The 57,671-nt window shown below is 38.5% G+C and carries 50 protein-coding genes (2 of these 50 running past the window's edge); 36 read left to right on the top strand and 14 right to left on the bottom strand.

Annotated elements, in window-relative coordinates; genetic code table 11:
- On the bottom strand, positions 1 to 1,848 hold the 5' portion of the coding sequence (locus tag H4J54_RS18945; RefSeq protein WP_259366956.1) for an EAL domain-containing protein. 594 nt of this gene lie to the left of the window's left edge; 1,848 of the gene's 2,442 nt are visible here — the first part of the coding sequence; its start codon is at positions 1,846 to 1,848; its stop codon lies beyond the left edge, outside the window.
- 635 nt (positions 1,849 to 2,483) lie between these two features.
- Positions 2,484 to 3,920 carry a M28 family peptidase gene (locus tag H4J54_RS18940; protein WP_259366955.1) on the bottom strand — a complete coding sequence of 479 codons (1,437 nt, stop codon included), beginning with the start codon at positions 3,918 to 3,920 and terminating at the stop codon, positions 2,484 to 2,486.
- A 605-nt stretch (positions 3,921 to 4,525) separates the two neighbouring features.
- On the opposite strand from H4J54_RS18940, the gene H4J54_RS18935 reads away from it, so the two are divergent.
- A protein-coding gene (locus H4J54_RS18935) for an IS3 family transposase (protein WP_182190302.1) occupies positions 4,526 to 5,730 on the top strand; the annotation gives its coding sequence in 2 pieces (ribosomal slippage) (positions 4,526 to 4,892 and positions 4,892 to 5,730; 1,206 coding nt in all).
- Positions 5,731 to 5,783: 53 nt separating this feature from the next.
- Here H4J54_RS18935 and glyS read toward each other — a convergent pair.
- The 6 genes from glyS to dnaA all read right to left on the bottom strand — a co-directional run bounded on the left by glyS (position 5,784) and on the right by dnaA (position 15,204).
- Positions 5,784 to 7,850, bottom strand: a complete 2,067-nt coding sequence (glyS, locus tag H4J54_RS18930; protein ID WP_182192475.1) for a glycine--tRNA ligase subunit beta — start codon at positions 7,848 to 7,850, stop codon at positions 5,784 to 5,786.
- Positions 7,850 to 8,800 (bottom strand): glycine--tRNA ligase subunit alpha, encoded by a 951-nt coding sequence (gene glyQ / locus H4J54_RS18925; protein WP_182192474.1) that lies wholly within the window; start codon positions 8,798 to 8,800, stop codon positions 7,850 to 7,852. Before glyQ ends, glyS begins: the two co-directional genes overlap by 1 nt.
- A gap of 342 nt (positions 8,801 to 9,142) precedes the next feature.
- Positions 9,143 to 11,587: a DNA topoisomerase (ATP-hydrolyzing) subunit B gene (gene gyrB, locus H4J54_RS18920; protein ID WP_220460986.1), complete on the bottom strand. Its 2,445-nt coding sequence runs from the start codon at positions 11,585 to 11,587 to the stop codon at positions 9,143 to 9,145.
- A gap of 10 nt (positions 11,588 to 11,597) precedes the next feature.
- Entirely contained in the window at positions 11,598 to 12,695 is a 1,098-nt protein-coding gene (gene recF / locus H4J54_RS18915; protein ID WP_182192473.1) for a DNA replication/repair protein RecF, read from the bottom strand.
- A gap of 15 nt (positions 12,696 to 12,710) precedes the next feature.
- Entirely contained in the window at positions 12,711 to 13,814 is a 1,104-nt protein-coding gene (dnaN, locus tag H4J54_RS18910; protein ID WP_182192472.1) for a DNA polymerase III subunit beta, read from the bottom strand.
- 28 nt (positions 13,815 to 13,842) lie between these two features.
- The gene (gene dnaA / locus H4J54_RS18905) at positions 13,843 to 15,204 is read right to left on the bottom strand and encodes a chromosomal replication initiator protein DnaA (RefSeq protein ID WP_182136208.1); all 1,362 of its coding nucleotides are present in this window, start codon (positions 15,202 to 15,204) and stop codon (positions 13,843 to 13,845) included.
- Between the two features lie 480 nt (positions 15,205 to 15,684).
- On the opposite strand from dnaA, the gene rpmH reads away from it, so the two are divergent.
- From rpmH to H4J54_RS18875, 6 genes are all read left to right on the top strand, one after another.
- The gene (gene rpmH / locus H4J54_RS18900) at positions 15,685 to 15,819 is read left to right on the top strand and encodes a 50S ribosomal protein L34 (RefSeq protein ID WP_070375296.1); all 135 of its coding nucleotides are present in this window, start codon (positions 15,685 to 15,687) and stop codon (positions 15,817 to 15,819) included.
- 41 nt (positions 15,820 to 15,860) lie between these two features.
- Positions 15,861 to 16,217 carry a ribonuclease P protein component gene (rnpA, locus tag H4J54_RS18895; RefSeq protein ID WP_182192471.1) on the top strand — a complete coding sequence of 119 codons (357 nt, stop codon included), beginning with the start codon at positions 15,861 to 15,863 and terminating at the stop codon, positions 16,215 to 16,217.
- Positions 16,184 to 16,432: a membrane protein insertion efficiency factor YidD gene (yidD, locus tag H4J54_RS18890; RefSeq protein ID WP_182186645.1), complete on the top strand. Its 249-nt coding sequence runs from the start codon at positions 16,184 to 16,186 to the stop codon at positions 16,430 to 16,432. Before rnpA ends, yidD begins: the two co-directional genes overlap by 34 nt.
- A gap of 6 nt (positions 16,433 to 16,438) precedes the next feature.
- Entirely contained in the window at positions 16,439 to 18,079 is a 1,641-nt protein-coding gene (yidC, locus tag H4J54_RS18885; protein ID WP_182192470.1) for a membrane protein insertase YidC, read from the top strand.
- Positions 18,080 to 18,568: 489 nt separating this feature from the next.
- Entirely contained in the window at positions 18,569 to 19,954 is a 1,386-nt protein-coding gene (gene mnmE, locus H4J54_RS18880; RefSeq protein ID WP_182192469.1) for a tRNA uridine-5-carboxymethylaminomethyl(34) synthesis GTPase MnmE, read from the top strand.
- 123 nt (positions 19,955 to 20,077) lie between these two features.
- The gene (locus H4J54_RS18875; RefSeq protein WP_182192468.1) at positions 20,078 to 20,578 is read left to right on the top strand and encodes a hypothetical protein; all 501 of its coding nucleotides are present in this window, start codon (positions 20,078 to 20,080) and stop codon (positions 20,576 to 20,578) included.
- Positions 20,579 to 20,939: 361 nt separating this feature from the next.
- Here H4J54_RS18875 and H4J54_RS18870 read toward each other — a convergent pair whose 3' ends face one another.
- Entirely contained in the window at positions 20,940 to 21,482 is a 543-nt protein-coding gene (locus H4J54_RS18870) for a sel1 repeat family protein (protein ID WP_182192467.1), read from the bottom strand.
- 163 nt (positions 21,483 to 21,645) lie between these two features.
- Here H4J54_RS18870 and H4J54_RS18865 point away from each other — a divergent pair, with 163 nt between their 5' ends.
- The 16 genes from H4J54_RS18865 (at position 21,646) to traT (ending at position 34,654) form a co-directional block, all read left to right on the top strand.
- A complete protein-coding gene (locus H4J54_RS18865; protein WP_182192466.1) occupies positions 21,646 to 22,089 on the top strand; it encodes a flavodoxin domain-containing protein in 444 nt (147 codons plus the stop codon).
- Positions 22,090 to 22,498: 409 nt separating this feature from the next.
- Complete coding sequence (mnmG, locus tag H4J54_RS18860) at positions 22,499 to 24,388, top strand: tRNA uridine-5-carboxymethylaminomethyl(34) synthesis enzyme MnmG (RefSeq protein ID WP_182192465.1); 1,890 nt, start codon at positions 22,499 to 22,501, stop codon at positions 24,386 to 24,388.
- A 30-nt stretch (positions 24,389 to 24,418) separates the two neighbouring features.
- Positions 24,419 to 25,045, top strand: a complete 627-nt coding sequence (gene rsmG / locus H4J54_RS18855; RefSeq protein ID WP_182192464.1) for a 16S rRNA (guanine(527)-N(7))-methyltransferase RsmG — start codon at positions 24,419 to 24,421, stop codon at positions 25,043 to 25,045.
- 31 nt (positions 25,046 to 25,076) lie between these two features.
- Positions 25,077 to 25,877 carry a ParA family protein gene (locus H4J54_RS18850; RefSeq protein ID WP_182192463.1) on the top strand — a complete coding sequence of 267 codons (801 nt, stop codon included), beginning with the start codon at positions 25,077 to 25,079 and terminating at the stop codon, positions 25,875 to 25,877.
- Between the two features lie 14 nt (positions 25,878 to 25,891).
- Complete coding sequence (locus H4J54_RS18845) at positions 25,892 to 26,782, top strand: ParB/RepB/Spo0J family partition protein (RefSeq protein WP_182192462.1); 891 nt, start codon at positions 25,892 to 25,894, stop codon at positions 26,780 to 26,782.
- A 339-nt stretch (positions 26,783 to 27,121) separates the two neighbouring features.
- Positions 27,122 to 27,514: an ATP synthase subunit I gene (locus tag H4J54_RS18840; protein WP_310650104.1), complete on the top strand. Its 393-nt coding sequence runs from the start codon at positions 27,122 to 27,124 to the stop codon at positions 27,512 to 27,514.
- 17 nt (positions 27,515 to 27,531) lie between these two features.
- The gene (atpB, locus tag H4J54_RS18835) at positions 27,532 to 28,317 is read left to right on the top strand and encodes a F0F1 ATP synthase subunit A (protein ID WP_182192461.1); all 786 of its coding nucleotides are present in this window, start codon (positions 27,532 to 27,534) and stop codon (positions 28,315 to 28,317) included.
- Positions 28,318 to 28,358: 41 nt separating this feature from the next.
- A complete protein-coding gene (gene atpE, locus H4J54_RS18830) occupies positions 28,359 to 28,586 on the top strand; it encodes a F0F1 ATP synthase subunit C (protein WP_182192460.1) in 228 nt (75 codons plus the stop codon).
- A 33-nt stretch (positions 28,587 to 28,619) separates the two neighbouring features.
- Positions 28,620 to 29,090 (top strand): F0F1 ATP synthase subunit B, encoded by a 471-nt coding sequence (gene atpF, locus H4J54_RS18825; RefSeq protein WP_182192459.1) that lies wholly within the window; start codon positions 28,620 to 28,622, stop codon positions 29,088 to 29,090.
- Positions 29,091 to 29,104: 14 nt separating this feature from the next.
- A complete protein-coding gene (gene atpH / locus H4J54_RS18820; RefSeq protein WP_182192458.1) occupies positions 29,105 to 29,638 on the top strand; it encodes a F0F1 ATP synthase subunit delta in 534 nt (177 codons plus the stop codon).
- Positions 29,639 to 29,651: 13 nt separating this feature from the next.
- Positions 29,652 to 31,193, top strand: coding sequence for a F0F1 ATP synthase subunit alpha (gene atpA / locus H4J54_RS18815; protein WP_182192457.1), 1,542 nt, complete (start codon positions 29,652 to 29,654; stop codon positions 31,191 to 31,193).
- Positions 31,194 to 31,220: 27 nt separating this feature from the next.
- Positions 31,221 to 32,081: a F0F1 ATP synthase subunit gamma gene (gene atpG, locus H4J54_RS18810; protein WP_182192456.1), complete on the top strand. Its 861-nt coding sequence runs from the start codon at positions 31,221 to 31,223 to the stop codon at positions 32,079 to 32,081.
- Between the two features lie 58 nt (positions 32,082 to 32,139).
- Positions 32,140 to 33,525, top strand: a complete 1,386-nt coding sequence (gene atpD, locus H4J54_RS18805; protein WP_146878249.1) for a F0F1 ATP synthase subunit beta — start codon at positions 32,140 to 32,142, stop codon at positions 33,523 to 33,525.
- A 46-nt stretch (positions 33,526 to 33,571) separates the two neighbouring features.
- Positions 33,572 to 33,991, top strand: coding sequence for a F0F1 ATP synthase subunit epsilon (locus H4J54_RS18800; RefSeq protein WP_182136225.1), 420 nt, complete (start codon positions 33,572 to 33,574; stop codon positions 33,989 to 33,991).
- A 286-nt stretch (positions 33,992 to 34,277) separates the two neighbouring features.
- The gene (locus H4J54_RS19635; RefSeq protein ID WP_259367007.1) at positions 34,278 to 34,457 is read left to right on the top strand and encodes a hypothetical protein; all 180 of its coding nucleotides are present in this window, start codon (positions 34,278 to 34,280) and stop codon (positions 34,455 to 34,457) included.
- Between the two features lie 5 nt (positions 34,458 to 34,462).
- Positions 34,463 to 34,654: a complement resistance protein TraT gene (gene traT / locus H4J54_RS19630; protein ID WP_259367008.1), complete on the top strand. Its 192-nt coding sequence runs from the start codon at positions 34,463 to 34,465 to the stop codon at positions 34,652 to 34,654.
- A 165-nt stretch (positions 34,655 to 34,819) separates the two neighbouring features.
- On the opposite strand, the gene H4J54_RS18790 is transcribed toward traT, so the two are convergent.
- Positions 34,820 to 35,068: a YdcH family protein gene (locus tag H4J54_RS18790; protein ID WP_182192455.1), complete on the bottom strand. Its 249-nt coding sequence runs from the start codon at positions 35,066 to 35,068 to the stop codon at positions 34,820 to 34,822.
- 11 nt (positions 35,069 to 35,079) lie between these two features.
- Positions 35,080 to 35,391: a TraR/DksA family transcriptional regulator gene (locus tag H4J54_RS18785; protein WP_182192454.1), complete on the bottom strand. Its 312-nt coding sequence runs from the start codon at positions 35,389 to 35,391 to the stop codon at positions 35,080 to 35,082.
- Positions 35,392 to 35,603: 212 nt separating this feature from the next.
- Here H4J54_RS18785 and H4J54_RS18780 point away from each other — a divergent pair, with 212 nt between their 5' ends.
- Together H4J54_RS18780 and H4J54_RS18775 are read left to right on the top strand one after the other, a co-directional pair.
- Entirely contained in the window at positions 35,604 to 36,173 is a 570-nt protein-coding gene (locus tag H4J54_RS18780; RefSeq protein ID WP_182192453.1) for a cytochrome b, read from the top strand.
- Between the two features lie 14 nt (positions 36,174 to 36,187).
- On the top strand, positions 36,188 to 36,748 hold the full coding sequence (locus H4J54_RS18775) for a YceI family protein (protein ID WP_182192452.1): 561 nt from the start codon (positions 36,188 to 36,190) through the stop codon (positions 36,746 to 36,748).
- Positions 36,749 to 36,929: 181 nt separating this feature from the next.
- On the opposite strand, the gene H4J54_RS18770 is transcribed toward H4J54_RS18775, so the two are convergent.
- Positions 36,930 to 39,215 carry a DPP IV N-terminal domain-containing protein gene (locus H4J54_RS18770; RefSeq protein ID WP_182192451.1) on the bottom strand — a complete coding sequence of 762 codons (2,286 nt, stop codon included), beginning with the start codon at positions 39,213 to 39,215 and terminating at the stop codon, positions 36,930 to 36,932.
- A 251-nt stretch (positions 39,216 to 39,466) separates the two neighbouring features.
- Here H4J54_RS18770 and H4J54_RS18765 point away from each other — a divergent pair, with 251 nt between their 5' ends.
- Both H4J54_RS18765 and H4J54_RS18760 read left to right on the top strand, forming a co-directional pair.
- Positions 39,467 to 39,991 (top strand): acyl-CoA synthetase, encoded by a 525-nt coding sequence (locus tag H4J54_RS18765; RefSeq protein WP_182192450.1) that lies wholly within the window; start codon positions 39,467 to 39,469, stop codon positions 39,989 to 39,991.
- A gap of 131 nt (positions 39,992 to 40,122) precedes the next feature.
- Positions 40,123 to 41,157 (top strand): DcaP family trimeric outer membrane transporter, encoded by a 1,035-nt coding sequence (locus tag H4J54_RS18760; RefSeq protein ID WP_182192449.1) that lies wholly within the window; start codon positions 40,123 to 40,125, stop codon positions 41,155 to 41,157.
- A 494-nt stretch (positions 41,158 to 41,651) separates the two neighbouring features.
- Here H4J54_RS18760 and H4J54_RS18755 read toward each other — a convergent pair whose 3' ends face one another.
- On the bottom strand, positions 41,652 to 43,994 hold the full coding sequence (locus tag H4J54_RS18755; protein WP_182192448.1) for a Tex family protein: 2,343 nt from the start codon (positions 43,992 to 43,994) through the stop codon (positions 41,652 to 41,654).
- Positions 43,995 to 44,266: 272 nt separating this feature from the next.
- Between H4J54_RS18755 and glmU the strand changes: the two genes are divergently transcribed.
- The 8 genes from glmU (at position 44,267) to H4J54_RS18715 (ending at position 55,967) form a co-directional block, all read left to right on the top strand.
- Complete coding sequence (gene glmU / locus H4J54_RS18750; protein WP_182192447.1) at positions 44,267 to 45,628, top strand: bifunctional UDP-N-acetylglucosamine diphosphorylase/glucosamine-1-phosphate N-acetyltransferase GlmU; 1,362 nt, start codon at positions 44,267 to 44,269, stop codon at positions 45,626 to 45,628.
- A gap of 439 nt (positions 45,629 to 46,067) precedes the next feature.
- On the top strand, positions 46,068 to 46,829 hold the full coding sequence (locus H4J54_RS18745; RefSeq protein WP_182136235.1) for a DeoR/GlpR family DNA-binding transcription regulator: 762 nt from the start codon (positions 46,068 to 46,070) through the stop codon (positions 46,827 to 46,829).
- 14 nt (positions 46,830 to 46,843) lie between these two features.
- Positions 46,844 to 48,676, top strand: coding sequence for a glutamine--fructose-6-phosphate transaminase (isomerizing) (glmS, locus tag H4J54_RS18740; RefSeq protein WP_182192446.1), 1,833 nt, complete (start codon positions 46,844 to 46,846; stop codon positions 48,674 to 48,676).
- A gap of 749 nt (positions 48,677 to 49,425) precedes the next feature.
- On the top strand, positions 49,426 to 52,017 hold the full coding sequence (locus H4J54_RS18735; protein ID WP_182192445.1) for a TonB-dependent siderophore receptor: 2,592 nt from the start codon (positions 49,426 to 49,428) through the stop codon (positions 52,015 to 52,017).
- 645 nt (positions 52,018 to 52,662) lie between these two features.
- Positions 52,663 to 52,839, top strand: coding sequence for a DUF1328 domain-containing protein (locus H4J54_RS18730; protein WP_182136238.1), 177 nt, complete (start codon positions 52,663 to 52,665; stop codon positions 52,837 to 52,839).
- 10 nt (positions 52,840 to 52,849) lie between these two features.
- Positions 52,850 to 53,293 carry a hypothetical protein gene (locus tag H4J54_RS18725; protein WP_182192444.1) on the top strand — a complete coding sequence of 148 codons (444 nt, stop codon included), beginning with the start codon at positions 52,850 to 52,852 and terminating at the stop codon, positions 53,291 to 53,293.
- A 599-nt stretch (positions 53,294 to 53,892) separates the two neighbouring features.
- Positions 53,893 to 54,990, top strand: a complete 1,098-nt coding sequence (locus tag H4J54_RS18720) for a hypothetical protein (RefSeq protein WP_182192443.1) — start codon at positions 53,893 to 53,895, stop codon at positions 54,988 to 54,990.
- Between the two features lie 59 nt (positions 54,991 to 55,049).
- Positions 55,050 to 55,967, top strand: a complete 918-nt coding sequence (locus H4J54_RS18715; protein WP_182192442.1) for a hypothetical protein — start codon at positions 55,050 to 55,052, stop codon at positions 55,965 to 55,967.
- Here H4J54_RS18715 and H4J54_RS18710 read toward each other — a convergent pair.
- Positions 55,964 to 57,322 carry a S8 family serine peptidase gene (locus tag H4J54_RS18710; protein ID WP_182192441.1) on the bottom strand — a complete coding sequence of 453 codons (1,359 nt, stop codon included), beginning with the start codon at positions 57,320 to 57,322 and terminating at the stop codon, positions 55,964 to 55,966. The two genes, H4J54_RS18715 and H4J54_RS18710, sit on opposite strands and share 4 nt — an antisense overlap.
- A 122-nt stretch (positions 57,323 to 57,444) precedes the next feature.
- On the opposite strand from H4J54_RS18710, the gene H4J54_RS18705 reads away from it, so the two are divergent.
- On the top strand, positions 57,445 to 57,671 hold the beginning of the coding sequence (locus H4J54_RS18705; protein ID WP_182192440.1) for an RNA polymerase sigma factor. The gene runs 265 nt beyond the window's last position; the window shows 227 of its 492 coding nt (coding positions 1–227); it begins with the start codon at positions 57,445 to 57,447; the stop codon falls past the right edge of the window.

Below are 57,671 nucleotides of genomic sequence, written 5' to 3'. Positions count from 1 at the left end.
TAGGCTAATGGCGTGATTTTCTATTAACGGTAAAAAATCTAATGGTGGCACTAAACCACGGACAGGGTGTTGCCATCGGATCAATGCTTCTACGCCCACGACTTCACCTGTAGACATATTCACTTTCGGTTGATAGTACAAAACGAACTCATGTTTATTCAGTGCTGCCCTGATATGACTGATGTTTTCTAGTTTAAGGTTAACGGCGTCATCGAGGGCGCTATCAAACAAGTGATAACAATTCTTACCTGCTTTTTTCGCTATACACATGGCTTGGTCGGCATGACGGATAAGTATATCGGCATCGGCATCATCTTGAGGATAGAGCGTAACACCTATACTAACCGACACCTTCAACACCAGATCACCAATAATGATAGGCTCTGACACTGCACTTAATAAACGCTCTAATGCCATGGTGTAATCTTCCGCGTTAACTAAATCACTTAATACGGCAACAAATTCATCACCACCAAAACGAGCGAGTGTATCGACTTCACGTAAGGCATCACTCATACGCCCAGAGACGATAATAAGTAGTTCATCACCGACCGCATGACCATAGCTATCATTAACTTCTTTAAAACAATCTAAATCCATAAAGATAACTGCGAGTGAATTATCATGACGCTGGCATTGCAACATAGTGTTATTTAGTCGGTCGGCAAGTAATGCACGGTTAGCTAGCTTAGTTAAAACATCGTAATGAGCTATCTGCTCTAATTGATATTGATGTTCTCTTTGCAGCGTAATATCACTAAACAGTGCAACATAATGGCTGACTTTACCAAGGGCATTTTTTACAGCACTGATGGTGATGCTAGCAACATATTTTTCGCCATTTTTGCGACGACTCAATATTTCACCAGCCCACTGGCCAGAAGATTTAATGACTTGCCACATCGCGCTATAAAACTCAGGTGGATGACGATCTGTTTGAAAGAAATCTGGGGGTTGGCCAATAGTTTCTTGGAAGGAATAACCACTAATGTCAACAAATGTGCTATTAACATCAATAACCCTATTTGCCGCATCGATAATAACAATACCTTCTAGGGCATGGCTGAATACACTGGCAGCAAGGGTTAGTTGAGCTGTGCGTTTATCTTTTTCTTGGTTTTGAAAAGCCAGCTCTTCGTTAGCAAGAACGAGTGCTTCATCAGCCTTAGCCTGCTGAAAAAGTAATTTTCTAATGTGAAAAAAAGTTATTACCCAAATTAAAATAATAACAATAGATCCAATCAACTGAGTCCATATGACAAATTTTTTGTTCGTGTCTAAAGCCTGATACCGGTCAATAAGCAGCGCGGATTCTTCATTTAACATTTCCTTAATAATCTGATTAAGCTGTTCCATAAGCTTTTGGCCTTTGCCACTCATAACGATTCGAATTGCGGCTTCTCTATCTTGCGTTGTGATTAAAAAAATTGTTTTTTCTAATTCACTTAACTTTTCATTTATCAGAGGCTTGATTTTTTTTAAGCTCTTTTGTTGCTTGAAATTGTCTAAGATTAGCACCTGAAGCGATGTTAATACCTTGTCTAATCGAACAATGGACTGGGTATAAGGTGCAAGATAACTTTTGTCTTCGGTCAGAAGATAGCCACGTTGCCCTGTCTCTGCAGACTTTATCTCCAATAGCACTTGATAAAGCGATACTTTAACTTGTTCGCTGTTATCTACCCATTTTCTGGCTGCTTCTGATTTATTACTCAACCATAAATTTATGACAATAATGAACACTAAAGTTGGAAATGCCAACAAACTGGCGTAATTACCAATTTTGTTGACCTTAATATACGATGATTTTTTCAGGTCAGCGCTAGTCTTAGTGGTATCTATCTTCATTTTATATAAGCTTTCATTTTCTAGTCCATCATTTACCAGAGTAAAATTTAAGTAACAAATTATCAATGACTTATGGGTGAAATTAACTTTTATTATCAACTTAATTTATACTAAAAGGAGCCCTTAAGCGACAACTTAATTCATTAAGTATATCTAATATTGAGTACATAAATTTTTACCTTTGCTTTCCATTATATAGCGTATGACTAAGCTTCACTGTTTTCTAGCCAGCGCAATAATTTTTCACCACAAAAACAAGCTCAATGATCCATGTATATTTACTCTCACCATAACTAATAAATAACTGAGATCATTGCTGTAATCGATAATGAACTATAAATGTAAGAGGGAAATTTAAGCTTATATTGTCAATGCTAATTACGGCCAAAAAAAGTTAGCGAGTGAGGATTACTTATTAATATGGATGATAATGTTAAAGCGGGGGAAGATCCGTATCCGTGTGTGCAAACTTGTTATAAACCTTATGACAAACAATATAACTTTGGCTTCAATTATTACTTATTAGTGGGTAATAGTTGAAGCCAAATAATTTTTTTGAGCTATTTTTAATCAGATAATTATAGCGCTGGGTTGCTCAGCCATAAAATCAACTTGATATCAGAGTTTTTAAATGGTTATTGATAACCCCCGAAAGAACCCGCAGGACCCGGAAAGACCACTGGGCTTTCAAAACCATCTTTTGCAACACTGCTAACACCGAAAAAATAGTTATCGATTACAATATTTTTTAACTCAAACTCAGTGACATCACCGACATATTGACTATTTGTCCATGTTGGCTCTGTGGTCAATCGCCAATGAACACGGTAACCCGCTAAGTTATTTGCCATAGTCCCTGCTGGACGCTGCCACTTTAACCTTGTTGATGCTTTAACTGCCCCTGAAATTTCAGTATTGGCTGGCGGTGGGGGTGCCCATGCCATAGCGGCCATAGTAACGGCGTTTAACGAGGTTAATTTCGCAGTAAAATCAAAATCTACACCCGAAATAACATCACCGAACGCTCGACCATTTTCGCTTCTAAGGTCTTGATGCTGACGATCGTAGTGCTCATTAGTTTCCATAATACGTACGGCAGGATAACCAACTGCATTAAAGGGTCTATGATGTCCGCCTCGACCAAATCTGTCCAATCTATATATCATCATAACGTCTAAGTTAGGTATGTATTGGTCGGCAATTTGATCAATATAGCGAGCTACATTTCGTGAAGGTGAGTCTACTTCACCACCGGTAAATCTGCGTTTTTTAGCTTCTGCTGGTGTTTCAACATAGCGAACGCCTTCGGAAAAAACCCTTGCTGTTGTATTGTTGATAATGCCATTGATACCTGAAATATTACCAATCATATCGTTATTAATAACCGCTTCCACACGCCAAGCTTCTTTCTTAGCAATACCCGCCATTATTTTTCCACCAAACAATCCCTGTTCTTCTCCTGATAAGGCGGCATAAACAAGGGTACCGGCAAATTTATGTTGGGACAGCACTCTAGCGGCTTCGATAACTCCGGCAACACCTGAAGCATTATCATTTGCTCCTGGTGAGGCACTGGTGTAATCAAGCGGGTCTGACACTCGAGAGTCTATATCACCAGACATCACGATATAGCGATTAGGATCGAGTTGGCCGCGCTGAATAGCGATAACATTGATCACTTCAGTCGGTTCAGGAATTCGTTTTTCTCCTGAAAAGGTCTGTTTTTGATAAACAACTTCTAAACAGCCTCCACATTGTGCTGAAATTTTATCAAATTCAGACTTAATCCAACGACGTGCCGCGCCAATGCCTTGGCTATCTGACTTTGTCTCTGACAAGGTATGCCTAGTACCAAAGCCAACTAGTGTAGTGACATCTTTTTTCAGTCTCTCTGCACTTACTTCTTGCTGTATCTCACGCAATACCAACTGCTCATTCGGTGGCACCACTGTAGTAGCGTAAACAGGTATAGCGGTGGCAAATGCACATAACGCCCCAAAAGTCTTTCGAGAAAAAGCATTAAACGATGGAGTTAGCGCAATACTCTTCATTTTACTAAAATGTATAAACATAACGACGACCTAATATTATTGTGATTATTACCTTGGTAAAAGATTACCACATTTAATAAGCTTGACGGGTTCATCCATCCTATTAATAATTCAATTCAACTCACGGTTAAACTCGCTATCGAACTCATTATCGAATGAGCAATGGCTCATGGTTAAATGGGCCACAAAATTATATCAAGCTAAAATAACAGCCTCAAATACAATCAAGTTTGCCACATTTAACCCTGCTGGTAACATTGCTAGGTTGATAAGACTAGGTCTAGATTTGACTTTAGCGAACGGTGAAAGTCTTATGCCGGTGGTTTTGCAAGCTCAAGAGCATAAAAATCCGCTAAATGGCTATTTTGTTGTTAATACAGTTTGTTGATCTATTATTTTTATATTCAAAAAGACGCTTCTGAATCGTCTTAATCAACCGAAGCTAGATTTAGCAAGGATCGAAATATTTTTACTGTTCGTGCTAAATACCTCTTGGCAAAATTAATCTCGGTGCAAGTAACGTTTAATGATAAAAAAAAGGAATGCCTTAGCATTCCTTTTAGTTTTTAATACTGACCCGTCCTAAATAAGGTTGACACTTTTCCAGCAATGCATTGGAGAGTGCTATGAAATCAACCACTAAACGTACTCAAAAAGATTATTCCCTCGCCTTTAAATTAGGTGTTGTAGACCAGGTCGAAAGCGGGGAATTAACCTATAAACAAGCTCAAGATAAATATGGAATTCAAGGTTGTTCTACTGTTTTAATTTGGCTTCGTAAGCATGGTCGACTAGATTGGTCTACAGGCACACCAATTTTTTTAACCCAAGGTTTTGCTATGTCCAAATCAAAACTCCCCCAAACGCCCGAGCAACGTATTAAAGCACTAGAGCAACAGCTAGCAGACAGTCAACTCAAAGCACAATTTTTTGAGGCTGTCGTTAATGTCCTTGAAACGGACTACGGGGTACGCCTAACAAAAAAGCACAAAGAGAAGTTATCAAGCAAAAAGCGATAAAGACCTTAACGGTTACCAAGGCTTGCGCTTTTATTGGTATCACACGTCAAGCTTATTATAAACAATGCGTTACGCAGGCTCACCGTCAAAAGCACGAACAGCGTATACTTGAATTTATCGTTAATGAGCGAATGTATCAGCCGAGAATTGGGACGCGTAAACTCAAATATTTACTGTCATTACAACCATTATTTATTGGTAGAGATAGATTATTTGAATTACTTGCATCATGTCGTATGCTGATATCACGTCAGCGTGCCTACCATAAAACAACCAATAGCCACCATAGATTTCATTGTCACCCTAACTTACTTAAAGCGGGGTTTGTTCCTCAAAGCCCTGAGCAGTTATGGGTCGCAGACATTACTTACTTACCAACAGTGTCAGGTAATACGTATTTGAGTTTAGTCACAGATGCCTATTCAAGAAAAGTGGTGGGCTATCACATTGATGACAACATGAGAGTTGATTCTGTTAAACAAGCCTTTGTAAAAGCGTTAAAGCAACGAAAGACAAAGAATAACCTAGTGCACCATTCAGATAGAGGTGTTCAATATTGTTCGAATGAATATCAGTATCTTCATAAAAAACATCATATTAAGTGCTCGATGACCGATGGTTATGATTGTTACCAAAATGCCTTAGCGGAGCGTATTAACGGCATATTAAAAAATGAATATTTGTTAGTAAAACCTAAAAATTTAGAAGAGGCTAAGAAAATGGTTGAGGAGTCTGTGATGATATATAATGGAAGAAGGCCACATACGGCCTTAAAATACAAAACGCCCGATGAAGTTCATCAGGCGTTTTAATTCAAAATGTGTCAACCCATACTAGGACGGGTCATACGCTACAACCACAGGTATTACTGCAATAAAGAAATATCTGCTATAGCAAGAAAACTATTGCGAATTTCGTTTAGTAAGGTCAAGCGATTGGTTTTAACTTGTTCATCATCAGCCATCACCATGACATGATCAAAAAAGTTATCAATAGGCTGCTTTAACGCCGCTAATTCGGTTAATGCGCTTTGATAATCTTTTGTTGCCATTAATGGTGCTATTTTAGTATTAACCACTGAAAAAGCAGAGGCCAACTCTGCTTCAGCAGCTTCTGTCGCTAAATCAAGTTTAAAAGCGTTAAAAAGTTCACCTTTAAATTTAACTAAAATATTACCCACACGCTTGTTAGCGGCGGCTAACGTAGCCGCTTCACCTAAGGTTTTAAAATGTGTTACCGCATGAATACGCTTATCAAAGTCCAATGGTGAAGACGGAGCGTTAGCTAGCACAGCTTGTATGACATCCACCGTAATATTTTGATCTTGATAATAAGCACGGTAGCGACCAAAAACAAATTCAAGTACTTGTTGAGTCACCTCTTGATTGCTTAATTTATCTTGATAAAGCTCAACACTTTTTGCCACTAAATCCGCAATATCTAAATTAAGGTCTTTCTCAATGATGATACGGATCAGGCCAATGGCTGCACGGCGCAAAGCAAACGGGTCTTTATCACCCTTAGGTGCTTGGTTAATGCCGAAGATGCCTACTAAGGTATCCACTTTATCAGCAATAGCAACGGCACAACCTATGGTTTGCTCAGGTAATACATCACCCGCGAAACGAGGTCGATATTGATCTTCTAAGGCTTGTGCAACGGCTGCCGGTTCACCATCATGCTGAGCATAATACTTACCCATGGTGCCTTGAACTTGTGGAAATTCAAGCACCATATCTGACATTAAATCCGTTTTGCTCAGTAAACCTGCGCGATAGGCCATAGCCGTATCATCGCCAATTTTATCAGCAACGAATGCACTTAAACTAGCAATACGTTCAGACTTAGCTTTCACTGTGCCTAATTGCTTTTGAAACAACATCGACTCTAAACCTTGCAGCCTTGACTCAAGTGATTGTTTTTTATCTGTTTTAAAGAAAAATTCAGCATCAGCTAAACGTGGTCGAATAACCTTCTCATTACCTTTAATTACCTGACTTGGATCTTTGCTCTCAATATTTGATACAAAAATGAATTTATTCAATAACTTACCTTCGCTATCGGTGACAGGAAAGTATTTTTGATGATCTTTCATCGAATAAATTAAGGGTTCAGCAGGTACATTCAAAAACTCCTTATCGAAGCTGCCGGTTAATACTACTGGCCATTCAACTAATGAAGTCACTTCTTCTAGTAACTCGTCATCCGGTAAAACGAAACCACCAATGGCTATCGCCGAGGCATTAATTTGCTGTTGAATAGTGTCTTTACGTGCTTGATAGTCAACCACTACATACGCTGCTTTTAGTGCACTTTCATAGTCATTGGCATGTGCTAACGCGACTAAGCCTTGATGATGAAATCGGTGACCGGTCACTAAGTTATTAGAGCGAATGTTTAACGATTCACCCGCAATAACACTTGAACCATACAGTAATGTTAACGTATGCACAGGACGAATAAATTGTGTTCTACCTGAGCCCCAACGCATAGGTTTGGGTACAGGTAACTTTGCAATAGCTAGGTTAACCATGTCAGGAATTAACTGCTCAACATTTTTACCTTGCTCAGTCGTTTTGTAAAGTAACCATTCACCTTTATCTGTTATCAAACGCTCTGCTTGAGCAACAGTGATGCCATTTGAGCGCGCCCAACCTTCAGCAGCTTTACTTGGCTTACCTTCAGTATCAAATGCTACGCTAACAGCAGGACCACGTTTTTCAATGGCTTTGTCAGCTTGGTTAGCAACTAAGTTGTCAACCTTTACCGCTATACGTCTTGGCGTCGCATACCAATAAATATCAGAATAAGAAAGTTTTGCCTCATCTAGTTGTAATTTAATTTGTTCATAAAACGTTGTGGCTAAGGTTCTCAACGACTTTGGTGGTAACTCTTCAGTACCGAGTTCAATCAATAGTGTTTCTGTTGTCATTATGACTGTCCCTTAGTTGAGTTATTATTGCTTGAGTTATCATTGGCTGAATTATTTTTACAAAGTGGAAAGCCAAGCTCTTCACGTTTTGCGTAATAAGCTTGTGCACAAGCTTTTGATAAAGCTCTTACTCTCAATATGTAACGTTGGCGTTCTGTTACCGATATTGCGTGTCGAGCATCCAGTAAGTTAAAGGCATGAGAAGCTTTCATCACTTGTTCATACGCCGGTAAGGCTAAACCTGCTTGGATCAGTTTTTCACTGTCTTTTTCACACTGATCAAAGGTGTTAAATAAGGCATCAACGTCAGCATATTCAAAGTTATAAGTAGATTGTTCAACTTCATTTTGATGGAATACATCGCCATAAAGTACTTTACCCATAGGACCATCAGTCCAAACCAGATCATAAATACTATCTACGTTTTGAATATACATGGCTAAGCGTTCTAAGCCATAGGTTATTTCACCCGTAACGGGTGCACACTCTATACCGCCAACTTGTTGAAAGTAAGTAAACTGAGAGACTTCCATACCGTTCAACCAGATTTCCCAACCTAAACCCCAAGCGCCCAATGTTGGCGATTCCCAATTGTCTTCAACAAAACGAATATCATGTACCAGTGGATCAACACCCATCTCTTTTAACGAGTTAAGGTAAAGCTCTTGAATATTATCTGGCGAAGGCTTTAGCATGACTTGGAACTGATAGTAGTGTTGCAAGCGATTTGGATTTTCACCGTAGCGACCATCGGTTGGACGTCGACATGGTTGCACATAAGCACTACTCATTGGCTCAGGGCCAATAGAACGTAAAAATGTCATCGGGTGAAATGTGCCGGCCCCAACTTCTAAATCTAATGGCTGAACTATTACACAGCCTTGGCGTGACCAATAATCTTGCAACTGCAATATTAGTCCTTGAAAGGTCTTTATATTAAACGTACTCATAACATTCCGAATCTATAGTTATATGGGGTTAAATAAGGCTAATTATACCGTTTGTCGCTTTATTAGCCTAGTGTCCTTATAGCAATTTAATTAATTAAGTGATCTAATTTTTCATCAAATAAAATGGCTAAAAACAAGGTGTAAAATTTTATCCGTAATTGACTGATAAATTTATAACCCGGTATTTTTTCATTTTAAGCATTAAGGATAAGCAGATAATTAATCAATGGCATTACTAAATGCTAGCACTAGATGTTAGCTATTTTTTATCTAAAAATATCTGCTTAGAAACAAAAATGCCCGATTTGATGATCGGGCATTGTTATCTCTATAGTTTAAAGGCTAAACATCTAGGTTAGCTACTTTAAGCGCGTTTTCTTCAATGAAGTGTCTACGCGGCTCCACGTGATCACCCATCAGGGTAGTAAACAATTGATCAGCTGCGATAGCGTCTTCAATAGTTACCTGTAACATTCTGCGTGAATCTGGATCCATGGTAGTTTCCCATAATTGATTGGGGTTCATTTCACCTAGACCTTTATAACGTTGAATATATTGGCCACGTTTAGATTCAGCCATTAACCAATTTAAGGCTTCGTCAAACTCAGTTATTTGCTTAATCTTTTCGCCACGTTTAACGTAAGCACCTTCTTCCATTAAGCCATTCACTGCTTTATTTAAACTTTGAATTGAGGCAAATTCTTTTGAGTCAAAAAATTCATAGTCACAATCATAAACCGTATCAATACCATGTTTACGGACATTAAAACTTGGATAGTAAACATGGCGTTCTTGGTCATGCTTAACTTCAACCGTATAGATAGAGCCATTACCATCTTGCTCAGAAAGCTGTTTTAGTAGATCCGCAGTCCAAGATTCAACGTTGGCTTTAGTTTTGAATTCTTCAGTGGTAATGAGTTCACCGTAGATCATCTTTTCTAGAATATCAGCAGGAATTAAACGCGATACGCGCTTAATAGTTTCGTGAGTTTTACGGAACTGTTTTACTAAATTTTCTAAAGATAAGCCTGATAAGGCCGGTGCAGATTCATTAACATGAATTTCTGCATTCTCTAATGCCAGTGATGTTAAATACTCAACTAAGCCATTTTCATCTTTTATGTAACGTTCTTGCTTACCTTTTTTCACTTTATAAAGTGGTGGTTGAGCAATATAAATATAGCCACGTTCCATTATTTCAGGCATTTGACGATAGAAAAATGTTAGTAATAATGTTCGGATGTGTGAACCATCGACATCAGCATCGGTCATAATGATAATGCTGTGATAACGCAGTTTTTCTGGGTTATATTCATCACGACCAATACCACAACCTAATGCTGTAATTAATGTGCCAACTTCTTGAGAAGATATCATTTTATCAAAACGCGCTTTTTCTACGTTAAGAATCTTACCTTTCAATGGCAATATAGCCTGATTTTTACGGTTTCTTCCCTGCTTAGCAGAGCCACCAGCAGAGTCCCCTTCCACAATATAGAGTTCAGATAGTGCTGGATCTTTTTCCTGACAATCAGCTAACTTGCCTGGTAAACCTGCAATATCTAACACCCCTTTGCGGCGAGTCATTTCTCTTGCTTTACGCGCTGCTTCACGAGCACGAGCGGCGTCAACAATTTTCATTATGATAGTGCGAGCAACCGAAGGCTTTTCTAACAGGTATTCACCTAATTTTTCACCCATAGCTTGTTCTACTGCGGTTTTAACTTCAGAGGAAACAAGCTTATCTTTCGTTTGAGATGAAAACTTAGGATCAGGTACTTTAACTGAAATTACCGCAGTTAAGCCTTCACGAGCGTCATCACCAGAGGCACTAGTTTCAGTACTGCCACCTTTTTTAGTTTTGTTCAAACCTTCTTTAACCATATAGCTATTAAGCGTACGGGTTAATGCGGTACGAAAACCACTTAAGTGAGTTCCGCCATCGCGTTGTGGAATGTTATTAGTGAAACAGTGAATGCTTTCTTGGAAGCCATCGTTCCACTGCATTGCCACTTCAACTACGATGCCATCTTCTCGTTCTAAATCGAAATAGAAAATCTCTTCATTAACCGGCGTTTTATTGGTATTTAAATAATCAACAAAAGCTTGAATACCACCATCAAATTGAAAGTGATCTGACTTACCTTCTTCACGTTCATCAATAAGTCTAATTGATACACCTGAATTCAAAAATGATAATTCACGAATTCTTTTTACCAGTAAGTCATAGTGAAATAGCACATCAGTAAAGGTCTCTTCACTTGGCCAAAATCTGACTTCTGTCCCGGTTTTATCACTTTCGCCAACCTGTTTCATTGGCTCTTGTGGTATGCCGTGGTGATAAAATTGTTCAAATAATTTACCCGCTCGACGAATATTTAGTTTCAATTTACTACTGAGAGCATTTACTACTGAAATACCAACACCGTGTAAACCACCTGAAACTTTATAGCCTGAGTCTTCACCACCGAACTTACCACCTGCATGCAATACTGTCATGATAACTTCAGCGGCAGAAATACCCTCTTCTGGATGAATTTCTGTTGGAATTCCACGACCGTCATCCTTTACAGATACCGAGCCGTCTATGTGAATTTTAACAATAATATCAGTACAGTGACCTGCAAGAGCTTCATCAATTGAGTTATCCAACACCTCAAATACCATGTGATGAAGGCCTGTGCCATCATCGGTATCACCTATATACATCCCTGGTCTTTTACGAACTGCATCTAAGCCTTTTAGTACTTTTATACTAGCCGAGTCATATTCATTTTCTATTGTCATAGCTTGTAGCCTACTCACTCATTACTGATAGTTTGCCATGTTTCACGTGAAACATTTTATAGTTTTCTTTCTGTGGAACGAGTTGTTCCACTGCTGTTTTATCTATTGCGGTTACAATTACCTGACATTCAATTCCTGCTATTGCATTATTTAATAACGCTCTAGAGTGAATATCTAATTCTGCACCTACATCATCAATTAATAAAATTGGTTTTACTAGATTAACTCTTTCAATTAGTTTTGCTTGAGCAAAAGTTAACGCCAGTAAAAACAACTTCTGCTGTCCACGTGACAATTGGTTATCGACTGATGCACCTCTTAATAAAAAACGAACATCAAATTTTTGTGCGCCAAATAAGCTATAACCATAAGCTAATTCTTTTTCTTTATATTGTTGTAAAACATCGTACAAATTTTTCTTACTATTCCAACCTTGTAAATATTGAATAACAATATCATCTGATACTGAAGGTAACATTATTTTCAACCAATAACTTAATTCTTTAGTCAGCTCTTCAACATAACTTGCTCGTAGATTAGCTATTATTTGCGAGCTATCAATAAAGACATCGGTCCAATAGTTTAACGTGCTACCCGCAGTTTTACTGCGTAAACAGGCATTACGCTGTTTAAGGATTCGTGAAAATTCTCTCCAATGATCTGAAAATGAATGTTTCACGTGAAACAATCCTAAATCAACAAACCTTCTTCTCTGCTTTGGGCCACCAAAAAATATTTTAAAACTTTCTGGCGTGATCACTTGCACAGCGATATTTTTTGCCAGCACAGAGAACTTTGTTTCTTTTTCACCATTTATACGTATTTCAGTATTTGCTGTACTTTGTCCATTAAAGAGTTTGCGTACACCCATCTGGCAATCTTTATGAGTTTTAGCACTGACGGTAAAACTAGGCTTAGTATGCTGAAGCAAGTTTTCTACTTTTGAACTACGAAATGACTTACCGTGACCCAAATAGAAAATAGCCTCTAATACACTACTTTTACCACTACCGTTATCACCAATAATAAAATTGAGATCTGGATGTAATTCAACCGATACGCTTTCAATATTTCGTAAATCTTGAATAATTAATTTACCAATACTCATTGTAATAGGTTGTTGTTACAAACGCATTGGCATAACAACATACAAAGCTTCTCCAGATTCTCCACCTTCAATAACCACACTACTGTTAGCATCGGCTAAAGTAAATTTAACCTCATTTTCTTTAATAGCATTAAGTACGTCTAAAACATAACTAACATTAAAACCGATTTCAACTTCCTCATAAGGAAAGTCAATTTCAATCACCTCTTCAGCTTGTTCTTGCTCAGGGTTGTTCGCGGTTATCTTTAGCTCTGTACGACCAAAGTTAAGTCGAACACCTTTAAATTTCTCGTTCGATAAAATAGATGCACGAGAAAGTACTTGCCTAAGTACATCTTTATTGGCATTAAGAATTTTATCACCGTTACGTGGTAATACCCGACGATAGTCAGGAAAACGACCATCAACCAGTTTACTGGTAAATGAAAATTCGCTATCAATAATGCGTATGTGATTAGCGCCTAGAAAAACCTGTACACCTTCATCAACTGGGTCGAGTAAACGAATAATCTCTAAAATACCTTTGCGCGGTACAATCACTTGTCGAGCAGGGAGTTCAAGCGCTTGATTAGATATTTTGCAGATAGCTAAACGGTGTCCGTCGGTAGCAACAGAACGTATTTCGTGACCTTCTGTTTCTATCGACATACCATTGAGATAATAGCGCACGTCTTGGTTTGCCATTGAAAAATGGGTGCTTTCAATTAAGCGTAATAATTCAGACTTTAATAAACTAAATTCTACGTCACCTTGCCATTGTTCAATATTAGGGAAATCACTGGCTGATAAGGTTGAAAGTGAATACTTACTACGACCTGTGCTAATTGTTATAACATCGTTATCAGATTCAAAGGTCAGCATAGAATCATCGGGTAAACTTTTACAAATATCAAGTAACTTACGAGCAGGAATAGTGACTTTCCCATCCTCTGCTTGATTATCTACACTTGCATAAGCAACCATCTCCAGCTCTAAATCAGTAGCTGTTAATGTAAGTGACTGCCCACTTACATCAAAGAGTATATTACCTAAAATAGGTAATGTACTTTTTCGCTCTACAGCACCAGAAACCAATAACAAAGGTTTCAGCAGTAATTCTCTAGTTAATGAAAATTTCATTTCTGACTCACTTGTAACTTACTTATTATTATGATGACAATGTTCTAGTTAAATTTGAATAATCTTCTTTAATATCGTGAGACTCTTCACGTAAAGATTTTACCTTACGACAGGCATGTAATACAGTCGTATGGTCACGACCACCGAAGGCATCACCAATTTCAGGTAAACTATGGTTAGTTAGCTCTTTAGATAATGCCATGGCAATTTGACGCGGTCTAGCTACTGAGCGATTTCTTCGTTTAGACAGTAAATCTGCCACCTTAATTTTATAATATTCTGCAACCGTACGCTGAATATTATCAATAGTGACCAGCTTGTCTTGTAAAGCTAATAAGTCGCGCAATGCTTCTCTAACAAAATCAATCGTGATGGCTCGACCCGTAAAGTTAGCATTTGCTATTACCCTATTCAAAGCGCCTTCTAATTCACGAACATTTGAGCGCAAGCGTTTAGCAATAAAGAAAGCAACTTCGTCGGCTAAATTGATATGACTTTCTTGTGCTTTTCGTTTTAATATGGCGACACGAGTTTCTAATTCTGGTGGTTCAATGGCGATGGTTAACCCCCAACCAAAGCGAGATTTTAAACGATCTTCAACATCCACTTCTTTTGGATAGCGATCACTGGTCAAAATTATTTGTTGATTGCCTTCAAGTAAGGCATTAAAGGTATGAAAAAACTCTTCTTGAGTACGATCTTTACCCGCAAAGAATTGAATATCATCAATAAGCAAGGCATCAACTGAACGGTAATATTGTTTAAATTTTTCCATCGCGTTGTTTTGTAACGCTCGCACCATATCTTGCACAAACCGCTCTGAATGCATGTAGGCAATTTTTGCATTGGGTTTATTAAGTAAAATACCATTACCGACCGCATGTAATAAATGTGTTTTACCTAGGCCAGTACCACCATAAATAAATAAAGGGTTATAAGCCGCGCCTGGATTATCAGCCACTTGTGACGCCGCAGCGCGGGCCAATTGATTTGATTTACCTTCAACAAAATTATCAAAGGTATATTTAACTCTGATATTGGTTGTTTTTGGTAAATTACTTTCTGGTGGTGGAGTATCTCGATTTGGCGTTCTGATGTTGGGTTGCAATTGGTTAATACTATTTGGAATATTAGTCTTTTGTGCTGGGATACTACCCACATCAAAACGCAATAATGGTGGATTTGCACTGTCTTGCATCCCCACAAGTTCATTAATGCGATTAACATACTTGTCTCTAACCCAGTCCAAAACAAATCGATTTGGCGCATATAACGTCATAATATTGTCTGTGATCACGCACTGTAACGGACGTATCCACATACTAAATTGTTGTGCGGGCAATTCTTCTTGAAGAACAGACAAACATTTTTGCCAAAGTGTATGATCCAACAACCGACTCCTGATAAATACTATTCTCCCTGCATTTAATAACCGGTACAAATGGACGGTAAAAAGACAGAAAAGTAAAAAAAATTAATTTTTATAATTAGCCTATTATCTCTATAGTTATCCACAACATCAATATTGACTTTTCAATAAATGGCTTTTATTTTCAGTTATTTTTAGTAAACTCAGTTAAATTAGGCCCCCTGCCTATTTTTAATCGCAAATTAGTGTTAAAAAATATTTCAATATACTATTTAATTATTACTGAATATGACCGAGTTACTTGCAGCGAAAAAGCTAAATTGTGATAAAACTGTGGATATATTTGTGATCCAGACGATCCATAGACGATCATTTGAAAATAGCTAGTGAATAAGCATTGACAAAGTATACTTCTCTATATAGAATTTCGCTTCATTTTTAGACCCAGTGTGCTCATGAAGGCTGTTTTGCCAGGGCAACAACAACAGACGGATTAGCGTAATGAAAAGAACATTTCAACCTAGTGTATTAAAACGTAAGCGCAACCATGGCTTCCGTGCTCGTATGGCTACGAAAAACGGACGTGCTGTAATTTCACGTCGTCGTGCTAAAGGCCGTAAAAGCCTTAGTGCTTAATCTTTTAACTTGAAACTTAAGTTAAAAGAACAGTGACCGCTATGGTTACTTATGAATTTAATCGGGAGTCACGTTTGTTGACTCCCGGTCAATTTCAAGCTGTATTCGCAAAACCTCTTCGTTTTGGCTCTAGCCACATCACAATACTCGTCACTCCAAATTCTGATAGTAATAACCGTCTCGGTCTAGCCATTGCTAAAAAACGGGTTAAACTGGCTGTTCAACGAAATCGTATCAAACGACAAATTCGCGAGAGCTTCCGTTTAAATCAACATAACCTTCCCTTTGTCGATATAGTCGTTATGGTAAAATCTGGCACTGACAAGCTCGAAAATAAAGAAATTAATCAGCAATTGGAAAAAATATGGCGAAAAATAATTCAACGCCACAAAAAGTAGCTATTACACTAGTAAAAGCCTACCAGCGCTGGCTTAGCCCATTGCTTGGACCCCATTGTAGATTTAATCCAACATGCTCTTTTTACGCGATAGAAGCAATTAATCGCTTTGGTGTGATAAAAGGTTGTTGGTTAGCAGGCAAACGTATACTAAGATGCCACCCACTCAATGCGGGAGGACTTGATCCCGTGCCACTATCAAAAAAAGAGAAATAAGACATTATGGAATCCCAACGCAGTTTTCTTTTTATTGCGCTTATGGTTGTTACCTATTTGCTATTTAACCAATGGCAAACAGACAAAGCTCCAATTCTTGAGCAACCAGCAGTAACTCAACAAACAACGCCAAGTACTAGTAACGGCGAATTTGTTCCTGAGTCATCAGCTACAGCAACGTCTATCAGCAATGAAACAAAAGTAGTTAGTGCTACACTAATTACAGTCAAAAATGATGTTTTATCACTAAAAATTGATACTAACGGCGGCGACATTGTTGAAGCTAAATTACTTAAGTTCGATACAGAACAAGGTAATGGCATACCCTTTACTATATTGCGCAACGACCGTGACCGCTATGTAGCGCAAAGTGGCTTAACTGGCGCACAAGGCTTAGACCGTGTTATTCCTGGTCGACCTATTTATCAAACATCAGCCACTTCTTATCAAGCAAACGCGGGTGAGCCGTTAGTAATTGATCTAAATTATCTTGATGACGCAGGTTTGTCTGTTACTAAGCGTTTTACGCTCAATGACGACAGCTATGCCATTAATGTTGAATATATCATTGCCAATAACGCGACAAGCCCTGCAAGCGTACAAATGTATGCACAACTAAAGCAAACCACTTTAATTGATAGCTCAAGCGGTTTAATTCCGACTTATGTCGGTGCGGCCTATTCAACAACTGAAGATATATACGAAAAATATGACTTTGATGATATCGCTGAAGCCAACCTGAGTGTTACAACTCAAGGTGGTTGGGTTGCTATGTTGCAACACTATTTTGTATCCTCTTGGGTACCAGAAAAAACTTCAGATAATCAATTATATACTAGATACTCTAGTAACAAAGACGCAGTGATCGGCTTTAAAGCTCCGGCAATAACGATTGAGCCTAACAGCACAGCAACCACATCAGCGACTTTTTATGTCGGTCCAAAAGACCAAGATGTATTAGAAAGTATTGAAGAAAACCTTGATCTGACTATTGATTACGGATTTTTATTCATGATCAGCCAGCCATTATTCTGGTTGCTTATCAAAATTCAATCTATTGTCACTAACTGGGGTGTAGCGATTATTATCATTACCCTTATCGTTAAAGGTGGTATGTATCCATTAACGAAAGCGCAATATACCTCAATGGCTAAAATGCGGGCACTACAACCTAAAATGGCGCAGCTAAAAGAGCGTTTAGGTGATGATAAACAAAAAATGTCACAAGCCATGATGGAACTTTATCGTAAAGAAAAAGTAAATCCTGCTGGTGGTTGTTTACCCTTAATTATTCAAATGCCTATTTTCCTAGCACTATACTGGGTATTTTTAGAAAGTGTTGAATTACGTCATGCACCCTTTATGTTGTGGATACAGGATCTATCAGCACAAGACCCGTTTTACATTTTACCGGTATTAATGGGTGTCAGTATGTTCATTATGCAAAAAATGCAGCCAATGACAGTGCAAGATCCTATGCAACAAAAAATAATGCAGTATATGCCAGTCATGTTTACGGTATTCTTTTTCTGGTTCCCATCAGGCTTAGTACTTTACTGGTTGGTCAGTAACCTTATTTCAATTGCACAAATGAAGATAATATTCTCGGGCATCGAAAAGGCCAAAGAAAAAGAAAAAGCCAAATAAGGTTATTTTTTATCGACTAAAAAGGTAGCTCAGGCTACCTTTTTTTATAACTTAAATTTGAGGCTATGGATAGTTATTTGAATATATACCAGATAAAATTAATGGCTATACTGATACTTAAAATTTAAAGAGCATTATTTAGCTAAATATTATCAACACCTTAAAATGCCTTTAAATAACTTATAGCGATCGATATTATTTTAATTTATCCTAATATAGTCACCTTTGTTATCCCTCTTTCTTCTCTCATTGTTTCCTTCCTGTAAAAATAACACACAGAAAACAGTAATGCCGACTGCAGGAGAAAACATACGACAAATATAAATAACATTAACCAGCGCTTATTCACCTATACCAAGACTCATATCAAGCGCTTATGCCATTCAAAGCAGAATAAATTACACAATAGCTCAGTGTACATTTGCAGCAGGTCATTAAGGCTTTATAATATCGCCAATTAAAGCCTAAACCGTTAACTGAGAAACTAACATGACCGACCTAGCTTTTACATCAGGCCAAAAAGAAACCATAGCAGCACAAGCTACAGCTCCAGGCAGAGGTGGTGTTGGTATCATCAGAGTTTCAGGGCCTGAAGTTAAAAATGTCGCTCAAGCCATATTAGGTAAAGTGCCTGAATTGCGCAAAGCAGAATATTTAACCTTTAAAGATCATAAAGGCCAAGCACTAGACCAAGGCATAGCACTGTATTTTAAAGGCCCTAATTCCTTTACCGGTGAAGATATTTTAGAACTACAGGGCCACGGAGGTCCGGTTATTTTAGATATGTTGCTCAAAGAAATTTTAACGTTACCTAAGGTACGCATGGCGGGCCCTGGTGAGTTTAGTGAACAAGCATTTCTTAATGATAAACTTGATTTAACCCAAGCAGAAGCTATAGCAGATTTAATTAATTCAAGCTCAGAACAAGCGGCCCGCTGTGCTTTACATTCGTTACAAGGCGATTTTTCTAAACTGGTACATCAGATGGTAAACGACACTATACATTTACGTATGTATGTGGAAGCCGCGATAGACTTTCCAGAAGAAGAAATAGATTTTCTTGCCGACAAAAAAGTGCTCAATGACTTAAAGGCCATCATTACCCAAGTCGCAGAGGTAAAAAATAAAGCACAACAAGGCAGTATTATTCGTGAAGGCATGCGGGTGGTTATTGCCGGTAGACCTAACGCGGGTAAGTCAAGCTTACTTAATGCTCTTAGTGGTAAAGAAAGCGCCATAGTCACTGATATTGAAGGCACCACGCGTGATGTATTATCTGAACAAATACACATTGATGGTATGCCACTGCATATTATTGATACCGCAGGGTTAAGAGAAAGTGTCGATGAAGTAGAGAAAATAGGTATTGAAAGGGCTTGGCAGGAGATCAAACAAGCAGACCGTGTCTTGCTAATGATTGACTCAGCACAGGATGAAACCGAGGATCCAAAAGCAGCTTGGCCAGAGTTTTTTGAAAAGTTACCCATTAATATCGGCTTAACTATCATTAGAAACAAAGCTGATATTAGCCAAGTAAAAACCGGTTACAGTGAACTCAATGCCACACCGACAATAACCTTGTCGGCAAAAACAGGTGCAGGCGTTACAGAGCTAACTGAGCACCTAAAACATATCATGGGTTACCAAGGTAGCACCGAAGGAGGTTTTATGGCCAGACGACGTCACTTGGTCGCTCTTGAACAAGCCCACCAACACTTAATTATTGGCTTAGAGCAACTTGAATCCTATGTTGCTGGGGAAATTCTGGCTGAGGAACTACGTTTTTGTCAGCAAGAACTCAATAAGATCACCGGTGAATTTACCAATGATGATTTATTAAGTGAAATATTTTCATCCTTTTGTATTGGTAAATAAAGCAAAAAATAATATGGTGCTAACTTAAAGCGAATTTATTTAGCACTATATTTTAAAAATAATTTTATATTCACCCATTTAATTAGCAAAACTCAAACACTTTTTATGACAAGGAAAGGAAAAATGAAGTTTATAAAAATAATTATATTAGTTGCTGCTATTGGAGCCACTAGTAATGCCGTCACAGCCGCTAATTTAACGCCTGATTTAGTGCAATGTGCCAATATAAAAAGTGAAAAACAAAGACTTCAATGTTTTGATGATTACATTGATAAATATTCAACAAAAATAGCGGGTGATATCACTATAGTAAGCGAACCAAAAGCGACAGAAATTGAAGATAAAGCCGAATTAGTATCATCCTTCGGTCAGGCTCATCTATATTCAAACAAAGAGCGTGAGTTTGATGAAATGACATCAACAGTTAAATCTGCAAGAAAAAATTTACACAAAAAATGGGAAATTGAATTAGAGAATGGTCAAGTTTGGGTAGAAAAAGGAGGCGATAAACGAGCTAAGTTTTCTGAGGGAGATCCTATAGTAATAACAAGAGGGATCATGAATAGTTTTAAGCTTAAGAAAGTTGGTACTAAACGCAGAATTAGAGTAAATCGCACTTTATAAATAAAATAACGATCCCAGTAATATTATCGATATAACTGCCTATCATTAATTCCCGTATAGGGTTTAGGATAGGCAGACTATAAACCCTCAGACAAAGCTATTAAATAATAGCCCCCCCTTAATAAGCTGTTTAAAGCTAATAACTAAGGTAACCCTTAAGGACAAGTTAAACGCCAAACTTGAAAAGCATTTTGACTATAGACTTTATCAGCTATTGAACAGTAATAACGCCAATAACAACCAAAATGGCCACTGTTCTAAACACATTAATGCCAAAAATAGGAAGGTTCAGTTGAAAAATATCATGTTCGAGGATGAAATCTTAAGCCGTAGTTAGTCAAAAATAATCAATTATCATAGGTTAATCAATCGCCATTGCATCTAAATCATCAACAAAATAATAGCCATTAAAAACCTCAATTTTATTGCACCTATGCGAAGGTTGCTTAGAGCCTAATGTTTTTACATTTTTACATTTTAAGCGCTGGCTTTTAGCACCATATAACTTTATATATTTTTCTCCCTCTAGCGCTAATATTTCTAAAGTCTCAACAGCTAGTTTATCGTGCAGCATTTTTAGTGGCAGTTTCCAAGCTTGAGTTTTTTGTTCGTTGGCAACAGTAAGCCACCCGTAACTTTTAGTTAAATCTTGTTTTGTACCTTGTGCATTTAAATACATACTACCAACAATATACTGCGATGTTTTATCGCCTCTTTTAGCAAATATTTCAAGCTTAAGTAAAGCTTCATTATAATCGTTGACTTGATATAACCTGATAGCCGTTTTCAATTCTTTGTTATAACTAATGATATCAAGTACCTTCTCTGAGGAGAAAGCATGACTGATAAATGAGATAGAAAGTATGATTGTCGCAATAATTAAATAACTAATGGGTTTATTCATCTTAATTCCAAAGCAAATTTTATATTGAATTGAGAATAACTATTTTGATATTTCAATGTTTTTTTAATTGTAATAATGTGTTACTTATAACTTTATAATATATATAAAAATATATAAAATTTTAATCTATAACAAGAAAAAAATACTTTAATAGGAAGAGTAAATGAGTTCATTTCAAGTCATAGTTGGCAGTATGTTAGGCGGCTCAGAATATGTCGCCGAGGCCTGTGAAGAAACATTAATCGCACTCGGTCATCAGGTAGAACTACATTTCCAACCTAATTTTGCACAAATATTAAGCGAAAAACAAACTTGGTTAATTTGTACCTCGACACATGGCGCTGGCGACTATCCCGATAATATTCAAGCATTCGTGACAGATCTTGAAAATAGCGATCAAGATCTATCCTCAGTTAAGTTTCTAACGATCGGTCTGGGTGATTCAAATTATGATACTTTTTGCTATGCAGCGAAAAACATAAATAAACTTTTATTATCAAAGGGTTGTAATGAAAACCTACCTTTGATCACACTAGATATGAGTCAAGATATAGATCCAGAAGAACGATCTCAAACTTGGTTATATGAAAATAAAGATCATTTATAACCAACTTACCCATAAGTTATTAACAATTACAGCCCACCCAAAAGCCCATTGTGGATAACTCTGGGTAAAAGCTATTAATTTTCTATTATTATTCAGTGTATAGAAATGGAATTAAATCACCTTGTGGATAAGTAGCTGTTTTGATCAGAGCTTATAAGTGACTTGATCAAAGCTTGATCACAAGAATACATGACTATTAATATATTGTTTTATATAAACAAAAACGACTTATCAACAGAAAAAGGCGACCTTAATAAGTAATAATAATAAGATCTTTAAAGAGATCTTTATATATTACTTAAGGATCAAGCTTAGATCTTTTCCTAAATTAGATCATTCCCATGAAGCGAAAAAGGCGCTAAAATACCGCTCTTAAAAATTAAATAGCAAAAACTAAGGTCAGTAATTTATGTGGTATCAAGAGTCTTATGACGTAATTGTTGTTGGTGGCGGTCATGCTGGAACAGAAGCGTCACTTGCAGCAGCTCGCATGGGCTGTAAAACACTATTGTTAACCCACAACATTGACACACTTGGTCAAATGTCCTGCAATCCGGCGATAGGCGGTATTGGCAAAGGACATTTGGTTAAAGAAATTGACGCCCTCGGTGGCATAATGGCAACCGCAGCTGACCATGCAGCAATACAATTTAGAACCTTAAATGCCAGCAAAGGCCCTGCTGTACGAGCTACTCGGATACAAGCCGATAGAAATTTATATCGAAACTTTGTCCGTAACTATTTAGAAAACCAAGAAAATTTAACTATATTTCAACAACCCTGTGATGATCTTATTTTGGAAAATAATAAGATCGTAGGTGTTTCTACTCAAATGGGATTGAAATTTAAAGCTAAAAGCGTTGTGCTAACGGTGGGTACTTTTCTAGCAGGCCAGATCCATATTGGTCTAAATAATTATCAAGGCGGTAGAGCCGGTGATCCAGCCAGTGTAAACCTTGCGGCTCGTTTACGTGATATGCCCTTTAGAATTGATCGTTTAAAAACGGGAACACCACCACGCTTAGACGGTAGAACCCTTGATTTTTCTGTTATGGCAGAACAACCAGGTGACGATCCTAGACCGGTATTTTCTTACATGGGCTCAAGAGACAATCATCCAAGACAAGTTTCTTGTTTTATTACCCATACTAATCAGAAAACCCATGATATTATTAAAACTGGTTTAGACCGTTCACCTATGTATACCGGTGTTATTGAAGGCGTTGGACCACGTTATTGCCCATCAATTGAAGATAAAATACACCGTTTTGCGGATAAAGATAGCCATCAAATATTTGTCGAACCTGAAGGCTTAAATACTCATGAAATTTATCCCAATGGTATTTCTACTAGTTTGCCGTTTGATGTGCAGATGGATCTAGTTAGATCGATCAAGGGTTTTGAAAATGCCCATATAACTCGTCCAGGTTACGCTATAGAATATGATTTTTTCGATCCTCGCGACTTAAAGCAAACACTAGAAAGTAAATTTGTTGAAAACCTTTATTTTGCTGGCCAAATTAATGGCACTACCGGTTATGAAGAAGCCGGTGCTCAAGGGCTTGTTGCAGCAACTAATGCCGCGGCAAGAGTACAAGGCAAAGAAGAGCTAGTATTAACAAGAGATCAAGCCTACATGGGCGTTCTCATTGATGACTTAGCCACCTTAGGCACCAAAGAACCTTATCGTATGTTCACCTCACGTGCTGAGTATCGCTTATTGTTACGCGAAGATAACGCTGATATACGCTTAACAGAAAAAGGTCGCGCTTTAGGTTTAGTTGACGATCTACGTTGGCAACGATTTAATGAAAAAATGGAAAATGTTGAACTTGAACGTCAACGTTTACGTTCAACTTGGTTACAAAAGGATCATCCAGCCGTTGATCAAGTGAATACCTTGTTGAAAACGCCTTTAAGTCGTGAGAACAATTTAGAGGATCTTCTTCGACGTCCAGAAGTTCGATATGACGATCTGGTCGCTATTGAAGGTTTAGGACCTAAACTCGCAGATAAACAAGCTGCTGAGCAAATTGAAATTCAAATAAAATATGCTGGTTATATTGACCGACAGCTGGATGAAATAGCGAAAAAGAAGCGCCATGAAAACACGTTAATCCCAGTAGACTACGATTTTAGCCAGATATCAGGCTTGTCAAATGAGGTTGTTGCTAAGCTCTCAGACGCTCGGCCTGAAACTATTGGTAAAGCATCGCGTATTTCTGGTATTACTCCAGCAGCAATTTCGTTATTATTGGTTTATCTGAAAAAACATGGCTTATTACGCAAAAGTGCTTAAATAGTCAGCATAAACGAAAGATTCCACCTTATGACATTATCTGACCAACTTGTTGCTCTGATTAAGGAAACCTCGCTTGAGGTTTCAACAGAGCAAATTTCTTTACTTATCCAGTACGTTGAATTATTAAACAAATGGAATAAAGCCTACAATCTAACCTCAGTACGCGATCCTAAAGATATGATGATAAAACACATCATGGATAGTTTGATGGTGGGTCCGCATCTTAAAGGTCAGTCATTTATTGATGTTGGCACTGGGCCAGGTTTACCAGGCATTCCGCTTGCTATCTTGTATCCTGAGCGAAATTTTGTATTATTAGACAGTTTAGGCAAAAGAATTACCTTTTTAAGGCAAGTAGTTTTCCAATTAAAGCTTAATAATGTTACACCCGTTAAATCACGTGTTGAACAATATCATCCAGAGCAACCTTTTGATGGCGTATTAAGTCGAGCATTTTCATCGTTAAACGATATGGTAACTTGGTGTGAACATTTAGTCAGTGTTGAACACGGCCGGTTCTTAGCATTGAAAGGTATTTATCCTAGTGATGAAATTGCGGCTTTACCGAGTAATATAGCGGTTGCAAATAGTTATGCTATTGCCGTTCCTCAATTAGACGGCGAACGCCATTTGATTGAATTAGTTAAATCATAATGAAATTGAGCAGAAAAGTATTGAGGATCCTGTGGGAAAAATAATCGCGGTTGCAAATCAAAAAGGTGGTGTCGGTAAAACGACAACCTCAGTCAATCTTGCTGCTTCGCTTGCGGCAACTAAACGTAAAGTTTTACTGGTCGATCTTGATCCCCAGGGTAACGCTACTATGGGTAGCGGTATAGATAAATACGAAGTCCCAGCAACATGCTACGAATTACTTATAGAAGAGCATCCATTTGAAGACGTAGTTTGTAGAAATACAACGGGTATTTATGATCTTATTGCTGCAAATAGTGATGTAACTGCGGCTGAAATTAGATTGATGGAGGTTTATTCTCGAGAACATCGTCTGAAAAATGCTTTATCAAAAGTAAATCAAGACTACGACTATATTATTATTGATTGTCCACCTTCATTAAATATGTTGACGGTTAACGCCATGACCGCAGCAGACTCGGTGTTAGTACCGATGCAATGTGAGTATTATGCTTTAGAAGGTTTAACCGCTTTAATGGATACCATTTCACAATTAACCTCAGTCGTTAATAGTAAACTCCATATTGAAGGTATTTTACGGACCATGTACGACCCTCGTAATCGTTTAGCTAATGATGTATCTGAGCAATTAAAGCGCCATTTCGGTGATAAAGTTTATCGTACTGTTATTCCACGTAATGTGCGTTTAGCAGAAGCACCCAGTTTTGGTGCTCCAGTGATGTACTACGATAAATCATCTACAGGTGCAAAAGCTTATCTTGCCTTGGCGGGTGAAATATTACGTCGTGCAGAACCGAAAAAACCCTCTACACCGCAAGTCACTACAGAATAATAATAAGGAATATTATGAGTCAAACTAAACGCAGAGGTCTAGGTCGCGGTCTTGATGCCTTATTAACAAAACCATCAGCAGATTTAACCGGTGATTTAGGTGATAAAACAGATACGCCAAGCAAAAATGCTGAATTACATAATTTACCAATAGAACAATTGCATCCTGGTAAGTATCAACCGCGCAAAGATATGTCGGTAGAAGCCTTAGATGACTTAGCGAACTCCATTAAATCGCAAGGCATTATTCAGCCTATTATTGTCCGGCCAGTCAGTGAATACAGTTATGAAATTATAGCTGGTGAGCGTCGTTGGCGTGCAGCTCAAATAGCGGCATTAGATATCGTGCCTTGTTTAATAAAACATGTGCCCGATGAAGCTGCAGTGGCGATTGCTTTAATAGAAAATATTCAACGTGAAGACTTAAATGCGATGGAAGAAGCTATCGCATTAGAACGATTGCTGATTGAATTTGAATTGACCCATCAAGAAGTTGCCGACGCGGTTGGCAAGTCAAGAACGGCGGTAAGTAACTTATTACGCTTAAATAATCTTAACAGTGAAGTTAAAACCTTGCTTGAGCATGGCGATATCGAAATGGGCCATGCTAGAGCACTATTAGCTTTAGATAATGACATTCAAACGAATACAGCACGTATTGTGGTAGCGAAAGAGTTAAACGTGCGTGAAACAGAAGCATTAATTAAAAAATTACAACAACCGGCAAAAGAAATAGTCACCAAGTCGGTAGATCCTAATACTAAGGCATTAGAGCAAAACTTATCTGAAAAATTGGGCTCACATGTTGCGATAAATCACAATAAACAAGGCAAAGGAAAATTAGTAATATCTTACAGTGATCTGTCAGAACTTGATGGTATTGTTTCACGCTTTAATTCTTTTTAGCGCGACCTTAAAATAAGCCGCTAAAATCGACAAGGTTTAATAACTTAGATTCAAATAATCAAAACTTGTGAATAGCCATTTTTGATCGACTGAAAAATGGCTAATTATTTGCTGTTTTTCCTTTTGCTTTTGTAATTCATCAGTAATGTTTTAATCTTGGATTATACCTTAGTCGTAATTTACTCATTTAAGGGAACATTTTGCAGATAATGTCATCAATGAGCGGCCTCTCTTGTTGCATTAGTGCTGTAATTCAGTATACTTGCGACGGCTTTTTAGAGATGTAAAATTATCTTTAAAAAACTGTAAGCATTACGAAAAATGTCGTAGGAGTTTCTGGTGAGTTTATTTATTCATAATGAGTTAGCTAGGCCAGGAAGAGAATTTGCTTTTAAGCAAATATTAGTCTCGATAGTCATTGTTTTGCTTTGCAGTGTAGCAACATATTTTATTTGGGGATTATCGTTTGCACACTCGGTATTAAGTGGTGGCGCAATCAGTATAATCCCTAATTTTGTCTTTGCTCATAAAGCATTTAAATATGCCGGAGCAAGATCGTCAGAAAAGGTATTAGATGCCTTTTATAGTGGCGAAAAATTGAAAATAGTATTAACGGCCGTTTTGTTTGCGCTAGCCTTTAAATTTTTAGCGATAGAGCCCATAGCTTTTTTCAGCAGTTTTTGTTTAGTAGTGGCTTTGCCATTATTAACACCATTTTTGTTTAAACTTTAATCATTGGGATCATTAATATGTCTGCAAGTGCTGAATTAACCAGCCAAGATTATATCAAACATCATTTAACTAATTTGTCTACTGGTGAAGGGTTTATGACCGTTCATTGGGATACTCTTGGTTGGTCGGTGTTTTTGGGCTTAGTATTTCTTTTTATCTTTCGTTCTGTTGCCGTTAAAGCAACTACTGGTGTTCCCGGTAAGTTACAATGTGCAGTTGAAATGATTGTTGAATTTGTTGGTGATAGTGTTAAAAGCACTTTTCACGGTCACAATCCTTTAATTGCGCCACTAGCATTAACTATTTTTGTTTGGGTTCTCTTGATGAACTCAATGGATTGGGTACCTGTTGATCTATTACCTTGGCTTATTAGTTTGGTATCAGGTATCGAAATGTCTAATGTTTATATGAAACCTGTACCTACCACAGATCCGAACATGACCTTTGCTTTAGCAATAGGTGTGTTTATATTAGTTATTTACTATTCAATTAAAGTTAAAGGTGTTGGCGGATTCATCAAAGAATTAACCACTCAACCTTTTGGTCATTGGTCTTTATATCCAGTGAACTTTATTCTTGAAATGGTTACCATGTTAGCTCGTCCTCTATCTTTAGCGTTACGTTTATTCGGTAACCTATATGCAGGTGAGTTAATATTTTTACTCATTGCGACAATTGGTTTATATCAATTGCCAGTACACTTTTTATGGGCTGCATTCCACTTATTAATCATCCCATTACAAGCGTTTATTTTCATGATGTTAACTATTGTATATCTTAGTTTAGCTCACGAAGATCACTAATTTTCAACTTAACTTTAACTTTAAAATAACCGGAGATAAATATGTTATATATCGCTGTTGCTCTACTAATCGGTCTTGGTGCTTTAGGTACTGCGATTGGTTTTGGTCTTCTAGGTGGCAAATTCTTAGAATCAGCTGCTCGTCAACCTGAACTTGCACCGCAACTTCAAGTAAAAATGTTCATCGTAGCGGGTCTTATCGATGCTATTGCTATGATCGGTGTTGCTATCGGCCTATACCTATTATTCGTTGTAGGCGTTCCAGCTTAATTAAAACCGCGAATTTAAATAGGAGGTACGCAAATGAATATTAATATGACCTTAATCGGTGAGTTAATTGCATTTGTAGTATTCGTAATTTTTTGTATGAAGTTTGTATGGCCACCGATTACGGCTGCCATCGAAGCTCGTCAAGCAACTATTGCTGACGGACTTGCTGCTTCAGACCGTGCCGCTAAAGATCTTGAGCTTGCTCAAGAGAAAGCTACAGCACAATTAAAAGAAGCTAAAGCGCAAGCGGCAGGTATTATAGAAGCTGCTAAAAAGCGTGAAGTTCAGATAATTGAAGAAGCTGCAGTTAAAGCACATGCTGAAAAAGATAAAATCTTAGCTTCAGGTCATACAGAAATTGATACTGAACGTAACCAAGCTAAAGAAGAATTGCGCCAACAAGTGGCTATTCTTGCTGTAGCGGGTGCCGAGAGAATTCTTGAGCGTTCAATCGATGCCGCTGTACATAGCGACATTTTAGATAAACTTGTAGCTGAACTTTAGAGGGAAATGAGCTTATGTCTGAATTGACAACCATCGCTCGTCCCTACGCTAAAGCGGCGTTTGATTTTGCTATCGAAGCGAATACAGTTGAAAACTGGTTAGAAATGCTAGTTTTCGCTGCACAAGTTGCTAACGACACTACTATAAAGAATTATCTTTCTGGTGGCGCGTCAGTAGAACAAGCACAAGACATTTTTTTGAAAGTCTGTGATGTTCAACTCGATAGCAATGGCCAAAACTTAATTAAAGTGATGGCTGAAAATCAACGTTTATTGGTGCTACCACAAGTTGTTACTCAGTTTCGCGAACTAAAAGCGGAACATGAGAAAACAGTTTCTGTGGATGTAACGTCTGCTGTTGAATTAACAGCAGAACAAGAAACTACATTATGCGCTGCGCTTGAAAAGCGTTTGGCTCGAAAAGTAAAACTTAATTGTAACATTGATGCAAACGTAGTCTCTGGCTTAGTAATAAAAGCTGGTGACATGGTAATAGATGGTTCAGTACGAGGTAAATTGAACCGCTTAGCAACAATAATGCAATCCTAACGGGGAACAGAGTATGCAACTGAATTCCACTGAAATCGCTGAACTGATCAAGAGTCGTATTGAACAGTTTGACGTAGTTAGTGAAGCTCGTAATGAAGGTACTATCGTTTCTGTAACTGACGGTATCATTCGTATTCATGGTCTTGCAGACGTAATGCAAGGTGAGATGATTGAACTTCCTGGCAATCGCTTTGCTATCGCTTTAAACCTTGACCGTGATTCGGTCGGTGCGGTAGTTATGGGTCCTTATGCGGATCTAGCTGAAGGCGTTAAAGTAAAATGTACTGGTCGTATTTTAGAAGTACCAGTAGGACGTGGCTTATTAGGTCGCGTTGTTAACACACTTGGCGAACCAATTGACGGTAAAGGACCTATCGAAAACGATGGTTTTGCACCAGTTGAAATGGTAGCACCAGGTGTAATCGATCGTAAGTCTGTTGATCAACCTGTACAAACAGGTATTAAATCAATCGATTCAATGATTCCAATTGGACGTGGTCAACGTGAACTTATCATTGGTGACCGTCAAATTGGTAAATCTGCAATCGCATTAGATGCAATTATCAATCAGAAAGACACAGGTATTAAGTGTGTATACGTAGCTATTGGCCAAAAAGCCTCTACGGTTGCAAACTTAGTTCGCTCATTAGAAGAACACGGCGCGTTAGATAATACTATCGTTGTTGTAGCTGGCGCTTCTGAAGCAGCCGCACTTCAGTACTTGTCAGCATATTCTGGCTGTACTATGGGTGAATACTTCCGAGATCGTGGTGAAGATGCACTAATCGTATATGATGATTTGTCTAAGCAAGCAGTTGCTTATCGTCAAATTTCATTACTTTTACGTCGTCCGCCAGGCCGTGAAGCTTACCCAGGTGACGTTTTCTATCTTCACAGTCGTTTACTTGAACGTGCTGCTCGTGTAAACGAAGCATACGTTGAACGTTTCACAAATGGTGCTGTAAAAGGTAAAACAGGTTCTTTAACTGCTTTGCCTATCATTGAAACGCAAGCGGGTGATGTATCTGCATTCGTACCCACTAACGTAATCTCAATTACCGATGGTCAGATTTTCTTAGAATCTAACCTATTTAACTCAGGTATTCGTCCTGCGGTTAACGCTGGTATTTCTGTATCACGTGTTGGTGGTGCTGCTCAAACTAAAATCATCAAGAAATTAGGTGGTGGTATTCGTTTAGCATTAGCACAATATGCTGAATTAGCAGCGTTTGCTCAATTTGCCTCAGATTTAGATGACGCTACACGTGCTCAACTAGAGCATGGTCAACGCGTTACTGAATTGATGAAGCAAAAGCAATACAGCCCATTGTCAATTGCTGAAACAGCTGTATCTTTATTTGCCGCAGAAAAAGGCTTTTTAAATGATATCGCTATCAACAAAGTTGTTGATTTTGAAGATGCATTACGTTTATACGTAAACAATGATCACGCTGAGTTGATGGCTACTATCAATGAAAAAGGCGACTATAACAAAGATATCGAGTCTGGTTTAGCGAAAGCGATTGAAGCTTTCAAAGCTACTCAAACTTGGTAATTTAGTTAACCTTTTCGGAGAATAGTCATGGCCGGTGGTAAAGAGATAAAATCGAAGATCGGAAGTGTAAAAAACACACAGAAGATCACCAGCGCAATGGAAATGGTTGCAGCAAGCAAAATGCGTAAAGCGCAAGATAGCATGGCTGCCTCTCGTCCATACGCTGAAAATATGCGAAATGTGATCGGTCACATCGCGCTTGGTAATTTAGAATTTCGTCATCCTTATATGGTTGAACGTGAAGCTAAGCGCGTAGGTTATATCGTTGTCTCAACAGACCGTGGTTTGTGTGGTGGTTTAAATATTAATTTATTTAAACAAGTGCTTGCTGATGCAGGTAAACACCAAACAGCTGGTGCCGAAGTTGAATTTGCCGTAGTGGGTTCTAAAGCTACGTCATTTTTCAACAATATGGGTGCTAAAGTTGTTTCACAAATTTCTGGATTAGGTGATAGCCCATCGCTAACCGATTTAATCGGTAGTGTGAAGGTTATGCTAAATGCCTATGATAATGGTGAGATAGACAGATTGTTCATTGTATATAACAAATTTGTTAATACCATGACGCAAAAGCCGACAATCGATCAACTTTTACCTTTGCCTAAGTCAGATGATGACGCTATTAAGCATCGCTGGGATTATATATACGAACCTGATGCTCAAGCAATACTTGAACATTTATTGGTGCGTTATACAGAATCTCAAGTATATCAAGGTGTGGTTGAAAACCTCGCATGTGAACAAGCCGCTCGTATGGTTGCAATGAAATCTGCAACTGATAATGCGGGTGACCTAATTGATGATTTACAATTGGTATACAACAAAGCTCGTCAAGCAAGTATTACTCAAGAATTGGGTGAAATTTGTGCTGGTGCAGCAGCGGTATAAGCAAAGGTTCTTTGTTTATTTTATTAGTAAATAAGAGCACAAGATTAGAGGATTAAACATGAGTACAGGTAAAGTCGTCCAAATCATTGGCGCAGTTGTGGATGTAGAATTTCCACAAGATGCTGTACCTCAGGTATATGACGCGTTAAATGTAACTGAAGGTGACCTTTCAGGCTTAGTACTAGAAGTACAACAGCAATTAGGTGGTGGTGTAGTTCGTACTATCGCCATGGGTTCATCAGATGGTTTGCGTCGTGGTCTGAACGTAGAAAACACAGGTAATAACATCCAAGTACCAGTAGGTGTATGTACATTGGGTCGCATTATGAACGTATTGGGTGAGCCTATCGATGAAGCTGGCCCAATCGGCGAAGAAGAAAAGTGGTCAATTCACCGTCAAGCGCCAGCCTATGCTGACCAGGCGTTGTCAAATGAACTACTTGAAACCGGTATCAAAGTAATAGATTTAGTTTGTCCATTCGCTAAGGGTGGTAAAGTGGGTTTATTCGGTGGTGCTGGTGTTGGTAAAACCGTTAACATGATGGAACTTATTCGTAACATTGCGATCGAGCATAGCGGCTACTCAGTATTTGCTGGTGTAGGTGAGCGTACTCGTGAAGGTAACGATTTCTATCATGAAATGAACGATTCAAATGTACTTGATAAAGTGTCACTTGTTTACGGTCAAATGAACGAGCCTCCAGGAAACCGTTTACGTGTTGCCTTTACTGGTTTGACAATGGCTGAAAAATTCCGTGATGAAGGTCGTGACGTATTATTCTTTGTTGATAATATCTACCGTTACACCTTAGCTGGTACTGAAGTATCTGCCTTGCTAGGCCGTATGCCATCAGCGGTTGGTTATCAACCAACACTTGCTGAAGAAATGGGCGTGTTGCAAGAGCGTATTACTTCAACGAAGAAAGGTTCAATCACTTCAATCCAAGCGGTATACGTACCAGCAGATGATTTGACTGATCCCTCTCCAGCTACTACTTTTGCTCACTTAGATGCAACAGTTGTATTGAGTCGTGATATTGCTTCGCAAGGTATTTACCCTGCAATTGACCCACTAGATTCTACTTCGCGTCAATTAGACCCATTAGTTGTTGGTGCTGAGCATTATGAAACAGCTCGTGGTGTTCAATCAACATTACAACGTTACAAAGAACTTAAAGATATCATCGCCATCTTAGGCATGGATGAGTTATCTGAAGAAGATAAATTATCGGTGAATCGCGCACGTAAGATTCAACGTTTCTTATCTCAACCGTTCTTTGTTGCTGAAGTATTCACCGGCTCTCCTGGTAAGTATGTATCACTTAAAGACACTATTAGTGGCTTTAAAGGACTACTTGCAGGTGAGTATGATGATTTACCTGAGCAAGCTTTCTACATGGTTGGTTCTATTGAAGAAGCAGCTGAAAAAGCTAAAAACATGTAATGAAGGCTGGTGATTAACATAAGTTAGTCACCTATTAGGAGGTCAAATGGCATTACTTTCTGTAAATCTGAATGTTGTTAGCGCTGAAGAAAGTTTATTTTCGGGTAGCATTGAATCATTACAGATCACAGGTAGCGAAGGTGAATTAGGCATTATGCCTGGTCACGCACCTTTGCTGACCTCACTAAAACCTGGTATGGCAAGAATCGTTAAAAAAGGTGGTGATGAAGAAATCATTTATCTTTCTGGCGGTATGCTAGAAGTTCAACCAAATAACGTTACTGTATTAGCGGATATCGCGGTACGTGGCGCTGATTTAGATGAACAAGCGGCACTACAGGCTAAAGAACGCGCAGAGAAACACTTGAATGAACATGGTAATGATGTTGATTACGCAGAAGCCGCAGCTGAACTAGCTCGTGCTGTTGCGCAATTACGTGTTATCCAAGCAACAAGTAAAAAATAACCTCCGCGTTTTACATTAAGTTTTAGTGATAAAAAAAAAGCGACTTTTACCTCGGTAAATAGTCGCTTTTTTATTATTTATTATTGTTGAAAAAATAATTACTCCACTACTTTACTTAGCCGCATAACTCACCCATTTCTAGGTTCATTTTAACCCTATCTCATTATTTGAAGACCAAAATTGCCAGCCTAAATAAGAAAATCAGTACATCTATATTTGTTGATCCTGTGCCAGCAAATAAAATAAAAATTTATCTAGAGGTTAGGATCGCGGTAATGGTTATACTTTGACAGATAACCCTGAGAAATCTCAGTATAGGAAGAGTATTTTTGTCAGAAACTTAGAGAAAACTACACCGGAAGCATTAGGTGCTGGTTTTCAAGAGGCAAGTATAGGTGCGGCAGCATCAGCAGCTACTGGTGGATTATATCAGGGTGCAGTGCAGCAGGTATTGTTGTCGGCTTAGCCTCAATGGTTGCCAACGCTTATGTGCAAGATGTGGTGTATTTACTTGTTGCTGACATACAAATTAAAGAGCGTGCTAAAAAAGGCGTTATTGTTCGTCGTGACTCAAAAGTTAATACTAAAATATCTGATGATGGCGCAAGCACTCAAACTTATTCCGAGGCAACAAATCTGAAAGAGTATAGAACCCGGTGGTGACTACAACAAATAAAGCTAATATAGAGCTTGAAGAGGCATAGCCACTAATGTTTGATAAAACAGCTTATGCAATGTCGGCATTCTTTTAATGGTTGAGCAGGTATAAGCTAGTTATGTTGATAAGCCACAATCCTTTAAAAGGGTTGTGGCTTTTTATAACTGACTTTATGCTGACAATTGTGCTTTTTTTAGTAAAGTATATAACTCATCTTTTAAGTGTAAACGGGCTAATTTTTGTTGTTCTAAATAGGTATCTGATGTTGGCTCAACACCAACTTCTATACGGTGAACTTCTTGATCTAACTGATGATAATCTTTAAATAAACGGGCAAAATGTGCATCGTGAATTTTTAAGTGATGGATTTCTTTTTCTAACTCTGGAAATTCATGGTGTAAGTCGTGTTTTTCTATCATTAGGGTTGCTCCTATTTAGCACAATTAATACAAGTATCGATATAAGGTAATATTTTTAAACGCTTGGGGTGGATAACGCCATTGCATTGGCTGCAAAAACCATATTCTTTGTTTTCAAAACGGGTTAACGCTTGGTTGATTAAGCCGAGTTCAATTTTAGCTTCGTGATGAATTTCATTAAGCACTTCATTATTTTCGTTTTCGCAAGTCTGTTCAGAAAAATCTTGAGAACGACCTTTTCCAAAGTCTGATTCAATTGCACTAATACGTCGTTGAAGTTCATATTTTTTCTCTAATAAGCTACTTAGAATTTCTTTATTCATTAGCATTCCTCCTCAAGCCTTATTTCATTTTAAGCCTCTAGTTGCTAACTGCTTTGATCTAGCGCAATAATTTGCTCAAGTTTTTTAGATTACTTAAGGATTAAAACTTAGTCAGCGAATGGCGACCCAAGTCATTATTTTGCGTTTAAATAACTGGGTTTTTTGTTAGTGAGTAGCTAAACTAAATAGTCCAGTCATCATCAAGAAAAAAAATGGTTCACAATAAAGTCTCGTGGAAAAACAGTCAGCAAGAATACGGCTTGCTGAGTAAATTACTACATTGGCTCTCGGCATTAACGGTTTTTTCGTTATTTGCCTTGGGTTATTGGATGGTCGAGTTAAACTACTCAAGTAAATGGTATCAACTAGCCCCGCATTGGCATGAAAGCCTTGGGATACTTTTATTAATGGTCACTATATTTAGATTGTTGTGGCGTCGTATTGCTGGCTCTCCCGGTGCAATAACTAGTCATAGCGCTTTTGAGAAAAAAGCTTCAGCTTTAATGATATTTATTTTGTATATCACGTTGTTTACTGTTTTGATTTCCGGTTACTTGATCACCAGTGCTAATGATAAAGCCATTGCTGTTTTTGATTGGTTTAAGGTTATACCATGGGTGCTGGGGATAAAAAACCAGGAAGATATTGCAGGTGTGGTACATTATTACCTAGCTTACGGCATAATAATTTTCGCGTTATTACATGCATTAGCGGCCTTAAAACACCATTTTATTGACCAAGACGTCACGCTAAAACGTATGACTAAAATCACAGATAAATAATTAAAGGAACTGATATGAAAAAAAAATTACTTGCTAGCGCTCTATTAACCTCGAGTGTACTAATACCAGCTTTAGCCGCTGATTATGTTATTGATACTAAAGGGGCACATGCCTCCATTAATTTTGCAGCGAGTCATCTGGGCTTTAGTGTACTTGCCGGTCGATTTAACGACTTTTCAGGTAACTTCTCTTATGACAAAGATAATGTTTCTGCAGCTAAAATTAAGGTAATTGTAGATACCTCAAGTTTTGATTCAAACCATACTAAACGTGACAAGCATGTACGTTCAGATGATTTTTTAGATGTTAGCAAATATGCACAAGCGACATTTACTAGCAGTAAAGTTGAAGATAAAGGTGATGGTAAACTTGCCATAATAGGAAGTTTTACCATGCACGGTATTACTCACCCATTAACCATTGACGCCGTTAAAGTGGGTGAAGGTGATGATCCTTGGGGTGGTTATCGTGCCGGCTTTAGCGGTACCGCCACTATCGCTATGGCAGATTTTGGTTTTAAAAAAGATTATGGCAAAGTAGATCTGACTTTACATATTGAAGGTATTCGCCAGTAATACATAAGGTTAATTGAAAAAAAGGGCTATGTGCCCTTTTTTTTTGCTTAAATTTTATAACCGCTTAAGTCAATTCCATCAACCCAATTAGGCTGTTAACAAGATAAGATTAACACGAGTTAACAACCGATATTTTTACGCTATCGGCTGCTATTAATACCGCTATATTGGGCTTATATAATTACTCGCTAAAGGTAAACTCTTTTGGTGGTGTTAATGCTAGTAAATGCTGTACAAAGTAATCCCAGCGTTTACGCATCATATACGGCTTTCTGGCAAAGCCATGACCACGGTTCGGTAGCATCAGCATATCAAAGTCTTTATTAGCAGCAATTAACGCTTCTACGACAATTAGAGTGTTATATGGCGGTACATTGGTATCAGTTGTACCATGGGCAATAAGTAGCTTACCTTTGAGGTTTTCAACGATTAATTGATTTGCTTGGCTGTCGTAGTTGCTGGTGCCATCTTCATTTTTTACTAACATACCATGATACTTTTCACCCCACTCATCAGCATAGTTTCTATTGTCATGATTACCTGCTTGTGAAACAGCCACTGAATAAAATTCTGGATAAGTTAACAAGGCGCGTGTTGACGCAAACCCACCACCTGAATGGCCCCAAATGCCAACACGGGTGCTATCAATCCAGTGATATTTTTTTGCGAGTTGTTTAATGGCTGACACTTGGTCCGGAATGCCGCTATCACCCATGTTTTGATAATAAAATTCATGGAAGCTTTTTGAACGACCCGGTGTACCTAAGGCGTCAATTTCGATAACAATAAAGCCAAGTTCAGCAATTGCTTGGTTATCACCTCTAGCGGTTTTAAAATGACGACCACGAATACTGCCGACTTGTGGACCCGGGTATAAATAATTGACCACAGGATAAGAATTACTGGCGTCAAAATCGCTAGGCTTATACATTAGTCCATAGATGTCATGCTCGTTATTACGGTCTTTAACAATAAACGGCGTAGGCGCTTGCCAACCGGTATCGGTAAGCTTAGTAATGTCCATTTGTTCGATGATAAAACCAGATTGACTGTTAGTGCTGCGAATAAAGCTGGTTTCTGCTTGGTTTGGTGTTGAGACTCGGTCTAAGAAATATTCAGCATCGTTACTCAAGGTAATACGGTGATGCTTTTGCTCAGGGCTTAATAAGGTAAAATTTGAGCTATCTTTGTTAATACTATAAAGGTGATGAAAATAGGGATCTCCAGCTTCTTTACCCGCAGCAGAAAAAATGAGTTTCCCTGTTTTTTCATCAACATTGAGTAATTCTAAAACGGTCCAATCGCCCTGGGTTATTTGATTTTTAATTTTCCCTGTTACGGCATCAACTAAATATAAATGGCCCCAATTTGAGCGTTGAGAAAACCAAATAAACTCATTACTTTGATCAAGGTATTGCCAACTAATGCCACTAACACCTGACTCGAAAAAGCTATCGGCAGTTTCAGTTAACACTGTACGCACTTTACCGCTTATAGCATCTGCTATTTTTAAACGTGCAGTTTTATGATCGCGTGTTGATGAGACAAAGGCAAAATGACTGCTGTCGCTCGACCAGTCAACGTCTAATAAACTACCATCACTACCAGCAACATGATCTGTTATGGTTGATCTGTGATCATCGGCAGGCATATCTAGCACCACTACATTCGCTTGCTCAACATCAATGACCACACGGTGAATTTTGAAGATATTTTTATCGCCCGGTAATGGATATTTCCAAACATCAATTTCAGGGTGACCAACCGCGGTAGACACTATAGCCATTTTACCAACGTTTCGGCTGTCATGTTTAAAGGTGGTGAGTTTTTTCGAATCGGGAGACCATTTTACTACCGGCTTGTCATCGCGAACCCAACCGGCATTATTGGTGGCGTAACCAAAGTTTTCTATCCCGTCAGTGGTTAATTGTTTCTTGCTATTATCATTAAGGTTACGCAGCCATAAGTTGTAGTCTTTAATATAAACTGCCAGCTTGCCATCAGGTGAAACTAACTCACTATTTTTAATAGCAATTTCACTAAGTTGACATAAGTAATTTTCAATATTACATTGGTATAATTTATCATCTAAAGTTAGCGAAATTATTTTTTCACTTATCAGTTCAAAGCGATTAAAAGGTAAGTTTTCTGGTTTTATTTCTTGTTCAGTAAGGCGAGCTAATGCGCGAGTAAGTTTTTGATGATCGAAGGCCAATTTCTTTTCTTTTGTTACTGTGTCCAAGATAAAAAATTTTTTGCCATGCTGGGTTTGGCTGCTATAAATCAGCTTGTTGTTTTCAGTCCAGCTTGGATATTCTACTGTGCCAACAACTAATTTTTCGGTGTACTTGCCCAGTTGACGTTCAGCTTGTTGGTATTTTTCAATGTTGAGTGATTCAGCATTAACACTAAAAGCTAGGCATGCTAAAACTGTACTTGATGATATAGATTTTATTTTTGAAACCATGAATAACCTTGATTTTATCAGTTATAAAAATAGGATTTTTGAGATGTTAGCATTTCTGATAACTTTACTATGGACATTTTCGACCAGATGAATATTGATTGCGATAGCTAACCACTAACTTGCCGTTAATTCCTTGATTTTTACTTTATGTAGACTAAAGTCTAGGCTATTTTTTGTCAATTTTAGACTTAGGTCTAATTTATAAACTCACGCTGACTCTCTACTGTTACTAACATAATAAATAGCTTTGATTGAAATTCTATCAAAGTGATGAAATAGAGAGTGATATGCCGAACTTGCTTAATCATAGTGGTCAACAAGCACAATTGTCTTGGTTGCAGTCGAGCAATGGTGAATGGTTTTATTTCAGAGACAAAAACTTTATTAATGAAGATACGCTATTAGCTCGCGAGCAAGATTATATCTGGTTAGTTTCACAAGCTACTGCTGCTGATAAAGTCAGTGGTTATCGTGTGGCTAACCAAACAATAGAAGATTTTATTGAGCAATTAGCAGATGTTAATCAGGTCGTTGTGTTTGGCGTTCCTCACGAGAAAAAAGGCAATGCTATTCATGTTTATGTTGAGTTAAATAACCCAGCGACTGAATTATCAACACTATCAAACACGATTAATACAAAGCTTGCCGGCTGTTTGGGTGACTTTGCTCAGGCTGATACCATCAAATTTGTTGATCAATTACCGATTGCTCAAAACAAAAATGTTTCTAGAAAAATATTAAAATCTCAAAATATAACCATTAATTATGCAGCATAAAAATTATAAAAAAAACGATAACGGTTGCTAATTTTTATTAAAAATACGTTATCAAAAATTAAAACGATAAAAACACGACCAGAGCATATCTTTTGTTGCTCTAAGATCAATAACAGACGGGGAAAGTAAAAATGTTTAATATGAAAAAGCTTTTATTAGCAACAGGTCTTTTGGCTATGGCCGGCAGTGCAACTGCTGGTTATGAAATTAAATTGTCAGACAAAGATACCATTACTTTTGGTGGTTATGTCAAATTAGACGCACGATATGTTGACGGTAACATTAACAGTATCGTTAATGATTATTGGGTCGGTGCAGGTAACGTTGGCGATATTTCGCGAACTAGCTTTCGTGCAACAGAGACGCGCATTAATACTAAATATGTTCATGGTGATGTAACTGGCTTTATTGAGTTTGATCTTCATGGCGGCGGTGGTAATGAAATTGTTTCAAACTCATCAAATCCAAGATTACGTCACGCATTTATCAAATATAAAAATATTCTAGTTGGTCAAACATGGTCAACATTTGTGAATACCAGTGCTTTAGTTGATGGAGTTGATTTTGGTGGCCCGCTCAATGCCTCTGCGTTTATTAGACAAGGGCAAGTACGTTATACCCAAGGTAACTTTCAAGTTGCCTTAGAAAACCCTGAATCTGACAAAGGTGATTCAAGTCAAGATTCTATGCCTGATGTTGTTGCTAAGTATACCTTTAATGGTGACTGGGGTAATGTTTCTGTTGCCGGTTTAGCGCGTCAATTAAATACTGTTGGTGGTAATTCTGAGTCAGCATTTGGTTACGGTATTACGGGTAAAATCAACACGTATGGTAAAGATGACTTGCGTTTTCAAATCCACGGTGGTGAAACCGGACGTTACGTTGGTGTAGTAGCTGCGCGTGATTTAGTGGGTGAAAAGGTAGAAGAATCAAAGTCTTATATGGTCGCTTATCGCCATTTTTGGAGTGATGATATTCGCAGCACTGCATTTTATGGTAAAACATCGACAGAAGTTGCTGATACCGATAGAAGACATTGGGGCGTTAATCTCTTTAAAAGCTACACCAAAGAGCTTTCATTTGGTGTCGAAGTAGGCAACTTTGAATCTGTAGATCAAAATGCTGATTCAGATTATGTACAATTTTCAGCTAAATACGTGCTTTAGTTTAACATTTTGCGTTAGTTAACCTCCCAACCGAGGTTGTTTTTGGGGAAGCTTTTGGCTTCCCCTTTTTTATGTTCAGGATGAACGGTATGTCATGATCACAAGGATGTGAAAGAATGACGATGTTCAGGATGAAGGGTATGTCATGATCACATAATCGTCTCTTGCCATCTCGGTAATGGCTCCTGCATTACTCTAATGACTTACGTCTATGTAAGAACATGGCATTACGACATTAATGCGTCCATGCATGTCGATGTGAAATAATGACGATATTCAGACCATCCATGGCTTCACGGCATTAGTGCATTCTGCATCCCATTCATAGCCATCCGGTAATTGCTCCTTGCATTACTCTAATGACTTACCTGCATGTAAAAATATCCACGTTGATGAATATCCATCTTGATTTAGTCGTTTCTGCTATCTTTATGGCGCTTGCTTTTAACTTATAACTGACAGCTAATAACTATTAACTTAACAACAAGTTATAGTTATTTTTTTAGGTTGGCAAAAGCGTCAGCAAAGGCATTACCCATAGCGGCATTATTTGAGGCTTTTGGCTGCTGTGTTTTTGCCTTATTTCTGCTCTGTTGTGGTGGTTTAGTACTTTTGTCGTTAGCTTGTGCTTTTTGAGGCTGTCCTGAAGGCTGACTTTTTACTTGTGCTATTGTTTCATCTAAACGCATAGTTAAACTGATACGTTTGCGTTGTGGGTCAACTTCCGTCACTTTAACTTTGACCACTTCACCAGCTTTGACAATTTCATGAGGGTCACTGACAAATTTATCGGTCAGTGAAGAAATATGCACTAAACCGTCTTGATGCACACCCACATCAACAAAAGCGCCAAAATTCGCTACGTTAGAAATAACCCCTTCGAGTATCATGCCTACTTTAAGGTCGTTAATGGTATTAACACCGGCTTGAAAAGTGGCAGTTTTAAATTCTGGACGAGGATCACGACCGGGTTTTTCTAATTCGCTAATAATATCTTTAATGGTTAGCGCACCAAAATCATCGCTAGTTAAGGTGTCGATATTAATTTTTTCTAGCGTTGATTTATTCCCCATTACTTGACTGATATCAGTGTCGAGTTGTTGTAAAATTTGCTCAACTAAGCGGTAAGTTTCAGGATGAACGCCTGAATAGTCTAGTGGGTTATTACCTTGGCTTATGCGCAAGAAGCCTGCGGCTTGTTCAAAGGCTTTTGGTCCTAAGCGAGCGACTTTTTTTAATTCATTGCGATTGTTAAATCGGCCGTGTTCATCGCGAAAACTAACGACATTATTTGCCATAGTTTTGTTTAAACCTGAAACCCGTGATAACAAAGCGGCAGAAGCACTATTTAAGTCAACCCCAACCGCGTTGACACAATCTTCAATAACATTGTCTAAGGTCTGGCTGAGTTGACTTTGGCTGACATCATGTTGATATTGACCAACACCAATGGCTTTGGGATCTATTTTCACTAGCTCTGCCAAGGGGTCTTGTAAGCGGCGTGCAATAGATACCGCACCGCGAATTGACACATCTAAATCGGGAAACTCTTTGGCGGCAAATTCTGATGCTGAATAGACTGATGCGCCGGCTTCACTGACAATCACTTTTGTCGGCTTATTAGTGGCTAACTTAGTCATAACATCGGCGATAAGCTGGTCACTTTCACGTGAAGCCGTACCGTTACCTATCGCGACTAATTCTACTTTATGTTGTTGGCATAGGTTAACTAAAGTACGTACTGATTTATCCCAATGATTTTGTGGCGCATGAGGAAATATAGTCGCCGTTTGTAATAATTTACCGGTAGCATCAACAATCGCCAATTTACAGCCGGTTCTAAGACCGGGATCTAAACCCAAGGTTGTTTTTGGCCCTGCTGGCGCTGCCATCATTAAGTCGTTTAAATTACGGGAAAAAACCTTAATCGCTTCAATTTCCGCTTGTTCGCGTAATTGACCTAATAATTCTGTTTCCAAACTTTGGCTTAACTTTATTTTCCAGGTTGTTTGTACCACTTTGGTTAAAAACGTTGCCGCGGCTTGCCCAGTTAAGCGCAAATTGAAATGCTCTGTGATCAGCTGTTGTGCACTTGAAAAGGCCGCTTCTTGGCCGGGGTCGACATCAATACTTAATGATAATAATTTTTCATTACGACCACGTAACATAGCAAGCATACGGTGTGATGGCACCGACTTTAATAATTCGGAATGTTGAAAGTAATCACGATATTTTGCGGCGGCTTTATCTTTGCCTTTGATTAATTTACTGCAAAGGTGTGCTTGCTTAAGTAAATGACGACGTAATTTTTGAATTAAATTAGCGTCTTCGGCAAAGCGCTCTACCAGAATATAATGCGCACCTTCAAGTACTGAGTTTTCATCACTAAAACCCTGCTCTTTATTAATAAAGGCTTGTGCTTCCTGTTCAGGGTTAAGTTGCCAATTATTATAAATTTTATTGGCTAAAGGCTCTAAACCCGCGGCAATTGCAATTTGCCCTTTGGTTCTTCTTTTCGGTTTAAAAGGTAAGTAAAGATCTTCTAAACGAGTTTTATTGTCGGCATTATTGAGTTCAGCCGCTAACGCAGGGCTTAATTTACTTTGTTGCTCGATATTGGTCATAATAACTTTTCGACGATCGGCTAAATCTCGCAAATAAACTAAGCGTTGCGCTAAGTAACGCAAATGATTATCGTCAAGCCCTTGAGTGACTTCTTTTCTATAGCGAGCAATAAAAGGAACCGTTGAACCTTCATCTAATAAGTTTATAGCCGCATTTATTTGGCTGGTTTTTACATCAATTTCTTTGGCTATTTGCTCAGCAATGGGGGTCATCTATACGGGATCCTAGTTGAATAAAAGTGGGGTATTTACCGTGTATTTGTTGTATGTAGTATATACCCAAACGCTCGCTAGGTGCGATATACCCGCTAAGATTTTTTATTATCAGCGAGAAAAAACTATACAGGTTAAGCGGTTAATATGATTTTAATAGAGAAGCATTTAATTTAACGTTACAATACGGGCATACGTTAATGCCAAGTTAATCAATTTATGCTTAATGACAACTTGTATTATGTAACTTTATAAAAATAATCGGACAAATTATGGCTCTCTCTGTTGTTATCTTAGCTGCGGGTAAAGGCACTCGCATGCGCTCTGCTTTACCCAAAGTTCTTCATCCCGTTGCTGAAAAGCCGATGGTCTCTCATGTTATTGACGCTGCACGTCAAGTTGATAGCGAAAATATCTACTTGGTTTATGGTTTTGGTGGCGATGTGCTTAAAGCCAAAGTCACGGGTGATGATTTAACCTTTGTGGAACAAAAAGAGCAATTAGGCACAGGTCATGCTGTTGATATGGCATCGCCATTTTTATCTGACGATGAAGATGTATTAGTGCTTTATGGTGATGTACCTTTAACTAAAGTGAGTACATTACAGCGTTTAATTGCCGCTAAGCCTGACAATGGTATGGCGTTATTAACCGTGCATTTAGCTAACCCAGCCGGCTATGGTCGTATTATGCGCGATAGCTCAGGCACAGTAGTTGGCATTGTTGAACAAAAAGATGCCACTGCTGAGCAACTATTAGTCAATGAAGCTAATACAGGTATTTTATTAGCCAATGGCGGTGATTTAAAACGCTGGTTAGCCAATTTATCAAGCGATAACGCCCAAGGTGAATATTACTTAACTGACATTATTGCCGCTTGTCATCACGAAGGTAAGCTTATTGCAACGGCCCATCCTGATAGCGAAATTGAAGTAGAAGGCGCTAACAATCGCATGCAACTGGCTGGTTTAGAACGTGCGTATCAAATAAGAAAAGCAGAAGCCTTGATGATTGCTGGCGCGAGTTTACGTGATCCTAACCGTATTGATATTCGGGGCCATGTTAGCGTGGGTCAAGAAGTGGTGATTGACGTGAACTGTATTTTCGAAGGTCATGTGGATATTGCCGATAACGCGACCATTGGCGCTAATTGTATTTTAAAAAATTGTACTATCGGCAAAGGTGCTGACATTAAACCTAATACCATGATCGAAGGTGCCATTATTGGTGAGCTAGCCTCAGTAGGGCCGTTTGCTCGTATTCGCCCCGGCACAGAATTAAAACGTGATGCCCATGTGGGTAATTTTGTTGAAATGAAAAAAACATGCTTAGGCGAAGGTGCAAAAGCAGGTCATTTAAGTTATTTAGGTGATGCAGAAATAGGCGCTAACGCTAACATTGGTGCCGGCACTATTACTTGTAACTATGATGGTGTAAATAAAGCTAAAACAATTATCGGCGCGGGGGCTTTTATCGGTTCAAATGCCTCATTAGTAGCACCTGTTGTTATTGGTGAAATGGCAACAACTGGCGCCGGTTCAGTTATTGTTCAAAATGTTGATGATCATGAATTAAGTGTGGCGCGTGGTAAACAGCGTAATATTGCCGGTTGGAAACGTCCAAGTAAAAAATAGGCTTATATCCTTGGTATCAGCCTATTAAAATTTATCATGAGAAAAATGCACAAGTTTAACAATGCGTGCATTTTATTTTTTACGATAACTTATACCCATATTACTCACTTTGTGAGTATTTCTACTTGTTAAAATAACCAAAAACGATATTATTTATTTCATATTTAGAACAACTAGTTATTAAATAAATAGCTTATGTAGAGCCATTTTTTTTAGCTATAAAATAGCTCAGCCAACCAATATAATTTTTATTATTAATAAATTAACGGTCAACGGATAATAAGCTCAAAAACACTCATTTACGCTGAAAACCAGATGAGAGTTAATCAATAGTTAACTAAATTGATGACCGATCTTTAGATAAATATTGTTTTTATTTTCAGCTTTTGTTTTAATAGCTAAGTTTTAAACCGAAACTTTTAAGAGTAAAACGAAAGCAATGTCAAAACGAAATACTCAGCAACGTCGTCACACCATTATTGCCGAGCTAAGCAACCTAGGTGAAGTAAGTGTTGATAGACTTGCAAAAATGTTTGATACCTCAGAAGTTACTATCCGTAAGGACTTGGCGGTATTAGAAAATAGTGGTTTACTCCTGCGCAGATATGGTGGCGCAGTGCCTTTACCTCATGAAATTATCGCGCCGAAAACAGATAAAGTTTCGAAACGAAAGATAATGATCGCAAAAACAGCGGCATCGCTGATCAGAGACCATAATCGTATTATTTTAGACAGTGGTAGCACAACATCAGCGTTAGTGCGGGAATTGAATGTAAAACAAGGCCTAGTGGTGATGACTAATTCACTTGCTATAGCGTCTGATTTACATGCGCTAGAAAATGAACCCACATTATTGATGACCGGTGGTACTTGGGACCCGCATTCGGAGTCATTTCAAGGGCAAGTGGCAGAAAGTGTTTTACGCTCTTATGATTTTGATCAGCTATTTATTGGTGCCGATGGCATTGATTTAGCTCGCGGTACAACAACATTTAATGAACTGCTAGGCTTAAGCCGAGTTATGGCTGAAGTATCTCGTGAAGTTATCGTGATGTTAGATTCAGAAAAACTTAATCGCAAAATACCTAATTTAGAATTACCTTGGGGTAAGATTCACACGTTGATCACAGATGCAGATATGCCTGAAAACGTACGAAGTGAAATTATCAAACAAGGCGTTAACCTCGTTATAGCAAGTTAAAAAGGATAGATAATATGTGTGGAATTGTTGGTGCTGTCGCACAGCGCGATGTAGCAGACATTTTAGTAGAAGGTTTGAAACGATTAGAATATCGTGGTTATGACTCTGCTGGTGTTGCAATTGTTGATAATAATAACCAACTTAATCGCGCCCGTCGTTTAGGTAAGGTTCAAGAGCTTGCTGATGCATTACATGCTAACCCGATAGCGGGTGGCACAGGTATTGCGCATACACGTTGGGCAACACATGGTGCGCCAAGTGAAGCTAATGCGCATCCGCATATATCGTCAGAAACCATTGCGGTTGTGCACAACGGTATTATTGAAAACCATGAAATTTTACGCACTCGTTTACAAGGTTTAGGCTATAGCTTTACCTCTGAAACTGACACAGAAGTTATCGCCCACTTAGTGCATCATGAATTAAAATCGGCCAATAGTTTGCTTAGCGCTGTTCAAGCGACTGTAAAACAATTAACCGGGGCTTATGGCACTGTTGTACTTGATACTCGCGACAAAGACCGTGTGGTGGTTGCACGTTCTGGTAGCCCATTAGTGATTGGCTACGGTGTTGGTGAAAATTTTATTGCCTCAGATATGCTGGCACTATTACCTGTGACGCGTAAATTTTCCTTCTTAGAAGAAGGTGATGTTGCCGAAGTTACGCGTTTTGAAGTGAACGTTTTTGATACTAACGGCAAGCCTGTAAAGCGCGAAGCGAAAGAGTCTGCTGTTAGCCATGATGTTGGCGACAAAGGTGAATATCGTCACTACATGCTAAAAGAAACCTTTGAGCAACCTACCGCCATTCGTAATACCTTGGAAGGTCGCTTACTGGGTAACGTTTTAGACATCAATACCTTTGGTGAAGGCGCTGATGATATTTTTCAAAAAATTGAACATGTGCAAATTATTGCCTGTGGTACCAGTTACCATTCAGGTATGGTGGCACGCTATTGGTTAGAAGCCTTAGCTGGCGTGTCATGTAATATTGAAATTGCCAGTGAATTTAGATACCGCCAGTCGCATGTACCTAAAAATGCCTTGTTAGTAACTATTTCACAATCAGGCGAAACTGCTGATACTTTAGCTGCCTTACGTTTAGCTAAACAACTAGGTTATCGCGCTAGTTTAACCATATGTAATGTTGACGGTTCTTCATTAGTACGTGAATCTGACTTGGCCTTTATGACTAAAGCGGGTGCTGAAATAGGCGTTGCTTCAACAAAAGCTTTTACCACTCAGCTGGTGGGCTTATTAATGATGACCTTAGCGATTGGTCAGCATCACGGTATGTCAAAAGACAAGCAAACTGAAATTGCTCAATCATTAATGACCTTACCGAGTAAGTTAGAAGAAGTGTTAGCACTTGCGGGCTCAATTGAAGATTTAGCAGAAGATTTTGCTGATAAACATCATGCGTTATTTTTAGGACGTGGTGATCAGTACCCTATCGCGATGGAGGGAGCATTAAAGCTGAAAGAAATTTCATACATTCATGCTGAAGCCTATGCTGCCGGCGAACTTAAACATGGACCACTGGCGTTAATTGACGCCGAAATGCCAGTTATCGTTGTAGCACCTCAAAACGATTTAATTGAAAAGTTAAAATCCAATGTTGAGGAAGTACGTGCTCGTGGTGGTTTAATGTATGTATTTGCTGATTCAGACGCTAACTTCAGCAGCGATGACACCATGAAAGTGATTAATGTGCCAGTATGTGATGACTTAATTGCCCCTATCGTTTACACCTTGCCGCTACAATTACTGTCTTACTATGTTGCCATTATCAAAGGTACCGATGTTGATCAACCTCGTAATTTGGCCAAGTCGGTGACGGTTGAATAGTTTGCTGTTATGGGTTTAAAAACTCTAGCAGTTACATAACACTGTAAACTGAAAAGCAGACGAGAACATTTTAAAGCAGCCTTAATATCAGGCTGCTTTTTTGTTGCTCGGATTGAGTGAAGCAAAAAAATTAATTAACAAACATCATCAATGTATCTATTTTAAAGAAAATAATACGGTTATGTTTAGTGAAAAATATGCAGTTCATTGAAAAATAATTCAGTCAATGTCATCAAGCTTTAGCATTAGGCAGGATTATTTACGGCTATTGCCAGCCTGATTGGTTGGTGATGAACAAGGTCGAGTGAGTATATTTTAGTGCCGAATAAGGTTTGTGTTAATGGTGAATGATAAATATTTTGCCACGGTTAATTAACATGCTTAAGTTGCTGTACTTATTTAAAGTGAAGTAGTGCCAGAAAGAGACTTTCTGGCAGATAAAATTAGTATCATAAATAAAGTGAACTTATGCGATAAGTTGTGCTATCTTTACGATTAGTAGCATGGATGAAAGAAAATCCTGCTTTAAGTTAAAGGATTAAACCATTAGTAGCGCATCCAGGGACGATAGGTTGGAAGGCACTCTTAATGGTTTTTTTGTGTCCAAAATTACTGATTTGCTTTATTTTACGAAAATGGGGGAGTGTAAAAGCTCAAGGTCAAAAAAAGATAGAAAAATAAAAAATAGAAAAATAAAAGATATAAAAATAAAAACACATAATAAAATATTAATACTAGAGGAAGAGAACATGTCATCAACATTTAAAATAGCTACCTTAGCTTTAGCGGTCAATATCGCTTTAGGTACTGCACCATCATTCGCTGCTGAAAATGATGCAGATAAAGTCAAAAAAGAAAACATTGAACGTATTGCTGTTGTAGGCTCTCGTGGTGCACCACGTTCAGTTGATAATTCACCGGTTCCTATTGATTTAATTGGCGCAGATGAGCTAGCAAGATCGGGTAATACCGATATGCTTGAATTGTTAAAAGGTACTGTACCTTCGTTTAACGTACAGAGTAACCCAATCTCAGATGCCGCCAGCTTAGTTAAACCCGCTAACCTTCGTGGTCTTTCATCAGACAGTACGTTAATACTTGTTAATGGCAAACGCCGTCATCGTGCTTCTGTTATTGCATTGTTGGGCGGTGGTATTAATGACGGTGCTCAAGGCCCTGATATTTCAGTTATCCCAAGTTCTGCTCTAAAACAAGTTGAAGTTTTACGTGACGGTGCTGCAGCACAATACGGCTCAGATGCTATCGCAGGTGTAATGAACTTCGTCTTAAAAAATGATGCAGATGGTGGTTCATTAAACGTACGTCATGGTTCATATTATGAAGGCGATGGCGATACGACTGAAGTCTCTGGTAATATTGGTATGGCATTGACTGAAGATGGTTTTGCCAACCTTAGTTTTCAATATAAAAATTCTGATGCAACAAGTCGCAGTGTACAACGTCCAGATGCAGCTGCTTTTATCAAAGAAGGTGTGCCAGGTGTGGGTGACCCTGCTCAAATTTGGGGCTCGCCTGAAGTTAATGACGACATCACTATTTTTGGTAATTTCGGTTTAGATATCGGTAACGACCGTGAAGTGTACATGTTTGGTAACTTCTCAGAACGTGATGTTCGTGGCGGTTTCTATTATCGTAACCCTCATACTCGTGGTGGTGTTTATAGTAACGGTGATACCGATGACGACGGTGTTAGTAATCTACTGATTGCCGATTTAGATGGTTTAGATACTGGCGGTGCTTGTAGTCCTGTTAATGTAACTTCAGGCAATGTATTAACCCAAGACGACTATATTAATAATGTTGCCAATAACGACAATTGTTTTGCCTTTAATGAAATGTTACCAGGCGGTTTTACACCTAACTTTGGTGGTAACATCGTTGATACATCACTAACCATGGGAACACGTGGTCAGTTTGATGACACTTTGTCTTATGACGTCAGTGGTTCTGTAGGTCGTAACGAATCAAGTTATGTTATTTATGACACGTTGAATGCGTCTTTAGGCCCTGAAACGCCACGTGATTTTAATCCAGGTAAACATATACAATTAGAAAAATTCTTCAACATTGATTTAGTTAAAGAACTTGAAGTTGGCCTAGAGATGCCACTAATTATTGCTGGTGGTTATGAATACCATCAAGAAACCTTTGAAGTTATAGCAGGTGACGAAGCATCGTTTACCGCAGGTCCATATACAGAGCAAGGCTTTGGTATTGGTTCTAATGGTTTCCCTGGTTTTAAACCAGCAGCTGCAGGTTCATTTTCTCGTCAAAACTATGCGCTTTATCTTGATGTTGAAGCACAATACACTGAAAACTTCTTAATGGGCTATGCCCTACGTTTTGAAGATTACAGTACTTTTGGTAACACCACTAACTATAAAGTAACGGCACAATACAATGTGACAGACGACTTTTCAGTACGTGGCTCGGTAAGTTCAGGCTTCCGTGCACCTACGGTTGGTCAAGCTAACTATGCTAATGTGCAAACCTCTTTAGATGGCGGTGAGTTAGTTGATTCTGCTTTACTACCAGCGTCTAACCCTATTGCTATTCAGCTAGGTGCAAAAGAATTAACGCCTGAAGAATCAGAAAGCGTTTCATTAGGTGCGGTTTGGGAAATAGAAGGTATCCATTTCACACTTGATTATTACAATATTGAAGTAACTGATCGTGTTTCTCAGTCTACTAAATATACCTTAACAGAGAATGATAAAGTTAAGTTAAAGGCGGATGGCGTACCAAACGTAGATTCAATTCAACAGGTAAGTTTCTTTACTAATGATTTTGATACTACAACTCAAGGTGTTGATTTTGTAGCTAACTATTCAACGAGTTTGTTAGATGGTGAGACCACATTTGGTTTAGCTTATAACTGGAATGAAACAACCGTTGATGATTACACTGAAATCACAGGTGAAGGTAAAGTTTCTCGTTTAGAAAATGATTTACCAAATCATCGTGCAACATTCACGTGGTCACAAAGTTGGGACAATGTCAGTATGTTTACCCGTGTAAACTACTACGGTGAATACCAAGGCGTGCACGTTGATTGGATAGGCTCTGCAGCTGAACCAGGAACAGAAATTGTTGCTGACTCAGAAGTTACTGTTGATGTTGAAGTGAGCTATCACGTAATGGAAGATTTCAAAGTGAGTGTTGGTGCTCAGAATATATTTGACGAATACCCGAATGAGCTTGATTTTGAGCAACAAACAGGCGGTCAGGCAAATAATAGCTGGGGTGGTAAGTACTATGAAACATCACCATTTGGTTTTAACGGTGGTTTCTACTACGTAAAAGCAACTTATAGCTTTTAAGTTATATACTGAATGTGCTCTTGGGTAAAGTTGACCTGCCGGTTATCTAGGCATAGCTTTACTTATAGATGAATTTTTCAGTGAGTTAAAAATCCGAAATCAAGCAATTGATTTCGGATTTTTTATGTTTAACAGCAAAGAAAATGAACAATTTGTTTTAACTTCACTGCTACTAAGCCGATAAGCACATTAATCAAACTTCATCATTAAACGCTTATTTTAGACGGCAAAATAGCCAGATACTTAAGGAAAACTGTCCTGAAAATGGTAGGAAAAAGATAAGGTTAACCAGTAAATACGGCGGTGAATAATGGCAGAATAATCAGTACTAAGTCATGGTCACTATGGCTGATAGTTAAGTCTTACTGAAAGTTATAGCGTTTATTCTGTAAATAAGTACGTTTTACAAAAATGTGGCTATTATTAAGGTGTCTTAGCGATAAGTTAAGACAAAAATATATGAACTCCCGCTAAACGTTAGAGCTGTTTTGTCTGTAAAACTTTCACTTAGCGGTATACTAGCGTTATTAAATCAAATATAGAATTAAATATAATGACTATTTATCAGTTAATTAGCTTGTTGTTGGCATGAATTCAGTCTTAAGTTGGTGGTAGTTTTTAATTTAATAAACGGAGGGATCTATTATGTTAAACTGGGCGCTTACTTTTTTAGTTGTTGCTATTGTTGCGGCAATATTTGGTTTTAGTGGTATCGCAGGAACAGCCGCAGGTATTGCAAAAACTATCTTTTTTATCTTCGTTGTGTTGTTGGTTATCTCATTAATCGCCAATGCCGTTCGTGGTAAATCACCAAAAATTTAGGGAAAAACTTATGACTTTTATAAAAAAATTATCAACTTCACTTATTATCTTTACTGCCATGTTCGGCTTAACAGCTTGTAGCGATAAAGAGGCAGAAGAAGCGGGTAAAAAAGTAGAAGAGGCAGTTAAAGATGCGGGTAAAATGACTCAAGGTGCGGGTGATAAAGTCAATGAAATGAAAGAAGATGCTGGCAAGGCTATTGACGCTGCAGGTGAAAAAATGAATGAAATGAAACAAGACGCAGGCAAAGCTATGGAAAATGCAGGCGAAAAAGTAGAAGAAATGAAGCAAGACGCTAGCAAGGTTATGGAAAACGCGGGCGAAAAAGTCAATGCCATGAAAGAAAGTGTCAGCAATAAATTTGGTGCAATGAAAAAAGATGCAGGCAACGCCATTGAAGATGCTTGTGAAAAGAAAAAAGAGGGTACAGATACTAAAGATGACGGTTGTTAGTCTATAGTATGTAAATTCTAAAAGGCCTATATAGGCCTTTTTTATGTTCTCAACAAAGTTGTAACAAGCTTGCAGACTCGGTAATAAAATTTTTATAAGGTGCAATCACTTGTCGTTGCTAGTTATTTTGATAATTCTCACTTGTGCTAAATAAAATAGTTCAAGGCTATTACCTTTAGTATCAAAGACCTTTTAGTAATAAACATGCCCTTGATGTAATTTTCCTGCCCATAACAAGATCATAAATTGCATGAAATGTTTATTACGCTAATGCGCATCATACATGTCGATATTAACAGTAAAAATCAACTGTTTTTTATCGATGAAAAATTCCTATAAATAACCGCTTCTTATTGAGTTAAGCCCACAAATCTTCAGTAAACAAAGCATTAAAAGGTTTTACTGGATTTAGTATGTTTTCCTGAACCTTTAAAATTATGATCATTTTTCTGTTTTTATTCACCAATTAAGGTGATGAAATCAGAGATTAACAATATTTAATTGAATTATTTTTAATCTTTTTTGGAATAAACATTCCATGTCATCCGTTATCTCAGTGTTATTAACATAAATATAAATAGACATTAGAGGAAGTAAACATGATTAAATTAAATAAAATTGCACAAGTATTGGTATTAAGCGGCATGAGTTGTTGGGTAAGTATTGCACAAGCTGCTGATTTTGAAATTAGCCAAAGCACCAACATAAGCCAACAAACCCAGGCATCTCAGCAAGTTGACTCATCTGATAATGCTACACAAATATCGACACAATCAGATACGTCAGCTCAGAGTGATACGCAAGTTAAGGCGAATAGCGAAGAAGAGAATGAAGAAGAGTCTGCACCCAGCGAATCAACAGCACCGCCGTCAAGTAACACAGCGAATGTTGGTACAGCGCAAGTCTTTGATAACAATAGTCAGTTAATAACTGGCTTATCAAATGACGCTGGAAAAAACATTAATGTCACTTCAGCTACAGCAGCAATCTTGGCTCAGTCACTTAGCCAAGTGACAAGCGCAGAGTTTCCAACGCTAGCTGAAATTAATAGACCTGAAAACTCTGCAACAGTGCCTGAAGCAGCTGTGCCGAGTGAAGCCATGCCAGCGCCTGAAAATGTTGCTGTGAATCCTACGCTTGATAGTGCAACGTCTTTTGTTAACACTTCACAGGTAACGCAGCAACTCTCTTTGCAAGAAATGGCTAATGTTGAAAGCATCAGCGCATTAGATACTACATCGAGCTTGAGTCAGTCACTTAGCCAAGTGACAAGCGCAGAGTTTCCAGTGCTAGCAGAAAGTGCTGCACCAGAAGAGCCTGAAGTAGTTTCTGAAGCAGCTATGCCGAGTGAATCCATGCCAGCACCTGAAAATGTTGCCTTGAATCCTACGCTTGATAGCGCAAGGTCCTTTGCTAACACTTCGCAAATAACTCAGCAACTTTCCCTACAAGAAATAGCTAATATTCAAAACATCACTGCATTAGATGCTTCAGCACAAACGTCGCAAGCGCTTGAGCAAACGATTAATGCCAATGTTGAAGAGGCAATCACCTCAAGTACGCAAAGTGTTATCAGTGAAAACGTTAATACGCAAATTACTAGTGCGGTTACTGAGCAAATTAACACCGAGTTAGCGGCTGCAACCGCTGCTGAAGTGGTTAGTACCTTAACAAGCGATTTAGCGTTAGGTTGGTAATTGTTGCCATGTTGAATGTGCCAGTAGCCCTGGCACTTTTTTTATTTGAGGTAGTTAAGATGAAATATATATTAAGTGGTTTAAGCTGTGTTTTAAGTCTACATTTAATGGCGGCAACATCAGAGCCTATGTCGGTTAACGGCGAAGTGTCTTTAGGTCTAATTAGTAATTCAGCACTCAGTGTTGATGAGCTTGATGAGGTTTCTTCACAAGGTGACAGTGGCCTGCAAAAAACAGCAGCAGTTACTGGTTTGTGGAAAGTTAATGATAAAGCGAAAATAAGCGCGGCATATCGTTATAATGAAAAAGATTATCATGAGTTTGATGCCTTCGACCTAACCTTACATCAAGTGAGTCTTGATGCTAGTTATCAATGGCGTAAAAAAGATTTAGGCCTGCGTTATGATGGGGCTAAGGCCCAATTAGCCGGCGATAGCTTTTTAACCTTTCACCAAGCCAGTATTTACCTAGGCACTTTTTTGCAACCAGAAACATTTTTACGTACCAGTGCAAAAATTAAAAGTAAAAAATTTGCCGTGATCACTAGCCGCAATGCCGACGCTTTTGGCGCCAGTGCTGAGCTGTTCCACTTTCTTAACGACGGTGACACTATGTTTATGCTTGGGGTGAGTGCGGATAAGGAAACGGCTACAGACCCTGAGTTTAATTATAACGGTTATGGGCTGAGCACTAAGCTTTCGCAAAAGTTTGAATTATTTGGTTTAGCGCAAAAAGCCGCCATAGGCTGGCGTTTTCAATCGAAAGATTATCAAACTTATCGTAATGATGAAATGGACAGTCAGCTTGAGTCGAAGGCAGATGAACATAGAAATATTTTTCACGCGCAATGGCAGTTAGACTTCAATAAATATCTCGCGCTGGTCAGCAACCTTGAATATGGCGATTACCGTTCTCAACTTGATAGCCAAACGTACAGCCAAACCCTCTCTTCATTGTCTATTAAAGCGCAATTTTAAGGTCTAAAGATCGCGCCCACACCATAAATAGGGTCCTTACCTTTAGGGCCCAAATCTACCGCTAAATCATTTAGTTTATCTAATAAATTCTGCTTATTCTTACCATAATTTAGCGCTAAACAGGCTAAGGTTGCTGTAACATAAGGGGCGGCAATCGATGTACCTGACTCCCTACCTACACGTTGGCCACTTTGCGCTGTGAGTACATTCACTCCTAACGCTGAGTAATCGACATAGTCACCTCTATTTGACCAACGATACGGTTGTTGATGTTTGTCTATCGCACTGACCGCGATAACCTCTTGATAAGCTGCAGGATACATAGGCGGAGCTGCCGGCCCTTCATTACCCGCCGCGGCGATAACGATTGCACCTTTTGCGATAGCGGCGCTTAGTACACTATGCAAAATTTGATTGTCTGGCCCCGCTAAACTCATATTGATCACTTGCACGTTTTGTTCTAACAGCCAGTTTACGCCAGTGATGATGGCTGACAGCGTTGCGCCTTGGGTATAGTCCGACTGCTGATAAAATACTTGCGCGGAATATATTTTACCTTGCGGTAACAGTGGCACCAGTTGTGTGGTTTTGCCAACCAATAAACTGGCGATCACGGTACCGTGTTGCAACGAGGCAGCTAAATCATCAGGTAAAAAAGATTTCGCGGTAATATCAGCGTGTTTAAAGGCTTTATGTTTGGTATCAATTGCGCTATCAACCAGACCCACTTTTACCGCTAATTCGCAAGCCGGATTAACGCGGCTTAGTGGCGTTACTTTTTCTTTGGCGATGTGATGACGGAGTAAATTTTCATCTACCCGCTGACTTGTTTGACTTTGTGTTTGGTAAATATGGTTTCTAGCTAAACTTAGCGCGGCTTGTGTTGAGAGTATCTGGCTTAACGCTTGCTTTGAGTCTAAAGCTTCGGGCACATTAAAACGCAGCAATGCCATACCCAAACCCGCATATCGCGACTCAGTAATAATAAGCGCCCCGTGCTCAATTAAGCGTTTTTTACTGTTATCGTCGGCTAATAGTAGCCATTGTCGCTGAACAGCTCGAAAGCCACCTTCTACTTCGACATCAAGCCAAAGGTTTTTACCTGCGCTGGTGGTTATCGCTAAAGTGGCAGGTAAAGCGTTTAGTGGCTCAGTGCTAACCTGGTTAATGTCGGGTAAGTGACTTAATTCAAAAGGTGCTAGTATCGGCGGTCTATCGAGTTGTCGGGTAATATCGCGGGCGGTACGCTCTATGGTCTTAATTTGTCCTAAAACACCGCCTGTCGGCAATTGTTGGGCAGATGATAATGTACTAAAGACAGCAATAAATATGGCGGTAAAAGCTAAGGTTTTCATGTTAATCTTGAGCCTCAAAAATAAGCGTGTAGTTAATAAAACGTTTCAACTGAAAATAAATTTCCTTTTTATGGAATAAATTTTTTTTACATACGTCTTCTTAGTAGAGAGGAGTAAAAAACATGAATAATACCATTGAAAATATACTACCAATGCTAAGACGCTTTGCCTACTCATTAACCGGTAATGCCGCAGATGCTGACGATTTAGTGCAAATAACGCTAGAAAAAATACTGAAAAAAGGTGTGCCTGATGAAGTAGATGTCAACAAATGGGCTTTTAAGGTTTGTCGAAATGTCTGGATTGACGAATATCGTGCGCGCAAAGTCAGGCAGAATGCAGTGCTTAA

Origin of the sequence: Colwellia sp. MB3u-8, from assembly GCF_014076985.1 — a bacterium.
Taxonomy (GTDB): Bacteria; Pseudomonadota; Gammaproteobacteria; order Enterobacterales; family Alteromonadaceae; genus Cognaticolwellia.
The sequence above is the reverse complement of the archived record's forward strand: the minus strand, read 5'-3'. Positions and strand labels throughout refer to the sequence as shown.

Coding starts and splice junctions, on each gene's coding strand:
- H4J54_RS18770 (WP_182192451.1), bottom strand. CDS start 39,215: ATGGTTTCAAAAATAAAATCTATATCATCAAGTACAGTTTTAGCATGC.
- H4J54_RS18775 (WP_182192452.1), top strand. CDS start 36,188: ATGAAAAAAAAATTACTTGCTAGCGCTCTATTAACCTCGAGTGTACTA.
- atpA (WP_182192457.1), top strand. CDS start 29,652: ATGCAACTGAATTCCACTGAAATCGCTGAACTGATCAAGAGTCGTATT.
- glmS (WP_182192446.1), top strand. CDS start 46,844: ATGTGTGGAATTGTTGGTGCTGTCGCACAGCGCGATGTAGCAGACATT.
- atpB (WP_182192461.1), top strand. CDS start 27,532: ATGTCTGCAAGTGCTGAATTAACCAGCCAAGATTATATCAAACATCAT.
- H4J54_RS18760 (WP_182192449.1), top strand. CDS start 40,123: ATGTTTAATATGAAAAAGCTTTTATTAGCAACAGGTCTTTTGGCTATG.
- recF (WP_182192473.1), bottom strand. CDS start 12,695: ATGAGTATTGGTAAATTAATTATTCAAGATTTACGAAATATTGAAAGC.
- H4J54_RS18715 (WP_182192442.1), top strand. CDS start 55,050: ATGAAATATATATTAAGTGGTTTAAGCTGTGTTTTAAGTCTACATTTA.
- mnmE (WP_182192469.1), top strand. CDS start 18,569: ATGACCGACCTAGCTTTTACATCAGGCCAAAAAGAAACCATAGCAGCA.
- rnpA (WP_182192471.1), top strand. CDS start 15,861: ATGGTTACTTATGAATTTAATCGGGAGTCACGTTTGTTGACTCCCGGT.
- atpD (WP_146878249.1), top strand. CDS start 32,140: ATGAGTACAGGTAAAGTCGTCCAAATCATTGGCGCAGTTGTGGATGTA.
- glyS (WP_182192475.1), bottom strand. CDS start 7,850: ATGACAACAGAAACACTATTGATTGAACTCGGTACTGAAGAGTTACCA.
- H4J54_RS18745 (WP_182136235.1), top strand. CDS start 46,068: ATGTCAAAACGAAATACTCAGCAACGTCGTCACACCATTATTGCCGAG.
- H4J54_RS18875 (WP_182192468.1), top strand. CDS start 20,078: ATGAAGTTTATAAAAATAATTATATTAGTTGCTGCTATTGGAGCCACT.
- glmU (WP_182192447.1), top strand. CDS start 44,267: ATGGCTCTCTCTGTTGTTATCTTAGCTGCGGGTAAAGGCACTCGCATG.
- rpmH (WP_070375296.1), top strand. CDS start 15,685: ATGAAAAGAACATTTCAACCTAGTGTATTAAAACGTAAGCGCAACCAT.
- dnaN (WP_182192472.1), bottom strand. CDS start 13,814: ATGAAATTTTCATTAACTAGAGAATTACTGCTGAAACCTTTGTTATTG.
- H4J54_RS18800 (WP_182136225.1), top strand. CDS start 33,572: ATGGCATTACTTTCTGTAAATCTGAATGTTGTTAGCGCTGAAGAAAGT.
- atpH (WP_182192458.1), top strand. CDS start 29,105: ATGTCTGAATTGACAACCATCGCTCGTCCCTACGCTAAAGCGGCGTTT.
- yidD (WP_182186645.1), top strand. CDS start 16,184: ATGGCGAAAAATAATTCAACGCCACAAAAAGTAGCTATTACACTAGTA.
- H4J54_RS18870 (WP_182192467.1), bottom strand. CDS start 21,482: ATGAATAAACCCATTAGTTATTTAATTATTGCGACAATCATACTTTCT.
- H4J54_RS18790 (WP_182192455.1), bottom strand. CDS start 35,068: ATGATAGAAAAACACGACTTACACCATGAATTTCCAGAGTTAGAAAAA.
- H4J54_RS18755 (WP_182192448.1), bottom strand. CDS start 43,994: ATGACCCCCATTGCTGAGCAAATAGCCAAAGAAATTGATGTAAAAACC.
- gyrB (WP_220460986.1), bottom strand. CDS start 11,587: ATGACAATAGAAAATGAATATGACTCGGCTAGTATAAAAGTACTAAAA.
- H4J54_RS18735 (WP_182192445.1), top strand. CDS start 49,426: ATGTCATCAACATTTAAAATAGCTACCTTAGCTTTAGCGGTCAATATC.
- yidC (WP_182192470.1), top strand. CDS start 16,439: ATGGAATCCCAACGCAGTTTTCTTTTTATTGCGCTTATGGTTGTTACC.
- traT (WP_259367008.1), top strand. CDS start 34,463: ATGGTTGCCAACGCTTATGTGCAAGATGTGGTGTATTTACTTGTTGCT.
- H4J54_RS18940 (WP_259366955.1), bottom strand. CDS start 3,920: ATGTTTATACATTTTAGTAAAATGAAGAGTATTGCGCTAACTCCATCG.
- H4J54_RS18730 (WP_182136238.1), top strand. CDS start 52,663: ATGTTAAACTGGGCGCTTACTTTTTTAGTTGTTGCTATTGTTGCGGCA.
- H4J54_RS18865 (WP_182192466.1), top strand. CDS start 21,646: ATGAGTTCATTTCAAGTCATAGTTGGCAGTATGTTAGGCGGCTCAGAA.
- mnmG (WP_182192465.1), top strand. CDS start 22,499: ATGTGGTATCAAGAGTCTTATGACGTAATTGTTGTTGGTGGCGGTCAT.
- glyQ (WP_182192474.1), bottom strand. CDS start 8,800: ATGAGTACGTTTAATATAAAGACCTTTCAAGGACTAATATTGCAGTTG.
- H4J54_RS18720 (WP_182192443.1), top strand. CDS start 53,893: ATGATTAAATTAAATAAAATTGCACAAGTATTGGTATTAAGCGGCATG.
- atpF (WP_182192459.1), top strand. CDS start 28,620: ATGAATATTAATATGACCTTAATCGGTGAGTTAATTGCATTTGTAGTA.
- atpG (WP_182192456.1), top strand. CDS start 31,221: ATGGCCGGTGGTAAAGAGATAAAATCGAAGATCGGAAGTGTAAAAAAC.
- H4J54_RS18710 (WP_182192441.1), bottom strand. CDS start 57,322: ATGAAAACCTTAGCTTTTACCGCCATATTTATTGCTGTCTTTAGTACA.
- atpE (WP_182192460.1), top strand. CDS start 28,359: ATGTTATATATCGCTGTTGCTCTACTAATCGGTCTTGGTGCTTTAGGT.
- H4J54_RS18725 (WP_182192444.1), top strand. CDS start 52,850: ATGACTTTTATAAAAAAATTATCAACTTCACTTATTATCTTTACTGCC.
- H4J54_RS18785 (WP_182192454.1), bottom strand. CDS start 35,391: ATGAATAAAGAAATTCTAAGTAGCTTATTAGAGAAAAAATATGAACTT.
- H4J54_RS18780 (WP_182192453.1), top strand. CDS start 35,604: ATGGTTCACAATAAAGTCTCGTGGAAAAACAGTCAGCAAGAATACGGC.
- H4J54_RS18845 (WP_182192462.1), top strand. CDS start 25,892: ATGAGTCAAACTAAACGCAGAGGTCTAGGTCGCGGTCTTGATGCCTTA.
- rsmG (WP_182192464.1), top strand. CDS start 24,419: ATGACATTATCTGACCAACTTGTTGCTCTGATTAAGGAAACCTCGCTT.